Below are 49,063 nucleotides of genomic sequence, written 5' to 3'. Positions count from 1 at the left end.
ACTGGAGATGCCAATTTTCGCACCGATTTCCTGAATCGGCTTCTTGTTCGCCTCACGGGCGATTTCGATGTCGGATTTGTAGCTCATTGGGTGCTGGGCTCCGTGCAAAGTAGGTTTAACGAACTCAAACCCGTCCGCATCTGCGACCGGGGAGGAATCGAATACTTTCTTTACGGTAAATAATTTTTCCCTTGGGTCAACCTTGGAAATACGAGGACATGACCGAAAGGGCATTTGTTACCCAATGGGGTCACGGATCACGCGTACCGTTTGCGCACCGCGCTAAGCCCCAACAACCAATCCTCAACGATGCGTAATTCCGGGAATGCTTTTTGCGTTGGGCTTTTAAGAAGATAATACCCAGACTGTGTTCGCACCGAGACGTCCTGAATTGGTCTGACCAACGCGCCGCTTTCAAGCAGTGGGTCGACAAGATGGGCCCAACCCAATGCGACCCCCAATCCATCGACTGCAGCTTGTATAGAGAGAGGATAGGTGTTGAAGGCCACAGCGCGTTCCATCAATGAGGTCGAAATATCATTGCCGTTGAACCACGTGTGCCATGTCATCCATTCCGCGTGACTACTTGTCACCTCAATCAGATCCAACTCTGGCAAAGCAGTTAAATCTGTCACCGTCGGATTACTATTGAGATACTCCGGGCTGCAGACCGGAAAAACAGTTTCCCCAAATAACAGCTGAGCATCATATCCAGGCCATTCCCCATCCCCGCGCAATATCGTCAAATCCATCGAATCTGACAGGCACTCTGCATCACTGTCGGAAGACACCAACGAAATACGAATGCGATCATTAGATTTGTTGAATTTTCTTAGCTGTGGCATCAACCAGAGTGACGCAACCGAGTTGGTCGCAGAGATCGAGACTGTGTTGGCCTGATGTTTAGCCAGCATGTCACGGCTAACATCCCGCATCAGGTCCAGCGACTTTTCCACAGTTGCCAACAAAATCGCACCTTGCTGCGTCAGCGAAACCGAGCGATGACCTCTGACAAACAGCGGAACATCATAATGCTGCTCCAGCAGTCGCACCTTGCGGCTGATTGCCGTTTCCGAAATGTTGAGCACCTTGCTGGCCTGCGCAAAACTCTGCGCCTTCGCAGCCGCTTCAAATGCCAAAAGGTAATCGAGCGGTGGAAGGACTTTCCCGGTAATTGGCGCTTTCTTTGGCATCTGAAGGCGGTTTCCCAATCTGAAGATGATCGCAATCAAAAACATTTGCCCGTTTCGACTGGAAACCGATCAGGCAACTGACTGTTAAAATAGTAAAAAGTCAGATTTGCCTCAAGAATTTATAGGCAATGCCTCTCAAATTTCTGTTCTGCGTCTCGTGAAAACTTAGGCAGAATGAGAAAATTCGGGGCCGGAAGAGTCCGCAGATAAGAAATGTACGTCACTCAGGGAGCAAACATGAAACTCACAAACCTATTTTCTGCTGCAACCTTGGCAGCGGTAGCGGGCACCGGAGCGTTCGCCGAAGACAGCAGCGATCCGATCGTCATTCCAATTCACAACTGGTCCAGTCAGATCGTGATGTCTTACGTTACAGGTCAACTACTCGAAGAGATCGGTGACAACGTCGAATACGTCACAACAGACAGTCAGGCGGTCTACGAGTCGGTACGCTTGGGCGATGTCACACTTGAGATGGAAGTCTGGGAAGGTGCATTTGGCGCATCCTTCCGCGCCGCGCTGGAAAAGGGTGGTCTGCATGATGCAGGCGATCATGATGCAGTCACGCGCGAGGATTGGTGGTATCCGATGTGGACTAAGGAATCCTGCCCCGGCCTGCCTGATTGGCAAGCTTTAAACGACTGCGCGCATCTTTTCGCAACAGCGGAAACCGGGGACAAAGGCCGGTATCTGGATGGACCCGTCGACTGGTTGAAGCACGGTAAGGAACGTGCCGAAGCGCTTGATTTGAATTTTACGGTTATCAATGCGGGTTCGGCTGCAGCCCTTTGGGCCGAGATCGGAGCGGCAGAGGCGGATAAGAAACCTGTTCTGGTCTTCAACTGGACACCCAACTTTGCCGAAGCTGTCTGGCCCGGTGAGTTTGTTGAATTTCCGGCCTGGGAAGATGGTTGCGACAAAGATCCATCCAAAGGTCCGAATCCCGATGCGTTGTATGATTGCGGAAACCCAGCCAGCGGTTACCTGAAAAAAGCCGCGTGGGATGGCATGAAAGATAAGTGGCCGGCTGCCTACTGCGTATTGACTGAAATTTCGTTCACCAACCCGCAAATCGCGGAAATGGCCAAGCTGGTCGATACAGACGAGCTGGAACCGGAAGAGGCGGCAGCCGAATGGCTGGACGCTAACCGCGCTGTTGTTGACCCCTGGATCAGCGCCTGCAGTTGATAAACCGGTCATTCGCGACGAAACTGGCGCGGCCTTGCTGATCTCGGTGAAGCGAGGCCGCGCCTAACAAGAAAGAAGGCAGCCATGTCCGCCACAGCGCCCGTCATCTCAGCCAAAAACGTCTGGAAACTGTTTGGAGCCTCTCCTGAGACCTATCTGAAATCTATGCCCGCGGGTCGCAGTTTCGACGAGATACGTGCGGACGGTTACATCGCCGGGGTCAAAGACGTCTCGATTGAAGTTGGCCGGGGTGAAATGCTGGTCATCATGGGGCTGTCCGGATCAGGTAAGTCTACTTTGGTACGGTGCTTTTCACGTCTTCATGACATTACCGGCGGCACGATTGAGGTTGACGGTCAGAACATCATGAGCCTGAGCGAGCGCGACCTGATCGAGTTGCGACGCAACAAGATGGGCATGGTGTTCCAGTCCTTCGGTCTGCTGCCGCATCGTACGGTTCTGGATAACGTGGCCTTCCCGCTGGAAATGCGCGGTCAGGATCGCCATGACCGACGAGAACGCGCATTGGAAGTAATCAAGCTGGTGGGCCTTGAGGGTCGTGAAGAATATTTCCCGCGTGAACTCAGCGGCGGGCAACAGCAACGGGTCGGCATCGCCCGGTCCCTGGCGATTGAGCCGGATATTTGGTTCCTGGATGAACCGTTCTCCGCCCTTGACCCTTTGATCCGGCGTGAAATGCAGGATGAATTCCTACGGCTTCAAGAGATGCTGGGTAAAACCATCGTCTTTATTACTCATGATTTTGACGAAGCGCTGCGTTTGGCAGATCGGATCGCGATCATGCGCAATGGCGCGGTTGAACAGTGTGACACACCCGATCAAATCGTCATGAATCCTGCCACTGAATATGTGGCGAAATTTACCGAGGACATCGACAAAGCCCGCGTGGTGCATGCGAAAGGGCTGGCGAAACCGGTCAACGGGCACGCCTTGGAAGGAGCTCCGATCAATGGTGGCGCAACGATCCACGAACTTGCGCGAGTTCTGGTCAATGACAACCGCATCCTTTTGCCGGTTGCAGATGACAAAGGCGTTATCACCGGTGTCCTGGAACGCGACACCGCTCTGAATGTTCTGCTCGGAGCCGAATAATGGCGACGCTGTCCACTGATCTGACGGAGACTTCGGACAAGCCGTGGGGACGTACACGGGTACTTACCGCGCTGCTTGCAGTGGCGTTTGCACTGATCCTTGCCAAAGCCGCTGGTATTCTGCCTGAATGGCTGAACCGCATCCCCGAAGCGGCGATCCCGCCCACCGCACAAGTTCTGGATGCGATCTTCAACTTCATCCAGAATGACCTGGGCCTGATATACGTCACCCGCTTCATCGCGGAAGGTCCGCTTGAATTCCTGCTGGATACATCGGCCAACCTTTTGGAAGGCAAGCGTCGCTGGCCCTATCTGGGACCGATCCCATGGTCTGCGATTGCCGCCGTTGCCGCGGTTGTGGGTTATGCTGTCGGTGGATGGAAGTTGGCCGCTTTGGGCGCGGGCACCTTTATCTGGACCGCAGCAATCGGCCAGTGGAAGATCGCCATGCAAACAATGTCGGTGATCGTGGTTGCAGCACCCCTGGCGTTCCTGCTGGGGCTGGCTTTGGGTATTGCCGCATGGAAATACGGTTGGTTCGAGCGGGTCCTGAAGCCCATCCTGTCCATATTGCAAACCCTGCCCTTCTTTACCTACCTGCTGCCTGCGGTGATTTTCTTCAAGGTGGGTCCAACCGCCGGGGCCGTTGCAACGATTACGTTCGCAATCCCGCCGATGATCCTGATGACAACGCTGGGGCTCAAGAAGGTTAGCCCCGAAGTGATCGAAGCGGGTCAGATGTCCGGCTGTACTCGCTGGCAGATGCTGCGCCATGTATACATTCCGGCAGCGCGCACCGAAATTCTGGTTGGCGTCAATCAGGTGATCATGCTGTGTCTGGCAATGGTCGTTCTGACCGCCTTTATCGGAATGCCGGGTCTTGGCGCTAAACTGTTGGCGATGATGGGAAGTTTCAAGCTCGGACGATCCTTCGAGATTGGCATCACTATCGTCCTTTTGGCCGTGACTTTGGACCGGATGTCCAAGGCCTGGGTGGTCAAGCAACCAGTTCACTTTGAACGCAACACGCCCTGGTGGAAGCGGCATCAAATCTCGCTGGTCGCACTGGGTCTGTTCATCGGGTTTATCCTGCTATCGCAGGTATTCCCGATCCTGGCTGAAGTTGGCCGCAAACAGCACCTGAGCCAAGGCAAGGAAATTGACGTGGTGATCAAGTCGTTCCTGGCGATCGACGCCATCAAGGGAACAACTGAATGGTTGCGCTGGTTCCTGAACGTCAAGGTTCTGATCCCGTTCCGGGACACGCTGCTGGCGATCCCGACCCCCGCCTTCATCCTAATAGTCGTTGCCTTTGCCTATTGGGTCGGCGGACGCCGCCCAGGTATCTATGCGGCAGTGTTTTTTACCATCGTCGCATTCTCGGGTTGGTGGGACCGGTCGGTGATCACTCTGTATACAGTTATCTCGGCTGTTGCGCTGGCCACACTGATCGGAATACCGCTGGGCGTAATCGCTGCCCGGTCCGAACGCTGGTCGAAAAGCATCCTTCTGGCCTGCGACACCGCGCAGACCTTCCCCAGCTTTATTTATCTTATCCCAGCGATCATGTTGTTCGGTGTCAATGACGTGGCGGTTGTGTTCTCGATCCTGATCTTCGCCGCCGTACCGCTGATCCGGTACACTATTATTGGCCTCAGCAGCGTCCCGCCGGAAATGACCGAAGCCGCCGACATGTCCGGCTCAACCCGTCGCCAAAAGCTGATGTCGGTACAGTTCCCACTGGCTCTGCCAACTATGGCGGTCGGGTTCAATCAGGCCATCATGTTCGCCTTTTTCATGGTCATCATCGCAGCCTTTATCGGCACGCAGGACCTTGGGCAAGAACTTCAGCGAACGCTGGCCGGAACCGAGTTGGGCAAAAACTTTGTCCTCGGCCTGAACGTGTCGCTGATGGCGCTGACCTTTGACATGGCGATCAGCAGCTGGGCGGAACAGCGTAAAAAGCGACTGGGGCTCGATTAAGATGGCACAACAGCAAAACATGCGTACTGTCGCCCGGTTCGACGATACCGGCTTTGTTAGAATGCACATGGACGGTCTGCTCGACGAACAGGTCTGGTGGAAGAATGTCAGCTTTGACGAAGTCACCGGGCAAGGGAGTTATCTGATGAAGATGGCCCCGGGAACGCGCTCGAATCCGCATATTCATCATGGTGCGGAAGAGTTCTTTGTCCTCGAAGGCGATCTGACTGATCACGACGGTTTCAGCTATCGCAGCGGTGACTTCGTCAGTTTGGCCGCCGGTTCCAGCCATTTTTCGCGCACCGAGGCGGGATGCCTTTTGGTGGTCACGCACCGCGGTGCAACCGAGTCCATTCAGGAAGGTGCATTATGAATGTGAAACCGGTTTTCGAAGTGCCTTACGAACGTAGCGGGGTTCTGGCCCCCGGTCTTCCGATTCTACCGCATGGAACGGAACGTCATCCCGTCCCTGGCGCAGGGTCGCGGGCGGTTTCGGTGTCCAAAGGCGACACGATCACATTGCTGGATCGCGATGGGATGCAACCCGCCGAGATGGTGTTCTTTGCCCCCGATCGAAGCTCGGACGCTGCCATGCTTGGCGCGCAGGGGCACGGTCGACCAGAGGGGCTGATTGCGACTCTGGCGAATGGCTCGGTTTCGGGCAAGAAAGTGCTACGCGCGTTAGAGGTTGCAGGTTTCGATATCGGACGCGGGGATGCGATCCGGGCTTTCTCGGATGGATCACGGCCCGGCGACATGGCGCATTTTGTGGCGGAATGCGACGGTCTTCTGATCGTCTCTGCTCCCGGCGAAGCGATGCGACCCGAAGACAACAACCCGCCGACCGACATTATCCTGTACATTCAACGTGCCGCTCCTGGCTTGGAAAAACCCAACGTGGGCCCGCCCGATCCTCTGGCCGACCCACTCAAGGATATCAACATTCAGCCTGGCAATGCCAAATCTTATGAGGTCAAAGCCGGGGAGTTCATCCAGATCGTGGATGTCAGGGGCCGCGAATGTTCAGACTTTCAGGCGTTCAGCCGACGTGCACTGGATCAGGGGATCGAACGCGAGATTGATCCCACCACGACACGTAGCCTGATGGGCAGTTTGTATCCGCAACCAGGCATATTCTCAAAGTACTGGTCGGTGGATCAAGAACCCCTGGTCGAGATCGTGCAGGATACGTGCGGCCGCCACGACACGTTCGGGCTGGCCTGCACAGCTCGGTATTATGAAGACTTGGGCTATCCTGGCCATGTCAATTGCTCGGAAAATATCAACAAAGATCTGGACCAGTATGGCATCCGGCCCCGCGCAGGTTGGCCTGCGATCAACTTCTTTTTCAACACGATGCTGGATGATGACAATGCCATCGGCATGGATGATCCGTGGTCGCGACCCGGAGATTTCGTGCTGCTGCGCGCGCTGACAGATCTTGTCTGCGTCAGTACCGGCTGCCCCTGCGACATTGACCCGGCCAATGGTTGGAATCCAACCGACATTCAGGTGCGAACTTACAGAGCGACCGAAGATTTCAAACGGTCCTACGGCTACAGAAAATCTGCGGAGGCGGATGTGGAAGAAACCAAGAAAACAGCATTTCACGACTGCTTTGCACGTCATACCCGTGATTTTGTCGAATACAACGGGTATTGGCTGCCCAATACGATGACCAATCATGGCGCGATCGCAGAATATTGGGCCTGTCGGGACAAAGTCGCCGTAATGGATCTGAGCCCACTTCGCAAATACGAGGTTGTTGGCCCGGATGCCGAAGAGCTGATGCAGCTTTGCGTGACCCGCAACATGAAGAAGCTGAGCGTCGGTCAAGTTGTCTATACGGCAATGTGCTATGAACATGGCGGCATGATCGACGATGGCACTGTCTATCGGCTGGGAGAGACCAACTTCCGATGGATCGGCGGCAACGACACCAGTGGTTTGTGGCTGCAGGAACAAGCGCGCAAGCGCAATATGAATGTCTGGGTGCGAAACTCTACAGATCAGTTGCACAATATCGCGGTACAGGGGCGGCACAGCCGCGACATCCTCTCGCAGATATTCTGGACGCCACCCCAGCAGCCAACAATTGAAGAATTGCCTTGGTTCCGGCTTACCGTGGCCCGGGTCGGGGATGTGCGCGGAACCTCGGTCGTGATTTCCCGAACCGGATATTCCGGCGAGTTGGGATATGAAATATTCTGCCACCCCAATGATGCTGTCGAGATTTTCGACCGTGTATGGGAAGTTGGTCAGGATTATGGAATTGCCCCGCTTGGTCTTGCCGCCCTCGACATGTTGCGGATCGAAGGCGGCTTGATCTTTGCCGGGTCCGAATTTGACGACCAGACCGATCCGTTCGAGGCCGGGGTCGGTTTTACCGTCCCATTGAAATCTAAGACCGATGATTTCATCGGGCGCAGCGCAATTGAGGAACGCAAGGCTCACCCTCACCGCAAGCTGGTCGGGTTTGATATAGAAGGTGGAACAGTGCCTTCTCCGGGCGATTGTGTACGTGTCGGAAAAGCGCAGGTCGGCGAAATCACCAGCGCGATGAAGTCACCCATCTTAGGCAAGGTCATCGCCCTTGGGCGTGTTGCATCAACCCATGCGCTGGAGGGGCACGACATTGAGATCGGTCAACTGGATGGGCAGCAAAAGCGCCTTAAGGCAAAAATTGTTCCGTTCCCGCATTTTGATCCAACTAAAGAGCGCGTGAAAGGTGTTTACCCCAGTAAAAATGTCCCGGATGCGGCCGAATGAAAACTTGACTGCCAAACAAACGGCCAAAGTTGTGGCCGTTTGTTTTCTGGAGCTTGTCATCGCAACTTCACCAACAACTGGCTTCGCGGACAAATGTGACCGGGTTTCCGCGCTTGAAAACTATAATACCACGGGCGTTTCACCGAATGGAGCGATGTGCAAAACGTTTGTCGGCCTGGACAATGTCCAAGGCGTTTCATGCCGATGGGAGTTTCCATTCCGGGACTCTGAAGCCATTCGCGCGTTTAACGACCTCTGGACTGAAGTAACACTTTGCAAAGAGGGAACTTGGACGCAAGACGACGGATCAGTCAACCACCCTGATAGTTACGTGCTGAGGGAGCTTTTCACTTCAGAAGGCTTTATTCGCGTTGCCCAAAAAGATAAGGGCCAAATCAATCGTACATTGGTGTTTTTGAGTCTCGAACATCACAATTGATGCAGTCGGTGTACATCGCCCACCAGCCACGGAAACCATCATCCCAATGGGTCAGAGGCCAACAATGCACTAACAATCAAACTGGACCAGTCAGATGAGGCTGCTCAGAAATCCACGCATTGTGCCACTCATTCTCTCAGCCGTCGCCGCTTAAGACTTGGTTGGGATAACCACCCGACCACTTAATCCTCCTAACGCGGCAGATTTTCCCAGGTCGAAGTGCGCACCGTATGCCTTGAGAAGATCAACCGCGATTGCCAGCCCCAGCCCGCTGCCTCTTACCGAAGTGTCAAGCCGTCCACCAGAGCGTAGCGCTTCGCGTATTGCGTCCTCTGGGATACCTGGGCCGTCATCTTCGATACAGATCTCGACACAGTCTTCGTGACGTTTTGCGGTCAGTTTTACTTTGCCACGACACCATTTGACTGCGTTATCCAGTAAGTTCCCAAGAACCTCTTCGATATCCTGCGTATCCATGCGCACCCAAAGCTCAGGATCGCTTTTGACTTCCAGTATTTTATCCTCTCTCTCAGCGATCGTAGTAAACAACCGTGCGAGACGTTCGACTGAGTGTGAAACGTCCGTACGCGAATGGGTCAACTCAGCCGTGTTTAGAGCCCGGATTCGCGCGAGTGACCGACCGAGTTGAGAGTCGATCCGATCTAAAGCTTCGTCAGCGATACCTGTGTCGACACCGGCCTGTGACATAGCCTGTAGTTCATTTCTCAGAATAGTGGCTGGCGTTTTCAGAGCATGTGCCAGATCAGCGGCTTGCCTGCGTGAGCCGGATACAATGTCCCGATTGCGATGCAAAAGCTGATTCAGATCATCGACCAAAGGGGCCACTTCGTCCGGGTAATCCGTGGGTGCCAGATTGTCATCCGTGTCCCAACGATGGGCGACATCCGCACGCAATTTACGAAGAGGACCCAGGATTGCGGACATCAGCATCAATGAACTTGCAACACCGATCAAGCCAACCAAACCAAACACCGGTAGAAGACTACGCTGTGCCGCCCGTCTTTCATTGACCAACTGCGCCTGGCTTTCCGCGACACTAATTCCCCAGACAGTTCCATCTTCGAAAGAAATTTTTTGGTATGCGCTGCGCAACGCTTCCCCCTCGGGGCCGGAAGTGTTCCAAAGGGTTGCATCTTCAGAGATGTCAGGTGGTTCAGCGATTGTTTCGTCAAACAAAGATGCCGACGTGTAAACCTCGCCGTTGCCGGTGGTAACCTGCCAGTATCTGCCGGAATATGGCGCGCTGTATGCCGGATCAAACATGAGATCACGCAGGGCATCCGGGTCTTGTGTCGTAACGCTCAACCCAACGACAAGCTGGGTGTGGCGATCTCGAAGCGTAGCGTCGAACCTGTTTGAAATTCGGGCATCGATAAACGAAAAAACAGCCAGAGTGCCCACGCCAACGGACAATGCCCCAGATGCAATCCCTCCAAGCAGTGCCCGTTGACGCAGCGACAACATCAAACTGAATCGATCATATATCCGCGACCCCGGACCGTTGTTATCAGGTCAGGTCCCAATTTGTTGCGCAGCCGGTTTATGAAAACCGCAATGGTATTCGAATCTCGGTCACCGTTATATTCGTAGATATGTTCCGAAAGTTCGGATCTGGGGATCAGGCGACCGGCGTTGTGGGCCAGGTAAGTAAGAACGGCTATCTCCTGGGCTGTTAAGTCGATCGGAACGCCATCAACAGTCACCCGCCCATTGCGTGTATCAAGAACGACATTGCCCATCTCGATAACAGGATTCAGCTGCCCACTCTGACGGCGCAAGATGGCGCGGACACGCGCGGCCAGCTCGGGCAAATGGAATGGTTTGGTCATGTAATCATCTGCACCGGCATCCAATCCGTCGACCCGTTCGCTCCAACCATCGCGTGCCGTCAGGATCAGAACCGGAGTTTTTATACCCGCGCTGCGCCAGTCGCGCAAAACCGAGATGCCATCTCGTTCCGGAAGCCCGAGATCGAGGATGATCATGTCATATGGTTCGGTAGTTCCCAGATGCTGAGCATCAACTCCGTTGTGGACAATATCGACCACGCGGCCTTCAGCATTCAGCAGCTTTTTGATCTGTTCGCAAAGGTGCGGTTCGTCTTCTGCGAGTAATACTCTCATACTTTTATCTATAGGCCTGCGACCGAAATTTTAACCACTATTTTTTGCCACCACCATTACCGTTGCCACCGGAGTTGCCGTTACCGTTGCCACCGGAGTTGCCGTTACCGTTGCCGCCGGAGTTGCCGTTACCGTTACCGCCGGAGTTGCCGTTACCGTTGCCACCGGAGTTACCGTTACCGTTGCCACCGGAGTTGCCGTTACCGTTGCCACCGGAGTTGCCATTACCGTTGCCACCGGAGTTGCCATTACCGTTGCCACCGGAATTGCCGTTACCGTTGCCGCCACTATTGTTGCTCTGATTGCCCTTACTGCTGGTCTGGCTTTGTGTGTTGGATTTGGCAGAATTGCCTGATGTGGACTTGGCTGCGTTTGAAATCTGGCGTCCGATATTAGAACGATTGGGCACAACGACACCGGTTTGAGCATTCACAATAACACTTATGATCTTCCCATTGGGTTTCTTTACGAGGATCCGATAGTAGACCTTGTCAGTCTGGAACGCGCGCGCATCGACCGGCGTTCCACCAAAGACTTTTTCAACGCCTTTTAGAACCCTCTTTAACCTGATGGTGCTGCCCGTCGTTGTCACTTTGCGCAATTCGGATTGCTTTAGTTCGCGCACAGCAGCATGCCCTTCCCCAACCTGGAGAAAGGCGAACAGACAAGCGATGATAAAAAGCTTTCTCATCCTCAGTACTCAATATCGCGTAATCGCGCCTCAATTCTACAGATTTTAAGATGAACTGGCGATGAACGGTCGGTTCGTCGCAGGTTCAACGATAATAGGCTTAAATTTGTCAGTTAGTTCCCGATTCCGACACGCGCACTCGTGCTGTCATGTTTCTACGCATTGCATCGTGTGCGGAAATTCGCATTCAACAAACGAGGACCGTCATGAAGATCAATACGACCGGCCTAATGAAAGCCTCTGCAATCGCAATCGCCTTGCTGGGATCCACGGCAATTGTTGGCGCATTCACGTTCCCTGATGCCGCCTATGCCAAGCAAGGCAAAGGAAACGGCGGTGGCAACGGTAATGGTGGTGGCAATGGCGGCAATGGAAATGGGGGCGACAAGGGCAACAGCGGTGGTAAAGGCCATGGCAACAGTGCGAGTAGCGGCAAAGATAAAAACAAGGGTAACGGGTCAGCCGCATCCACGAACGGAGCAAGCAAAGCGGCCGGAAAATCTGGTCACAAGTCAAAAGGCTCCGCAGGGGTCAATTCGAGGTCTTCTAAGAAGGGTCAATTCTCTCTGAAAGGCTTGCTTGGCGGTAATAAAAAGCAAACTGCAAAAAAAACGCAAAGGAAGGGAATTGGTGGCCTGTTCAAAGGTAGCAAGCCAGTAACCACCGCAAAACAAACAAAGACTACTTCGGTCAAGCGGTCCCTGCGCCCGCCAAGCAGAAAAGCAACGATTCTGGAAGATAGTACGCTTGCGCTTGAATCGCGCAATCTCGGCAAGCTAAACGGCGCCATTAACTCCAGCCCCAAAGCAAAGCTCGCGCATATTGCAAACGGTCAGTATAAGAAAGGTACCGGACCGGTCAGCCTTGCAGCGGGCCTTGCCGTTGCGGACACCGAATTCAATCACATCATGGGTGAAGACAACACGTTAAGCCCCAAAGACGTGAAAGAAATCAACGCAGCGCTAGATTACTTGGACGAAGCCCCTCTGTCATTGGAGGAAGCTGAGGATATCCTCGCCAATGAGGAAGCCAACCCTGGGACAACTGACCCTGAAGCTTTGGAAGACGCGCAAGCCGTTAAAGATGCGCACGACTTAACCACGGATGAAGATGGTAATCCGATTGATCGACCTACGGAAGATCAGTTGGCGGCCGCAGAAGCCGTGCATCAGGCAGAAGACAACCTTTTGGATCACCACAAGGGCGGGTTTTCAGAAGATGACGCCATCGCAACGCAACAGCAGGACAATGTTCTCGACGCTGTACGAGCCTCTAATCCTGACGAGGAAGCCGTCAAAACCGCGCTTGGCAGTTCGTATGACGAAGACAAGTATGATGACGACGATCACGATGAGGATGAAGCCAATACAGATCCGGTCGATGACGGTCAGACGCCTGAGGGAGAACAAGTGGAAGAACTTGTTAGCAACGGCTAAGTATTCTGCCAACGAGACTCCGGGCGACGCTTTTGCCTTGCATTCGTCTAACATGAACCAGAAAAAGTACCTTAATTCTGAACCTTAGCTTAACACAGCAAAAAAGCCCGCTCGGATTGGAGCGGGCTTTTGCATTTGTGTTTTCCCGGGTAGGACGTTTCCCGCGAAAACTGCGGACGTCAAGATGTAGGGTCAGACGTCCTTCTTGCTCTTTCAAGCTGCTCATTCCTTGCGATAGCTTTCAGAGCAATTTCGACAGGCGGGAAACGCCCGCTTCTGGATTTCGTGCTGTTAGACAAGTGTTTGCGCGCGGTAGAACGTGGTGGTTCCAAGTGTACAGGAACCTGATCCATAGCGCTTTCAGTGGCAGACTTAATCATGCAGTTCCCCTTCCAGGGAGCCAAGTACCCATAACTGTCTCGGCTCGGTGGAAGGAGTATGCGCGATGCCTGTTGAACACCACGAGAACACATTGTTCACCTTTGGTTAAAGTTGTCGCCGGAACGTAAACAATGTGTTGAATTGCTCTTCGCCGCTTGTAACCAAACTATAAATTTGGGTTGCTCTAAATATTATTCGAATAACATCAGCCATGCTTGGCTTTGTGCCATAGCTTAGCCGTCGATCAGACCAAAGGGTGTCTTGCTCGGTTTTATGGCTAACGAGGCGCGTTGCAGAACTGGCATTCCATTGCTGTCAACCGAAGTTAGCTGTTTCAGCGTCTCTGGGCCTGCGGCCTGCTTGAATTTTTCGATTTAACAAGTGCAACAGTTCGACTTGATTAGAGGCACCCGTCTTCGAAAATACCGAGCTTAGGTGCGAACGAACAGTCGTTGGGCAGACAGTCAGGGCTTCTGAAACCTTTTTAACTGTCATTCCTTCCTTCAGCATAGCGCAAACCCGAAACTCGCACCGGCTGAGCCCTGCTGGATTTTGAGGGCCCAGGATTGGAACATGCTCGGTATCCGAAACTTCTTTCAGATTATGATTGCGACCCTTCTCCAGATACGAGGAGATTGAACCAGGCGTTCGCTTGCACCAACCTGACGCCAGTGTCGGCGCCAACATGGCTAGTAGGTCCAGCTCATATTGGGCAGGTTCATGCCTGAAATGCAGCTCGATGTGATCCACATGCCCGCCGGTTGTATCAAGCGGAACCACGATCACCTCGCCCAACGCCTTTAAATTGCCCTCAAAATGACAAAGCGTTGCTGTGTTGCCCGCAACCAACGCGTCTGACAACGTCCAAATTGAGCCCACCCGTGCCGTCAGAAAACTTTCACCCAGAACCCGTTCCACCAGAGTTTGAGGTTGAGAGGGCCAAACCTTTCCTTCCTCGCTGCAACACCGGGCAATATATTTTACTTTTCGTTCCACCTTAAGTGTACGTGCAATTAATGCGGCATCCGCATTAACCAACTTTATTAGCTTATATAAAACCTGTGGAATGGAGTTTTTGCCCGTTAAAGCATGCGTCCATTCCATAACAAAGTTGAAACTATTTTGCGCCTGGGCGCTCTTGGAGAAACTGATACTCATTACCCTACTAACCAATACAACAAACGTTGCGAGGCAGAACTTTCTGCCGCGGCCCCACCGCAATTACAAACTTGTTCGGGGTTCATGGGCCCAGCAACTGATTTTAAGACCATGCCTATGGGGCAAAAAAGAGTGAGCAGCTTCCAATATTTGCATAACTATCTGTAATTATAACATAAAACCTAGATACCGAAAAATAAACTCCCGACACTTGGATGCCTCAAAGAAAAGATTTAGCGACGAGTATTATTGAGCTTTCCAGCCACAGTTGCACTTCGAATCGCCGCATTGTTTCCAGACTGACTGATTCGATTGAAGATTAAAGGCTTGTTAATGCAGTATTTATTTTAATCTCCCTTAAGAAGCCTCAATGGTAATTGTCTCGCCTAATACGTGTATTTTTCCTATTTTTCGCGGAAGGCGGAAGTTTTTATCACCGCTACCGTTATTTCAGAGCCAATGCGAAATGCCTGGCTTGCGCTGCGACAAACGTAGCGTGGATTTCAATTTAACCTTTCGGGGGAAACATGACCAAATTTATGAAGAAGTTTGTCAAAGAAGAAAGCGGCGCGGCAATTGTTGAATATGGCCTTGCCCTTTTGGTTGTCGCGTCAATTGCGGTTGGTGCGTTCTCGTATCTTGGAACCACCACTAACACGAACGTAACGGGTGCTTGCGCAGCTCTGGGTAGCGCAACCTGCTGAACCATTGGTTCCTTGCGATTTGCAAACCACAACAACATTCTGCGCCGTCCCATCCGTGTAGCGGCGCAGAATACACCGCCGGGATTTTCGAAACCTAATCACTGACATTTCGAAATTTTTGAGCGTAACTTTTGGAGACAGAGATGCGTATCAGACCAGTTATTACCACATTATTCGGAATTGCGATTGCTTCAGGCTCTGTGTTCCTGGCGAAGGATTACATCCAATTTAACACGACTGCACCCAGTGCTACGACGAACGCCGATCTCGTTGAGATCTACGTTGCGCGCTCAGAAATCGCATTTGGTCAAACAATAGAAAGTCATCACGTCACAACTCATCTCTGGCCACGCGAAGCGCTACCTGCCGGGGTTTTCACCGAGTTAGGCGTACTTGTTCCGGATAATCGCCAACAGATGCGTCGCGCTAAGGGGCGGTTCTATCCCGGTGAAGTCATGCTTCTTTCGAAAGTTTCGAATTTTGGCGAAAAGGTCACGCTGGTCCAAAAGCTGGGGGAAAACACACGCGCCATGGCAATCGAAGTCGATGCCGTTACCGCGGTCGGCGGATTTGTCACTCCGGGTGATTGGGTAGACATCGTTTTGACACAAGGTGCGAAAATGGATTTGCGCGCCGTTACTATTTTGCAGAATATCCGAGTGATTGGCGTCGATCAGCAATCCGAAGAACTGAGTGATCAGCCCGAAATTGCCCGTACGATCACAGTAGAAGTGACCCCTCAGCAAGGTCAGCGCCTGGCTTTGGCCCAAAAGGCCGGCACCCTGAGCCTTACCCTTAGAACGCTGGACGGTGTCGAGGATGAGCCAATGGAAATGGTTCGCCTGCGCGATCTTCTGCAAGAAGAAGGCCCGGTTGAAAAAGTCGATGCACAACCGACAGTTAGATTGAATCGCGGCACGGAATCCGAAGTTGTCGTGATCCAGAGGAACTCCCGCGGAGCCGACGAAGCGACAGAAACCGAGACGGGTCCCCAGACGGAATCCAGCAATCAGACGGATGCCCCGTCTACGCCGACAACTGTCAGCCCAGAGGTCAAGCCAAAGGCCCGCTCGATCGAAGTTAGCCAGAACTCTGCACAGTAAGTCTGCGCCATGCATTTGAAAGCCAACATATCATTCTTTGCCAGGGACGAACGCGGCACGGTCGCCATCCTTTGGGGCACAGCATTTGTCGCGTTTCTCGGGTTCTTTGCAATCACGCTGGATGTAGGCCGAATGAACTCGACCCATGCAGAGCTTCAGTCCTTCGCGGACCACGTAGCCCTGGCAGCAGCCGGAGAGTTGGACGGACAACCCGACGCCATCACCCGCGCAACCAATGCAGCGGCCAATCTGATCAACGACAGCCAGACATTTGCCAATGGGTCCGCCACGCTTTCGGGTTCATCGGATTATACGCTTTCGTTTCATTCCGCACTGCCGGTTTCGGACCTCACGCCGTTAGGCGCAGATGTCACGACCAACCCAAGAGAAGCCAAGTTTGCGCAGGTCGTGCTAACGCCCAAATCCCTTAGCATGAACCTTGCTTCGGCTTTGGACCGGATGCTTGGCGGAAGCGGCATATCGGCCAGCGTTTCGGCCGAGGCTGTCGCTGGTTACTCCAAGGCAGCCTGCGATATCTCACCTTTGATGTTCTGTCTGCCGCCGAACTGGGAAAATACCCTGACCGTTGGTGATCAAATCTTACTGCGCAGCGGTGGCAACGGAACCGCCTGGGGACCGGGCAACTTCGGGTTTATCGACCTAGCAACATTTGAAGATGCCTCCGGCGTATGTGCGGATGAAGGCGGGAACAAACTCGCCTGCCTCATCGCGGCGCAAAGCCAGATCACGCAATGCGTCCTCACCAATGGTTTGGATACCGAACCTGGCCAGAAGGTCGGAATCACCAATGCGGCGTTCAATGTCCGCTTTGATATTTTCCGTAGCGTACTTAACGGTGAGAAAAACAATCCGGACTTTGCACCGGCTCCAAACGTCATCAAAGGGATACAGAAAAAGGGTGGTGGTTCCTGCATTCAGGGTAACGAAGAAGTCACGCCTGATACGATCGCACTTGGTCGCGACACTTGCATGGCAGCAGGTACGTGCGGTGGTAACAACCGGTTCGGAGACGGTGTCTGGGATCGCCAAGGGTATCTTAACCGGAACCATGACCTTGCAGATGGTATCGCAGACGGAATTGGCAGCGATGCTCACCTCCCGGCTCTTAGCGTAACGGATAGCGTGTTCGCTGGCACAAGATACGGAATGTATCTGCGGGAAATCGAGTACGGCAACAGCAACCCACATTCACCACCGAACGCAAACTCGATCCTGGACCCTTCGCTTGCCGAAACCGGTCGCCCGATGTGTTCGAACCAAATGTCGACTAACCCAGCGCGTCGCGTCGTGACCGCAGCAGGCATTGATTGCGCTCAAAACCCGGTTTCCGGCTCGACCACAGGCGTTCCGGTCACAAAATTTGTTGCCGTCTTCCTGACCGAACCGGTGGGGGATGACGGTAGTTCACCGCCGAGTTTTGACATCCATGGCGAGATTGTCGGCTTTCCTGACGTTTCAGGCGTCGGCAGCGGCGGCAATGGGTTCGGCGGTATCTTTCGCGACCTAGTGCAACTGTATCGGTGATGGGACGCAGAATCATGAAAACTCGCCTCGCAGAATCCCTCAAACGCTTTGCAAAAAAAGATGATGGCGCGATCCTTGTGGAATTTGGCCTGGTCATGCCAATCATGCTTCTACTATTGGCCGTTACGTTGGAATCCGCACGCATGATGTGGTCATACCAATCGGTTATTGCAGGCGTCCGCGACGCCAGTCGCTATCTGTCCAGAGTCACTCCGGCAGATATCTGCACCTCTGGCGGTTCTGTTGCAGGGCTTACTACAACATTGAAAGGCATCGTCGAGGACGACAAAAATGCCAATAGCCTGTTTCCACCCAGCATAACGGTCAATTCGGTGACACCCAGCCTGTCCTGTGTGTCTGGAACCTATAGGGTCAACCCAGCCCCAGTAGGCACGGTCAGCGCAAACATCACTATCCAGTTTCCGATGGGCAGCATCCTGTCCCTCTTTGGCAGCGGACTATCGTCCGTGACGACGGATGTCTCTGACACTTCACGGATTTTCGGACAATGAAAGGTCAGCTTCATATCCACACGCGCTTGCTTCGCCGAGGGCAGAAAGTTCTTCAGGATCAAGGCGGCGGCGTTCTTGTAGAGTTCGCCATTGTCGTCTCCCTGTTTCTGTTTCTCTTCATGGCGCTACTGGATTTCGGCCGCATGTCCTATAGCGTTGCGAATGCTCAAAAAGCCTCGCAACTTGCTGCGCGCATTGCAGTCGTACGACCGCCTGCGTGCCCCGGAGTGCCCACGACGCATCAGCGAGGCACATCTACTTCGTCACCGAGATTTGGTACGTCCTGCAGTGCCTCGGCCGGGGTTTGTGCGGATCCTCAAACCCCTTCGTGTTCGGGTGTCGCAACCAATGCTACGGCCTCGGAAATCTGGACCCGGATTAGCCCGCTTTTGCCCCCGGATGCCACAATAGACAACTTACAGTTTCATTATGACTTCAATCCCAATCTGGGTTTCCTGGGTGGCCCGTATACACCCATGGTCTCAGTCGAATTGAACCTTAACGATTTTCAATTCGTGTCACCGTTGGCCGCGCTGGCAAACGCCGCAGGCGCAACTAACAGCACAATACCTTCGACAGTCGGTTACTCAAACTTCAGCGTCTCGCTGCCTGCTGAAGACCTTGCATTAGGAGAGTCAGGATGAGAGATCAGAGTGTTTTCACACCCAAATCACAGGCAATTATGCTTGTTTCGGAAAACGAAGAGATCGCGCAGCTGGTTGCGGATGTCTTTCCCGTAAATGAGGAAAATAAAGTCACCAGGAACGGGGCATCGTTTCAGATGTTGAATGGAACTGCCCTCGATCTTGCATTCAAGCACGATCTGGTAATCTTTGAAATCGACCCTGATGACACAGGAGAGCTCCGCGCTATCGAGGCCGTGCTGGCGCATCGCGACGATGATACCTTGTTTGTTGCGCTTACTCAGAATGATCTGTCGATCACCAAAGCGCGCGAGTTGTACAAGATCGGTATTGATGAGGTTTTGCCGCTGTCAATTGATGGCGAAGGTTTGAAAGCCGCAGTTAGTGAAAAACTAAATGCGCGTGCGGTTTCGCAAACCACTATTTCAGACGGTTCTTCGGCGTTGGGCAAGGTGATACCAGTCGCAAAGGCGCGCGGTGGAATCGGGGCTTCAACAGTTGCTGTCAACCTCGCGTGCTCGCTTGTCGGCGGGCGGGGATCTTTCTTCAGGAAGTCCGCAAAAAATCGAGTAGCCCTTTTGGATTTTGACCTTCAGTTCGGAAACTCGAATGTCTTTCTGGACATCGAGGACAACGGCGGATTCCTTCAGCTAATTGAAAATTCTGAAATTCCTGATGATCACCTTTTGTCTTCGATCCTGCAAGAGCATGGGCTTGGCGTTGACGTTCTGTGCGCGCCTACCCCGATGGTGCCCCTGCAATCGATGCGGCCTGATCTGATCGAAGGGATGCTGGACCTTCTGCAACAGCGCTATGATTATATAATCATCGACCTTCCCTGCGCCGTTGTTGAATGGGTTGAACCTATTTTCAAACGGGCCACCAAATTGGCTTTGGTTACCGATACTACTGTCCCCTGCGTACGCCAGGCGCGGCGGTTGATTGATTTCTACCGCGAGGCAAACGTCGGCCTTCCGGTGGAGTTCGTGGTCAACAGAGAGCGGAACACTTTGATCAAGCCTTCGCATGTCCGCGAAGCCGAGAAGGTATTGAAAACAAGCCTGAAACACTGGCTACCCGACAATTCGAAAGTTGCCAGAAATTCCGTAGATCTTGGACGGCCGATTGTGGACATGAAGCCGCAATCGGACCTTGGAAAAGCCTTGGCAAAATTGGCCGCTGCGGTCTCGGCTGAAACTCAGCCCGTGGCAACGAAGAAAGCGTAAAAGGAGATCAACGTGTTCAACGAATTTAGATCACGCAAGGTTGCTTCCAAGTCGAATGTGCTGACACTGGATCGACCCATTGACATGCCCACCAAATCCAAGGCGACTCCTGACCCAGTGGACGTCGACCTGCAGGCGCATCTGGAACTCAAAAGCCGCTTGCATGGTGAGCTTCTGGACCGGCTCAATCTTTCGGTCATCGATAAGGTTGAACGATCGGAATTGAAACGCCAGATCGCATCTTTGGTAACCGGCCTGATCGAGGCTGAAAACCTGCACATGCGGTCTGAGGCTTTCACTGCGCTGGTTGATGAGCTTATCCACGAAGTCATGGGCCTGGGGCCATTGGAACCGTTGCTGGAAGACCCGACTATCAACGATATTCTCGTAAACTCTTTTGATCAGGTGTACGTCGAACGCTTTGGTCTTCTGGAGCTTTCTACTGTTCGCTTCCGCGATGAACGTCACTTGCTACGGATTATCGACAAGATCGTCAGCAAAGTTGGTCGGCGTATCGATGAGTCTCAGCCCTGGGTTGATGCGCGTTTGGAAGACGGCAGCCGCGTTAACGCAATTATTCGGCCGTGTTCCGTCGATGGACCAGCTTTGTCAATTCGCAAGTTCTCCCGCAACCCTCTGACAATAAAAAAGCTTGTTGATCAGAACAGCATGAATGATCAGGCAGCCAAACTCCTTGAGGCACTTGTCGAAGCAAGGTTGAATATCCTCATCTCAGGCGGTACCGGCACGGGTAAAACAACCATGCTGAACGCTGTGTCGTCGTTTATCGATGGCAAACAGCGTATCGTTACCATCGAAGACGCTGCCGAACTTCAGCTTCAGCAAAGCCATGTTGTACGTCTTGAAACCCGCCCTCCAAATGCTGAAGGGCAAGGTGTAATCACCCAACGTGATCTGGTTCGCAATGCCCTAAGGATGCGGCCTGACCGCATCATCGTTGGAGAAGTTCGTGGATCAGAATGTTTTGACATGCTTCAAGCCATGAATACGGGCCATGACGGGTCTATGACCACCGTTCACGCAAACTCGGCGCGTGATTCACTAAGCCGGGTCGAGCAGATGGTGACAATGCTTGGCGCTGACTTGCCGATCAGAACCATCCGGTCGCAGATAGCTTCGGCCATTCAGATCGTACTCCAACTCAGCCGCCTTAGCGACGGCACCCGCAGAGTCGTCAGCATTTCCGAGATTACCGGCATGGAAGATGACACGATCACAATGCAGGATATCTTTGTTTTCAAACGTCGCGGCAAGTCGGAAGACGGACAGGTACTGGGAGAGTTCTTGCCTACCGGCATTCGTCCAAAGTGCTTCGATCAGTTGGTTGCCGCAGGGATCGACGTAGACACCAACATGTTTATTCGTGGGGCTATGTCGTCATGATTGACCTGCAACCGAACACCCTGAACATTCTGTTCTACATTTCGATTTTCCTAGGAATTCTTCTTGCTTACGAAGGATTACAGCAGCTTTTCCTGCGCAAGGAATCCCTCAGCGAGGCCAGAAATCGGCGCATGAAGCTAATCCAGGGGGGCGCCTCAACCGATCAGGTTCTGCAATTGCTACGTGACCCTGCGATGACCACTCCTGGCGAAAAACCCAGTGTGATCGCCCGTTTTCGTCGTCTGCTTGTCCAGGCCGGGCTGACGATCAACCCGATCTGGGTGGTCCTTGCAGCCACCTGTCTGGCCGTGGCGGCCTTCATCGCAATATCTCGGTTCCTTGCCCCGGAAATTGCCGCAGCTCTGAGCGTCCTTCTGGCTGGCGTTCTGCCGCTGCTGGCACTGATCGCCATGAAGGATACCCGGGCCAAAAAACTTACGAAACAGTTACCGGATGCATTGGACCTTATGGCCCGTGGCCTGAAAGTCGGGCACCCAGTGGCTGTAACTGTCGGGAACGTGGCGACAGATCTTCCGGACCCGATAGGTAGTGAGTTTGGCATAATTCAGGACCAGATTAACTATGGCGACGACGTGGCAACCGCGTTTCAGGATTTTGCAAAACGTGTCGGAACAGAGGATGCGAACTATCTTGCCGTCAGCATCGGTATTCAGCACGGCACCGGCGGCAACCTTGCCCGTGTCCTAAGCATTCTGTCCCAGGTCATCCGTGACCGGCAAACCATGCAAAAAAAGATCAAGGCCATCTCTGCCGAAGGGCGTCTTAGCAGTCTAATTCTCACAGTCTTGCCGGTGTTCATCTACTTCTCAATCGAGATGTCCACACCTTCGTTCTACGGCGATGTTCGAAACGATCCGCTGTTCCCATATTTTGCGAGTGCGATAGTCGGCCTGACGATTGCCCAAGGGCTTATCCTGAAGCGGCTCGTCAAATTCAAATTCTGAATGGGAGCGAAAAAATGGAATTTATTCAAAATGTTCTAAACGGCCAAGACCTTCCCCTTCAGTATCTTGTGCTAGGTGGGATTGCCGTAAGTGTTTTCTTTGTAATCCTCGGAATCTCTGGCATGACCGCAACCGATGACACGGCCGCGCGCCGGATGCGGGTCGGATCAATTTCTCGGGGGCACGGAACAGATTTTGACCTCATACAGGGGGATGACAGCGACCCGCACGGACTGCTTAAGGCATTTGTGCCTTCGTCGAAACGCGAACGTTCCCGAATTGGCAGAATGCTTAAGCAGGCTGGTATTCAGCGCAAACATGCCGTCCGATCATTTTATCTGTTCCGTTTGGTGATGGGTTTTGTGCTTCCAGCCGTTTTCGTAGTGGCTTTGTCGTTGCCGCTTGAAACTCAAGTTCAGCTTGGGATTGCTGGCCTATTGCAAAGCATCACCTGGGTGAACGCATTACAGATTGTCACCGCTTTGATGGTAACAGGTTTCTACGGTCCAGCACTCTGGCTGCGGCACCGTATAAGAAAGCGCCGCCAGGCCATCGAACACAGCCTTCCAAATGCGCTGGACCTGTTACAGGTGGCGATTGAGGCCGGGCTCGGATTTGACGCCGCAATGGTGCGAGTGGCGAATGAGATGGCGCATGCGGCACCGGAGATTTCGCAAGAGTTCACGATACTCCAACTGGAACTGCAAGCTGGCAAAGAGCGTCAGGCCGCCTTTATGGACATGGCCGAACGCGTCGGCATTGACGAGGTCAGCTCTTTCGCGAACGCCTTCCTTCAATCCAATCAATACGGCACCAGCATTTCCGCTTCGCTGCGCAGATTTGCCACTGATATGCGTATCGATCGCGAACTGCGCGCTCAGGAAAAGGCCAACCGGCTACCAGTTCAAATGTCAGCCGTAATGGCCATGTGCATGATGCCCGTTCTACTGCTGATCTGCCTGTCGCCGATGGTGATCCGATGGATCAATATGTTTGGGTGATGGTTGGGTGTAGTCTGAGAATTGAAGGAACAAAGAATCTTCTTTGAGCTGCAATGGATGACACGCTTTAGTTATCTGCTTTTAGCCAAGTTCTAATCCTAATACCTTGCTAACGCTGCATTTTGCTGGGGTAAAGCACCAGGTATCGGTCGTATTCCAGGCGGCGTCCACTAAGCGCAAACGAACCCAGCCTCACAGGGGATCGTCTCGATTTTTCTTCGGTCCCTCGCCCGAGCCAGATGAATCGCGGCAAATTCAAACTGCTCTGCCATTTGACCCAGTGTTACATAACGAGCCACAAACGCTTGCAGGCTTTGGGCAGTTATATAGCAACGGTAGTGCTGCGTGTCCGGGTTTCGCACCGTGACCTGATTTAGAAAGCCGCCATTCCGCAACCGCCGGATCGATATCACATTTATTTTCAAGCGTGCAGCCGCATCCAAGAGCGGCAGGTCGCCAGAAAATGCACGCTCCTGTCTTTCTCAGCCTTCAGCTTGATCGATCAGCAAACCAGCCAAACCTTCGACTTCTGGATCACGCGACACGCCGGTCAATCGGTGACAACGCGTGCCAAAGGAACCCGGTCATTCTCTGAGTGGTACGCAGATGGCGGTGATACGTTGTAGGAGCAACAATGGCGTCGAAATGGTCCCGTGTTAGACTAAGAACTTAGGTTTGGCGTTTGTGAGATTGCAGATGATAGTCAAAATTTGGGTCAACTGCCCATCCGAGAAAGTCGCTGACCAGATCGCGGACAAGCTTCTTGAAAAGCGTTTGGTTTCCTCATCGAACCGCTACGCTGCGACTAGCAGTAAATATCTCTGGAAGGGAAAAATCGTAACTGCGCGGGAGGTCCCACTTCTGCTGAAGACCCGAAAGGAGCTTTTTGGCGCAGTCGTTGAAGCGATCCGCAGGATGCACCCTTATGAGACGCCCAGTATTCTCTCGATTGATGTTGACCAAGCCAACGGGGAATATCTTGAGTGGATGATTGAAAGCACGCGCGAGATCTAAGCAAAGCTCAAACTAACGGCCTATAACCGCTGTATCTTTGGGCTCACTACCGACTTTCTCTGCGGCGAGTTCGGACAAGCAGATGAGCCCTGACCGGGCGTTGATCGTAATTCGGTTACTTGTTCGCGCAGCAAGTCGCGAACCATACATACCGGACATTCAGTGCTAGTAGGTTAAGCAGTAGGGAGACGTTGTCCGCCAGTTGTTTTGTGGTCACTTGAGGGCCCGCAGCGAAAGCCGCACTCAGATTGGTCAAAGCGAGGAACGTGGCAAGAAGCGTTAAGAGTCTCATTGCGTTTTTCCTTTCGGTTCAGATGTAGACGACGCCAAAGCGCTCTTCGATCAAGGCGAAATCTATTTCGCCGATCTCGTTCTGGCGCGAGGTTTCGGCCATAAACTCCTCAGCCCAATCACCGGGGAAGATGTAGCTGATCATCTTGGCGGTCGTATCACCGACGTTCTTCATGTAGTGGGACACGCCGCGTGGGCATTGGATGCTGGCCCCAGGCCCGGCCTTAAAAACTTCATCGCCGATTTTAACTTCCAGGTCGCCCTCAAGGATGTGGAAGGTCTGGTCTTCCCATTTGTGATAATGATCAGGAATGAACCCGCCCGGTGCTATTTCACCTGAGCCAAAGACATACTCGGATTGCGTATCGTCTTTGCCTGCGACAACCGACGTGTACTCCTGATCCGCCATGAAATATTTGCGGCCTTCATGCCAACCGCTGACAACGGTCTTTTTGGCGGTCGCTTCTGTTTTCTTAGACATGTTGAGGTCCAATTCTGATTTCATTTGTGGGGAACGACCGGGCTGCCCCGCAACCCAGTCAGAGGTTCAATGGCCGTGCCATATGGCGTAAGCCATCCGTTCAACATGGGCTGGAAGGTTTTCTTTGTAGAACAGCCAATCTTCGAAACCAGGCAGTTTGACCGTATCCTTAAGTTCGTCGACCGATTTGCCGTTTTGTAGACCCTCCCAAACGGCAACGTACAGGGCTTCGACAAAGGTCAATTCTTCAGCGAGAAGCTCAGGCGATGAATGCTCCAGGTGGCCTGAAACCACGGTATCGTAGTCAAGCTCTGCTCTGACACGGCGCAGGGTGTTCAGAGCGCCCACATAATCATGCGTGTTCAAACGGGCGTTCGAGACCAGAAAACGCGGAAGATGCCAATCCACCCCCATTAAAACCTTGTCGTCGGGCATGTGGATCACGCTCTGGCACTGGCCGTCGCTGGACCCGAAGTACTTTAAGTCGATGATCTTATCGCCCAGTTCGATGCGATGCTCATCTGCATAGGTCACATCGGGCAGCACCACCCGGTTTTCCAGATCGCGGCTCATCAACTCAACGCACCCTTCATGGGCGATGAACTCCGCACCTTCGTCCTTGAAAATCTGGCCGCCCCGCGAATGGTCAAAGTGATCGTGCGAGTAAACAACCTTGACCACGGGTTGATCGGTCAGCTTGGCAATTTCGGCGCGCATCGCCTCGGACCGGAATTCGTGATTGGGGTCTATAACCAGAACGCCTTCATCCGTGATCACCACCAGGCTGGAATAATGCGCCATGTAGAACTGATAGACGCCGTCCTTCAGCTTGGTCATGGCCGGTGTCATTTCATCACCTGCTGCAATGGCCGCGCTTGTAAAGGTGGTAGCGGCGGCGATGGCCGTCAGAATGCGCTTCATGGCATGTGTCTCCTTTTGCGTTGGAAACAACATACTATTGACCTAATATTGAATAATTGATGTCATTGACAATTCAAAAGATACAAAAAGTATTGAATGGACAAGCTGAAGAAAATGACCGTGTTTGCTCGCGTGGTCGAGCTGGGAAGCTTTGCCGCAGCCGCGGAAGATTTGAATGTTAGTCCGGCCATTATAGGGCGACATGTGGCCGATCTGGAAACGATGCTTGATCTGCGCCTCATCAGCCGCACAACACGTTCGATGGAAGTGACCGAAGCCGGAGCTCGCTACTATCACGGGTGCAAGGCCACCCTAGAACAAGTGGATGCACTTGAGCAGGACGTGGTTGCACAAGAAGGTGGGCTGTTATCTGGAGCAATTCGCGTAGCTGCTCCGGAAGGGATCGGTACGCCACTGTTGCTGGATGCGGTGCAGAGCTTTCAGACGCTTCATCCCGAGGTGTTGTTTGATCTGGTGTTTGAAAATGAGCAGACTGACTTCGTCACCTCCAGGGTGGATTTGGCCATTCGGTTAGCGATCAAGCTGGACGATAGCAGTCTGATCGTTAGCAAGCTGGCTCAGACATCCCTCGGTTTGTTCGCGTCCCCCTCTTATCTACGCGCATATGGAACACCCACAACGGTGGCCGATCTAGACCAACATTGCTGCCTCGTCTTTGGTGCTTCACGGTTCGGTGACAGTTGGCCGCTCGTGACAAATAGAGGGATGCAAAAGCTGCGCCTGCCCTGGAAACTTGTCATGAACCACACCAATACTTATCGCGAAGCACTGGTGCGTGGGTTGGGGATCGGATTGCTTCCAGAAATCATGGCGATAGACTTGGTGGAAGCGGACCAACTTGAGCCAATCAATTTTACAGGGCAGTTCCCTGATGTTGGGGTGTTTGCAGTCTACCCCGAAAAAGCCTTCCAACCTCGTCGGGTTGGTCTATTTCTGGACCACCTTCGGCAACAGATCAAACAACATCTGGCCTGACCGAAAAAGCGCCCCCGTGCTGACTTAAATTGCACAAAGCCGAACTTGGGATGTTTGCAGCGAACGGCGGCTCCGTCCCGCGTTGCGGTCATCGGCGACAGGGGGCGCGAGCGGCAGGCTCTCACAGCCACTGGATGATTGGTGGTGCCGTAACGAACCATGAACGTCGCCGAAGGGGTGTTATGTGAAGCGATCTCTGGTTGAGTGGTCAGCTCCCCTGCGGATCAAACGAACCATTACTAAATCGCCGGATAGCAGTCATTGATCCTGCGCGCGGAGAACGTCTGTTTCGAGCCCAAGGCGGTCATTGTGGTTTTGTGCGGCGCGCATACAGCTGGAGGATCTCTGCTGGTTTCGGTTCCAAGCCTCATCGCAGCTAACCTCATTGAATTGCCCGGCGCTCTTTTTCCGGCCAGAATTCATCAACCACGACATATGCAATGATTACAAAAAAAGCGGCGCTGGCAACTTGCAATACGCGAGTGATGCTCTTGACGTCAGCCTCGTCTGAAAACGGTGCAACCGAACCGCCATATACAATCAGAGCTGTTGTAATAGCGGAACCGGCGGCGGCGGCGAGCGGTACTTTTGACTTTCCAAGTGCTCCGAGTGTTAGGCAAAAGAAGAAACACAGCAGAATGGGGGTTATAATAACCGGAGCTATTACGTTTATTTCGTAGCATATGATGGATACTGCCGCCCCAAGAAGGTTTGCCGTCAGCATAGCTTTTGCAACTGTTTTGCCTGCAGCGGGCATTGCCGCAAGCTGCTGGCTCAGCAGGGCGACAAAAAACAGAACCAGTAGTGCAGATGCGCCGGAAACAAAAAACGCCAAGGCAAACGGCACTGTTACAAGCGACATCCTGACGATTCGGCGATGTGGGTCGAAGTTCGGCGACGATGCGGCCTTCTTTTGAGCGGGCGTTTGAGGTTCAGCGGGTATCAACACGAACATCAGCGTCGATACAAAGCCCGCAAACAGCAGGTTCAACGGTATCCAATACACGAGCACCAAAGCCAGATCCTGTGATTGCAAAACCAAGTTCGGGATCATCAGTGCACCCATCAGGGCAATGACGCCCGGTAAAACTCCGGCTCCGGAAACCGACCACATGAAAGACAGGATTATTCCTATGGCCACCAGAATGAGAAAAACAAGAGGATATGGTGAGAAGATTGACGACACCAGGAACGAAGTGAACATCAATCCAATCGAAAAGACAAACAGCTTAGCAAATGCTGCCAGAGGCAATGCGGCTGGCGCCTGCAAAAACAGTGCGGTGAACACCGCCCCAACGACGGCGAGTGGCCAGCCAAGAAACAAGCCCAAGGAAAAGACGCCGGTAACACCAAGAGCAAGCCGGGCGATAGAGCGCTGGTCCTCAGTACGCATAGGACAGAATTGAGACCAAGCGGATGTAGGTGCGGCCTACGAGGTTCAGCAACGAGTTGTCGCTTAGGTACATAATCACATCGGCCTGCCCGTTTAGCTGAAAGCGAAGATCATCTTCGGTGCTTCCGGCTTCATAGCCCGGCAAAACGATCCTGACTGGGAACCTTTCAGGCTCCCGCAAAAAACCTTTGGTACTTGGCGGGCTCGCCAATTGCCCGGGCTCATCACCGCCACTTAGGGAAACGGCCGCGCTAAAGCTCTCGATGACGCCCGGAACAATCTTACCGGGATGCATGTCCAACACTACATCAACCGGAGACCCTATCGAAGCTCTTCCTAGGTTGTTCTCGGTAAAATACGCCTCGATCCAGACGTCCGTTGCATCAAGAAACGTCAACAGGTCCTGGCCGGATCGCGCATACGTTCCGGGGGCTATCAGCAAATTAGTGATGACACCTGTCGCCGGAGCACGCAGTTCCGTCCATTCAAGGTTCAGTTCTGCATCCGCCAAGGCCGCCAACGCGCGCTGGATTTTCGGGTTTTCAATCCCGTCGTCACCAAGCCTCTGTTTTGCTTTTTCCAGATCCGCTTTTGCGTTCTCAAAGTTTGCCTCAGACTCTGCCAATTGCCCTCGTGCATCATCAGCCTTTGAGACGGCAATCAACCCTTTCTTTTCGAGCGCAAATACGCGTTCCGTTTGAATGCGCATCGTATCCAGATCGCTCTGCGCCCTTGCGAGTTTGGCCTGTGCTGCACTTACCTCTGCCGAAGACGCACCCACCTCTTGGGTCGCCGCTTCAAGATCAGCTTCCGCCTTTGAACGCTCGATTTCGTAGGGCCTGGAATCTATTCGAACCAGAACATCACCTGCCGAAACAACCTGTCCGTTTTCTACCAAAACTTCCGTTACCGTTCCGGTCACCTGAGGCACGATTTGTGTGGCTACAGCTTTTACTCTGGCGTTCCCGGTAAATGGCGTTTTTCGATCAGCGACCAGATACCAGACAAGAAAAATCAGAATGACAGCCAGGGTTGTCCATATCGTCTTCCTCATTTCGCGGCACCTTCTGCAGCGGCCTCGGCTTCGGGCGAGGTATCAATCCAAACCTTGAACAGCTCATAGAACACAGCAAAGAGCACCGGCCCCATAAAGACGCCGATCAAACCGTACGCCATCATACCTCCGAGAACACCGATGAGGATGACCAACATGGGAGTCTCAAGGCCTTTTGAGATGAACACGGGTCTTAGGAAACTGTCCATTATCATGACTGGAACGGCCAATATGGTGAAGATCAAAGCTATTCCGCCGGACATGGAACTCCATGCATAGATAATAACCGGTATAAGAACCAATCCGGGCCCGATTTGGATAATCGAGAGTATCAGGCAGATAAATGCCAGCGTGGCGGCCGAAGAAATCCCAAACAATGCCAACAGTATCCAAACGAAAACCGCCTGAATGGCTGCTACGCCAATCACGCCTTTTGTAACGTTCCGGATCGTTGCGCCCGCGAGTGTCACGAATTCACCACCGCGCGGTGCAAAGACACGGTTGGCAAAGCGCTGAAGACCTTGGACCAAATTTGGCCCAGGGCTGAACAATGCCCCCATAATCAACACGGACAGAGCTAAGCCAAGCAGCCCGATTCCGATGCTCAGCACCTTACCGAAGAGCGATTTGGTGATCTCAAGGATTTGCGTGCCGTATTTTGCAAGCGCGCCGTCAAGATTGCGCTCAAACATTCCCCAGACATCGGCTATTTTGTTTCCCACCAAGGGCAACTCCTTGAGACCCTCGGGCGCAGGTGGGACTTTCAACTCACCTTTGTCTGCTTGTTCCGCGAATTCAGACCCAAGTTCTGCGGCACCAGACACCGCCGTAGCGACTGGCCCGAGGGTCAGAACAAGGCCCAACAAAACCAAGATCGTCGTGGCAAGTTTTTTCCGCCCTCCCAGCTTGGACTGAAGCCAGTCAAATGCCGGGTAAAGCGCCACACAGAGGATCGTTGCCCAGATAACCACGCTCGCAAGCGGGGCCACCATGACTAGGGCGCTGTAGAGGAATAGTCCGAGAAAGAGCAATCGTATTGCCAGATCGACAATCTTTGCGTCCTGTGTCTTTTCCATTCCATCCCTCCATGTGTTTTTCGAATGTTACACTCAAAAAACATAATATGTATATTTTTTTGAATTTTGGTGATCATCTATCAGCTTGAAGAGTCGAATGAATCCGGGCCACAGCTTGAGGTGCCCAGTCAAACCAATGCCTGGGCGTGAACTCGATTTGGCCAAATTGGGATAATCTACTTGTCCGCTTTTGTGTCGTCTTGGGACAAGATTGTATCTGCCACTGTCGTCGCCGCGGTCACGAAGACACCGAGACCCACGATGATGTATACCATTGTGAAGATCTTCCCTGCCGCAGTTTCAGGTGAGAAGTCACCAAACCCCACGGTCGAAATTGTCACGACAGAAAAGTAGATTGAGTCGAGCCAACTCCAACCTTCGACAAAGTGGTAAAAGACCGAGGCCCATAAAATCATTCCAACTGTGAAGGCAAGAATGCCTTTCACTCTACCGTCCTTGAAAGCGACGCCAATTCCTCGTGTTATTCTGGTCAGTGAATTCATTGCACCCTCATCTTCGAATAATTGCATTTGTACCAGAGTTGAGGATTTACGGAAGGAACAATGCTGATTTACTGAAAGCTGCCCGATAAGAACTCTCAACCAGAGTCCCAGATTCACCGATGCTATTCTGCGCGCGATGGTTCGACAGGTACAGATCAGCGGATCCCTTCATTCGAGTGATTTGGAAGCATGAACAGCCGTGGAGGTTCTATTTTGCAAGCTAGCAATCGAGCTGTTCGCCTACGCGCCAAGTATCTTGCTGCTAGGTCTTACGTCTCTAACGCGAATAGAACCCATCACGAAGTTCTTGCCTTAGGCGCAGACGCTCCGGGTACTCTTTCAGGAATAGTTCGGGTGGTTTGCCCTCCCAAACTTGCGCATAAACTCGCATCTTGTTACCGCCATAAATCTTCGCAAGGTCCTCATTGGAATAACCCTTCGCCCAAAGGTCATCGGTAATCGCCGCAAGGATTTTGGCAAGTTCGCCGTTACCGGTGGCTCCTTTGTTGAACGCGTCGATCATGTAGCCGCCGTCGTCGTACATGCTCGCGTTTGCAGTTGCGAACTGTACGACTAGTTCAGTCGAGAACATGTCGTCCGTTGCAATCCCAACATGGTCGACCCCCACAAGTTGGACATAGTAGTCGATCATATCAGCAGCTTGCTCGGGTGAGATATCCTCAGGCCAAACACCGTCCATCATCCATTCGGTGAAGGTCGGAGAAATATAGCCGCCCGATTTGGCCGCACGCAGCGCCTCGTCGTCGGGAATGGCCCGATAACAACCGCGTGTCGTGGCATTGGGTTCGTTCGCATAAAGCCCAGCTGGGACAGAGTGCGTATAGACATATGGCACGCCGGGATAGTTTTCATCCATATAGTCCATGGCGTCGTTGGCCGTTTTTGAACCCGTGTGGCTTAGGTCAAGCAAGATACCGAACCGCACCATTTCATCGATGACCGACTTCCCCCAAGGTGTCAGACCAATGTCGCGCCCGTTATAGGCCGCCAACTGCCCCGATCCGGTTCGGAAAATGTCATTGTAAGCAAGGATCATACTTTTGATCCCCATATCCTTTAGCAATGCCATTTTCTTAAGATCGCCGTTCAGGATTGTGGCGGTTTGGCTGTTCCAGATGACGGCCGTCTTGCCTTGTATATGGGCGGCTTCGATATCTCGGGTTTCATTGACGATCAGGTAGTTTTCCGGTTGCTGCGCCATGGCTGAGCGAAAGTGATAGTGCTGCTCTAGCAGGGTTTCAAACGACATATCCGCAGCAGCCAGCGTCATCTCGTGTCCCGTAATGCCGTTGTCCCGAGCGCGCGCGAAGTAAGTATGAAGCTGGTCGTAGTCGGTCCAACCAGTGCCGTAGGGGCTGGCCAACATGCCGAGTACGATGGTGTCTTGTACGAATTGCTTCGCCTCTTCTGATGCATCCCAAGTCTTGCTTTCCTCGCTCGCGTGTAGTGCGCAACCTAGAGTGATCGCGATAGCGCTTACGGCCAACATGGTCTTCATGACAGTACCTCATTAACTGCATTGTTTTTACCGCCGCATTCGAACCCCTCAGAAAACGATCCGGGTTCTTAGACCGAACAGCGTAATGCTATCCTGATTGGGGTTCAGTAGCGGGTCAGAAATGAACTGCAGCGATGGCGTGATCTGCAGTCCGGGCGAGATTGAAAACCGGTAGAATGCTTCGAGCGTGAACTGGTCACCGTCTATGCCTCTTGCCTCGGCCCAATTCAGGCCCAGCCCGGCCAAATCGGTGTTGCGACCATAGTAGCCCAGACCTGCTGAGACGGACCGGTCATAAAGCGCTGCGGTACCCTTTGAGGCCCCAGCCCGAAAGAACGGCATCCACTTATTGTCAACAAACCATGCGGCAGAGAACGCAGCGCCGTAATCCTCCGCTCGACTGCCATCGTCAGCCGCATCCGCATGCCAGAGGGTCAAATGGATGTTGTCGAAGTAGATGCGATCAAAGCCGGAGGTGTAACCAAATTCGAGTGATTTGAAGAGATTGCCGTCGCTAAACACATCAAAGTTTGGATCAGACGGGTCGGCGTTTGCGTCTGAGACGCTGGCAACAGCGTAGAAGTTTTCGCTCAGCTTTACCCCACCGGCAATGCCAAGGCCTTGATTGGGTGTGTTAATAGTCGGATTGGTATTGAAAGACAGGTTTTGGAAACCAATGTAGGGGCTGACCAACCCATAGATATCCACAAAGTCCGTTACATCAATCTGGCCAACTTGCAGCGTCCACGAACCGTTCTCGGCCCTTTGGGTCCAGAAAAGGTTGGTCAGCAGCAGACCATTATCGTTGAAGGCCGTTCCCGTGATTGAAAGGGCTCCGCCATCCAGACCGAGAAACTGCGGAGCAACGTCCGTGTAACTGTGCCGGTCTTCGATCTTGAATGTCAGAGAGCCGCGTTCAGTTGCCTGCCAACTACCGTAGAAACGCGCAATTCCGCTGGCCGCTTCGCCGGTTCCCAGATCAGCATTTGTGGATTGGCCCAATGCCAAGTAATCAATGTTGAAGCGAAACCCACCCACAGCCAGTCGGTCTTTCCATTGAAACCAACCCGGTGCGATATTACGCGGAAAATCGGAACGATATTGTAGGTCGGTTAGCCCATCTCCGGGCTCTAGATCAGCTTCGACCGAAGATGGCCCGGATAGTCCCTGAGCCGACGCTGTGCCAGCGAAGGCAATGCTCAATGCGGCAACCAGAAGTCTTATCATTCAGATGCCTTTGCCCCGCCGGTCTTGCGATTGCCCGCCGCGCGGATGCGATCAGCGGCACGCTGCTTCCATTCCAGCCTATCTGCCTTGGTTTCCAGAGTTTCGACACTTTCTGCTTCCACCTGGAAAGTCGCGCTCATGGGCATCTAGCCATCCACAACCATCATATTCTGAACAGACGGATCGATCGTTAGCGTGCCTGTCAGCCGAACGGGTTCATGGAAATAGCTGGGTGCCCAGCCCCCGTTCAACCGCACACGGATCATCTGGTTGGGCGGAGGTGGAGGCATGTGACTGCACATCCCTCGTTCTGGCACCAAATATGCGACAGGCCGACCATCCGAATCATTCGGAGCAGGAATGGCAAAGCCCGCCAGTGTGATTGTCTGACCATCGAATTGTGGATTTCCGTTCGTTCCAGCCTTTCTTCGACGTTCCATCACAACTTCGCGCTGATCGAGCAGCCAGTCGACATCAATTCCATCAGTTGCCAAGGCATCCTCAGTCTCGGTCAAAAGCATTTGCCACTTCTGCCGCTCTTCTTCGCTGCCGCCATCCTGCTGCAGCCTGCCGCGCAGTCGTACGACGTAGAGGACATCGTCGAATTGTTCGGGGCTGAGATCTCGATAGGGGTCTTCAAAGACCTGCGCGGACGGGTCAGGTAGGTCAGACCAGTCCAACGCGGTTCCTGGCGTCGCCATGACAGGATGACCACACCAAACCAACCCTGCAAATACTAAGGAGCGAAACCAATGGTGCATAAATTTTCTCCGGCTGTTTAGACAGGTCAATCCAGTGTGTTTTTGTAGATGACGCCGTCCTTCATGATCAGGCGGATCGTATCTGGGCTTTCAGGCCTCGGATCGGCACCGAACCACTGATTACCCGTGCCAACAACCGAGAAGTCTTCAAGCGGGTTGCCGTCAATGAGCAGAATGTCTGCATAGGCCCCCTCCTCAATCACGCCCAATTTGCCTTCGGGATAGGGGTTCATAAACGGCCCCGACAAAGCGGCGATTTCACCGCCGGTGGACGTCATTGCGACCAATGAAGCGTGGGAGCCAAAGAACTCATTATTGAGATGTTTTTCATACGCAATTTGAATATTGCAGGCCGCTACAGAACCTACGCAATCCGTGTGAAACCCTCTTTTGGCTGGGCACTCATTCATGTTTTTTATGTAGTCGCCAAAAGCCTGCGTAGCGGACTGTGCCTTTCGTAAGCTGGCTGGGACATCTCGAATGGCAGGAATATCAAAGAGATTTGGATCAAATGCTGTGAGATTGGTTGTGATGTAGGCTCCTTTCTCTTCCATCAGCGCTGATATTTCACAATCAAACATGAACCCGTGTTCAATTGATCGCACACCAGCATTCAGTGCCGCCATGATCGTTTCCTTGCGGTAGGAATGGGCCATGACGTAGCTTTCGTATTCGTTTGCAACCTGCACGGCCGCTTCTAATTCTGCCGTCGATCCAGCCAACAACTGCCACGGGTCAAACACTGAAACTACACCGCCTGATTGCATGTACTTCAGTTGTGTTGCTCCCATCCGGAAGTTGTTGCGAGCAAACTTGTACATTTCGGAGACACTGTCGACTTCTTGGGCCATATTCAGACGGCTGAAGTTTGAAGACTGGCCAACAGGCGCCGTAAAGTTGGCGAAATCAGCATGGCCACCACGTGTACTTAGAAAAGCAGCCGCAGGGTAGAAACGCGGCCCGGCAATGGTCCCGCTGTCGATCGCGCGACGAAGACCTCCATTAGCGCCACCTGCATCTCTTACAGTGGTAAAGCCTTGCATTAAGTACATCTCAGCCATTTGAGTGCCGTGAATCGCGAGGTCTTCCCAAGTGCTGTTGGCTTCCATTGCGGGCAACGTGGGTCCGGGCAGCATCAGGTGTGCATGATTTTCAATAAAGCCGGGGGTCAGTGTTCTCCCTTCTCCGTCAATAACCGTAGCATTAGGGGCGTCAATCGCTTCAGTTGATACAGACGTAATCAGGTTGCCCTCGACCAATACGCTGGCATTCTCGATACGCTGTTCATTCACGCCATCGAAGATATGCACGTTAGTAAACAGCGTCTGGAGTTCTTCTTGATCCTGAGCCTGCGCGGACGCTGAAAAACAAAGTCCTGCAGCGACAATTGCCGTCGAGCAAAGCGACATTCGTAGACCGGACATAAGCACTCCCTTCATATTCATGTTTTGCCAACTGTAGCCCGGAAACCTTTGCCTCGGTTGCCAGTTTCGCATTAGGATGTTCGAATGTGACTGCAAAAATGGCCATATTGTAAATCTAGTCCAAACGAGGGTGACGAGCTTGCCTTTCAACTCCACCTCTCAAGAGCATAGCGAAGGCTTTATTCGCCTCTCCTTAGCTGCTCCGTTCCTGCAATATCTCACCGAACGTAAGATCAATCCGCAACCAGCACTGGATCAGGTCGGCTTGAAAGCCGAACTGTTGTCTGACCCATCCGTGTTCGTTCACTCTGAGTTGGTCTATGGATTGCTGAATTCCTTCTCAGAAGTGTCAGGGGATCGATATCTTGGCCTGAATGTCGGAGAGACGTTTGACTTGCATCAGTGGCCTCCATTCGCTCAGGCCCTCCAATCGACCGAGACGCTGTTCGAGTTCTTTACCCGTTTCGTCGGACTTGTACCGCAGGAGTCCAATTCTGTGCGGCACAGCCTTGTCGTTGAAGCGGACAAAGCGACTTATCGTATCGAGAGGCAACAAGAGCCTACTGTCCCACCCATTCAGGTGACCGGATTTGGTGCGGCAATCTATGTACGCCTATTTCAGACCGTCGTCGGAGATGCCTGGGATTCTTCCCGTGTACGATGGGAAAGCAGATACATCAACGGTCTGCCTATCAACTACAAAGGGATCGAGGTTGGCCTTGGGACCGATCCCGGAATGCAAATTAGTTTTCCTGTGGAATGGTTGTTTTTGCACCATGTCTCTGAGGGCCCTGCCAAGCCCATCGCCTCACAGCGACAAGATGAAGAAGTAACAGTGGTAGCCGCTTTGCGATCTGTATTACGCGACAAACTGGATGAAACCGATTTGGGGCCGGAGGCGATGGCGGGACTACTGGGAATACAGCCGGAACGGTTTTTGAAAGCGCTTCAGCGGCAAGGCACAACGCTCCCACGCGAAGTCAAACGGCTGCGTGTCGATGTCGCCAAGGAGCACCTCAAAGAAGGCCAGATGACAATTTCGGAGATTGGTTTGATGCTCGGTTATTCCGACAAGTCCCACTTCACTCGCTTTTTTCGAGGCCAGACCGGAATGACACCGACTGCTTTCCGGAAAAAGTAGCGGCTCTGATTTTCCGAAAGGGAAGTCAGATCAAACCAAACTGTCTGCGGGAGTATGAAATGGAGGCAGCGTGTTAGTTGATAACGCAAAGGTCAAATTCAACTGATGTCCAACGTTGGGGGCACCTTCTGATGTCGAACGTTCACCTAGTTTCTGGTCCAACTGTGACGGTTGGGTCAGGTTCGCGTGACGTTCAACAGGAGATGTGGAACGTCAGTGATATTTGACTCAATCGACAGTCAAAACCTCAAGAAATGCTCAAATCACGTCATTCAATTTTGCCCCAAACGTCAAGCATTTCTGGCCCAAAGCGGTTAGTGGCATTTCATCGGTGCTGGAGTTGATGTCTCATTTTTTACCTGCCCCACCCAGCGACTGACAAACGCGGATTTAACCATCATGGAGTTGAGAAGGTTACTAAGTTCGAGGAAATTTCATCACGACTGAACGCGCGTTGGGTGTCTTATCCGGTGCCTCCAAGCCTTGCCGATGTATCCTCCGTAGCAATTCCTTCAGCCATTCGCCTAAAAGCTTGTCGCCAACCTTCAGCAAGTTCTTCCATCTGAGACAAAGCCTCGGCATCTTCCGGCAGAATGCGACGAGTCAACCGTGCGCGTGTAACAGCCAATACAGACCAATTGGGATTTGGCCTTTCAGACAAGGTGATCCGATCACCGGCGCCAACTTCGCCAGGTTCGAGTACACGATAGTACCATCCAGTTCGACCCGTCTTCTGAAACTGGTAAGGCATTTCCTTGCGCCCCGTATGTAGCCCAAGTTTCCAGCATGGCTGCCGCCCCTGACTAATTTGAACTACCGCCGTCCCGAGTGACAGGATGTCCCCGATGCAGAGGTTTTCCTCGGTCAGCCCCGTTGTTGAAATGTTCTCGCCAAACGCCGCTGGTATTGTGCCGGGTGCCATTAGGCCCTCTGCTTGCCAGGCTGAATAGTGATCAAGTGCATAATGATGGATGGCTTTGTCTTTACCACCGTGTACGGTCAAATCCGCCTGCGCATCGCCTGCAAAACCGAGCGAGGTAACAACCTGCCGGCCGTCCACCCGATCTTTCTGAATGGCCGAAGGCGGTTTGCCTTCCCAGCGATCTCTGGCCGCTCCAAAAAAAATGCCGTCGATGCGTGCTGACACATCAAGAAGGTTCATCTGGCCTCCTCGTGCTCAATACAGATTTTGTCTTTTTCGCCGGGTTCCAATGAAACACCCAACAATTTGCAAAAACCGTTTTCTGTCGTGACATCATGATGGGCGCAGGATTTGCATTGTCCGAAGGATCGGCCTCCATTTACGGCCAAAGCCAGACTGAGGCCTTGCATCAGCCCCTGCTCAAGCATGGCTTGGTTTTCTAAGGGCATATCTCCAATTGCCTGAGCAACAGGATTTGGCTGACGTACGATCTCGGCCCCTTCTTTTGTGAGTTCGTAGGAAATCGACCGCTGATCGTGTTCTTTGCGGTGCTCTTCTACATAGCCTTTGCGCGCCAAAGCCTTGAGCGTCTGTGACATCGTTCCACGGGTTGTACCGATGTACTCTGCGACATGCGACGGCGAGCGCGAGAACATGTTCGCCTCAGCGAGGTACTCGAGCGCCATCCTCTGAGTCGGGTTCAGATCTCCCGCCCATCCTTCGGAGGCATCAATCCGGGCCAGACGGTTGATCAGTGTGCGTATGCGATGATCTGTGTTCATAACACTTTTAGTAGCGACTCGAAATTATAGTTGCAATGTATTTCTCATTATAGTAGCGACTCGCTATCTTTTAATTGGAGGCACCCATGAAACTTTCAACGCTCACTTCTACTTTGGCTCTGCTAATCGGCAGCACAGCTCTTGCTGATGGGAACCATGCCATTCATCAGGATGGCGCGATCATATCTTCTGCTGACGCCAGTAAAGTCGCGGATTTTGACATTCTGGCCGCGCACGCGCACCGCAATGGAAACACGGTCACTTTTCACATGACCACGAATGGATCGGCTGGTGCCTCGGTTCCGGCGGCAACCGGAGAGGTCGGTGGTTCAGACGTCTGGTCATATGTCTGGCCTACGTCTTTGGACCCTTCGGCCGTTGGGTTCGAAGGCGGCACAGGCATCCTTGCAATGGCCGCAACCAGTCATCCAGATTTTGATGACACACCGCTTTTTGACGAGAACGGTGACGGAGATCCGGCCAATGACGGCATCGAATGGCACAGCCATTGGGTTGTGTTGACCCCGACCGAAGCGTGCGGACCCGACGCGCTTGCCGTACGTGACATCCCCGAAGGTTCCACACCCAAGCTACCTGGGACATGGCCTGGATTCCCGATCTTTCTGGACAGCCCAGGGTTTACACCGCTGTTCGACGGGCCCGAAATCTCGGTGAACGCAGGCTTCGCCAGCGACGTCGAACTGGAAGGTGTCGCTTACGATGGCGTCACTTCGGCCTTGCGTGTGAACGCTAATATTCATGCTCCCTTGCTGTGCGTCACAGATGTTTTTGACGTCGCATCTGGCGAACTGAGCCTGCCGGGCAAGATTCACTAACATTCGATTGCGCAGCCGCCGAACCCACGGCGGCTGCCTGCTACTGAGGACAAAGAAAATGCAAGCACCAGAGTTAGACGTCACGGAATGGTTCAACACAGACACGCCCCTAACCCTAGATAACCTAAAAGGACGGGTTGTCGTTATTGAGGCCTTTCAAATGCTTTGCCCAGGATGTGTCCTGCACGGTATTCCCTTGGCGCAGTCGATTCAGAGGACGTTTCCTGAAGAGAAGGTAGCCGTAATTGGCCTGCACACCGTGTTCGAGCATCACAACGCTATGACACCGGTGTCTTTGCAAGCTTTCCTGCATGAATATCGCATCACGTTCCCTGTCGGCGTGGACAAACAGGGCGCAGGACCGTTGCCAAACACGATGTCTCGCTTTGGCATGCGCGGCACACCAAGCCTTGTCCTTTTAGATCAGGCGGGGCAGATCGTTGCGCATCACCTTGGTCAGGTTTCGGAACTTCAATTGGGGTCCGAGATTGGCAGTCTTCTGACACAGGAGGTCGTGTCGACCAAAGGCGGCACCGTCACTGTTGATCAAAGCGAATGCGAACCAGGTAGCTGCAATGTGTGATCGGGCCAAGGTGCCCACATATGGAAATCGTTTTTTCCAAGCGCCATCGCCAAACCGTAGTTTTGTCGTACACGGCGACAAAAAGCCCAAAAACACCAAACGGTGCTCGCAACCCAACAACCCACAGCGTCAGGCAAGTCCCAAAAGATCGGGGACTTGCCAATTGTTTTTATGCCAGGTCTACACACTCGATGCTCAAACCAAGCGCGCTTGCCACACCGGCACCATAACCAGGATCGGCCTTGAGACAGTTCGATATGTGACGGATCTGAATTTCCTTCCTTGCAGCGCCAATCGCGCGGGCAGTGTTTGCGAACAACACTTTTTGCTGTTCCGGCGTCATCAGGCGGAACAAATCACCGGGTTGCGAGAAATAGTCATCATCCTCGCGGTGGTTCCAATGATCCGCAGCACCTTCGATGGACAAAGGTGGTTCAGAGAAATCCGGTTGCTCGGACCATTCGGCATGCATATTGGGTTCATAGCCAATCCGAGATCCGGCATTGTCGTCGACCCTCATCGCTCCATCACGATGGTAGGAATGATACGGGCAACGCGGCGCATTCACCGGGATCTGGGAATGGTTGACACCCAACCGATACCGCTGAGTGTCGCCATAGGAAAACAGACGTCCCTGCAGCATTTTGTCCGGCGAAAAGCTGATACCAGGTACAATTGTAGAAGGCGCAAAGGCCGCCTGTTCCACTTCGGCAAAGTAGTTCTCGGGGTTGCGGTTCAATTCCAGCTCGCCAACCTCAATCAGCGGATAGTCCCCATGCGGCCATACCTTGGTCAGATCAAATGGGTTGAGGTGGTATGTACCCGCATCCTTCTCTGGCATAACTTGGACGTAGAGCGTCCATTTGGGAAAATCACCGTCTTCGATAGCATCATAAAGATCACGCTGATGGCTTTCACGGTCACCAGAGATGATTTGCGCGGCTTCTTCGTCGGTAAGGTTTTTGATCCCCTGCTGGGTTTTGAAATGGAATTTGACCCAGAACCGTTCGCTGTCCGAATTGATAAAGCTGAATGTGTGGCTGCCAAAGCCGTGCATGTGCCGGTAGGTTGCGGGAATGCCGCGATCAGACATAACAATCGTCACCTGGAGCAAAGCTTCGGGAAGGCTGGTCCAGAAGTCCCAGTTGTTATCCGCACTGCGCATGTTGGTCCGCGGATCGCGTTTGACCGCGTGGTTAAGATCGGGAAACTTCAATGGGTCGCGAAGGAAAAACACTGGAGTGTTATTGCCCACCAGATCCCAGTTGCCTTCCTCGGTGTAAAACTTGACTGCAAAGCCGCGAATGTCCCGTTCCGCGTCCGCCGCACCGCGTTCTCCTGCAACGGTCGAAAAGCGCAGGAAGAGATCCGTCATCTTGCCAACATCAGAGAACAATTTGGCGCGTGTATAGCGTGTGATGTCGTGGGTCACTGTGAACGTACCGTAAGCGCCGGACCCTTTGGCATGCATCCGGCGCTCGGGGATCACTTCGCGATCAAAATGAGCCATCTTCTCGAGAAACCAGACATCCTGAAGCAGCGCAGGACCACGCGGCCCCGCCGTCAGAGTGTTTTGGTTGTCGGGCACTGGCGCGCCAAATGCGGTGGTCAGTTTCGGTTTTCTGGTCATGTCAATCTCCTGAGTTGGTATTGGCAGGACAAAACCGAAAACCGCCAAATTACTCCAACTTATATAAATTATCCGATCGATAATCAGAGGTGATGCATGGCAAGAAGAACCTCGGTTGCCGGTCTTTCACTCAGAGATCTTGAGTACATTCAAAGCATTGCCGAAGAAGGTCATTTTGGCCGAGCGGCTGATATCTGTGGGGTTTCACAACCTGCAATCAGCCAACAGGTATTGAAGCTAGAGGCCCGACTTGGATTTTCGATTTTCGAACGTCAGGGCAGGCATGTCTCTTTGACGCAAAATGGCCGGATAGTCCTGCAAAAAGCAGAAATCCTTCTGACCGAGGCCCGTGAGCTGTTGGAATTGTCGCTGAGCCTGAGTGACAATCTGGAAGGTGATTTGAAGTTTGGTGTACTTCCGACCCTTGGTCCTTACTTATTGCCGCTCATCCTCAAGTCACTCAAAGCCGCTTATCCCAAGTTAAGGCTGTCACTATTCGAAGAATCCACGCATGTTCTTGAAGAGATGCTCACCAATCGGGCGCTGGACGCTGCGCTGATCGCAACTAACCCGAAACAGCCTGCACTAAGTGCGCTTGAGCTGTTTCATGAACCATTTGTTTTTGCCTGTCCCAAGGATCTGGATCTCAAACCCAATGAAAAGGTTCGTTGGTCCAAGGTTTTGTCCTCACAGCTCGTTCTACTTTCTCAAGAACACTGTCTACGGGATCAGACCGTTGCATTTTGCGACCGGATTGACCGACCAGGACAAAGAGTGGCCAGCAGTCTTGAGATGCTCCGGCAAATGGTCGCGCTGGGAGAGGGTTGCGCGCTTTTTCCGGCATTGTCTGTGAGTGGCCCCGACCGTTTCGGCGGCCTAGCAACAACACATCCCATTGCGGATGGGGTGTTTGGCCGTTCTATCAGGCTGGCATGGCGCGACAGTGACCCACGCACGGGATCGCTTGAACATTTCGGGACTTTCATTCAGACCCTTATGGCTGCCCCGGAAATGGCGCGGTATTTGAACGGAAAAGCTTAGAGCCTGACCAACCACGGAAAAGGCAATATAGCGTTTCTTTGAGGGCAAGCGTGCAAGTCATCATCAAAGAAACGCCGTTGGTCTGTCACTGCAGGGATTCCAGATAGGCCAGCAGGTCTGAGATTTGCTCCGGTTTCTTTATTCCGGGAAAGGACATCTTCGTGCCCGGCAGGTACTTTTTGGGAGACGCTAGGAACCCGGATAAGTGTTCTTCATCCCAAACAAATCCGGCTTCCCCCATCGCTGTTGAGTATATGTAACCATCAACAGCGCCAGCTTCTCGGCCCCAAACACCAAACATCGTTGGGCCCACTTTTTTCTTACCTTCGTCAACTGCATGACATGCGGCACATTTTTTGAAAACTTTTTCGCCTGCCGCCGCGTCGCCTTCTGCGGCAACGCTTTGAGCACCCGCCAGCGCTATTGTTACAGCCACAAGAATACCTCGCATGAGATCATCCCTTCCTTTTGATTGCAGATAGTTGAGAATTCAGGTTTGGACCGAAACTGCAGTCGGTCTTGCTTTTCGGAACAGGCTTCTCATTTCCCGAATGCCAGCCCAAAAAAGAAAACCGATCTTCAGAAATTCAGACGCGACGTAGAGCAGATGCAATGAACTGTCCTCGACTGGTTGACCCGCGATGATCAAAAGCGTCCGCGCGTTCAGCAAAGGAAGGAGCCAAAGCCTTTGAAATCCGAACACGCAGAGCGCGACAATTAATGACAACGACGGTTTCTGCCGGAACGACAGAAGAAGAAGTGCAATCAGTAGCGTGCAAAACGCCTCGAATACGCCAATCCACAGGAATTGCATCCGCCCAACGTCCAAGGCGACCGGCAATGTCAATGACGGGGCTTGGAACTTGGCCGGAGCCGCTATCAAGTTACCGCTAACTGCGGCGCCCATCCAAACAGAGATAGTCGCAATCAGTGCAATGCGGGCGGCCTCAAAAAGAGGCTCGGCATGGGACTGTCGGTTTTTTGAGAAAGAGATTTTGACAGGTTGTGTCACGCTCATGATCGCGCCCTCACTAGACAGGGTGTTTGGTTGACGCGTGTGTTGCGGCGCCCTTAACCGTTGGTTTAGAAGCCGCTCGCCAGTAGCCGTAGCCCATGATCCCGGCACCGGCGAATGCGTTTCCCAAGGTGACATACGTCAAATTGTGAGCGGCTCCGGCCAGGGTGATGCTGTCGGGGTGATCTGAGATCAGCGCCAGTGAAAACACGGTCATGTTCGCAACGCTGTGTTCAAACCCCGCTGCAATAAATGCATAAAGACACCAGAAGATGACGATGCATTTGGTAACGTCGTCTTTTGCGCGCGCCGAACACCACAAGGCAAGACAAACCAGCCAATTGCACAGGATCGCTTTGGAGAACAGCTCCAACTCGGTGCCGTGCATCTTCTTGATGGCCACCTTATAAAGCAAAGCCTCTTCGCCTGCCCCTAAGATAAGTCCACCACCGCCTGCGACGAACAGCAACGCCAGCAATATGGCCCCGATCAGATTTCCTGCCCAACTGACCAACCAGCAGCGCAGCACATCCCACCAAGCAGTACTTTTGGCCAGCAATCCGTGCGTCATGTACATGGTGTGACCAGTGAACAGCTCGGCCCCTGCAAAAACCACAAGGGTCAAGGCGATACCGAAGCTGGCCCCCATGACGATAGGACGGATGGATGGATCCGCACCCTGCCCAACAGAAAAGATCAGCAAGATGCCCGCCCCAACAAACGCCCCGGCCTTTAAAGCGAGGATCAGAAAGGCAATTGGATCTGCACGCAGGTTGACGCCTTTCTCTTGCGCCAGTTCTGCGAACCCAATGACTGTGTCAGCATAGGTCATTTCGTATTACACTCCACAGCTTGCGCAGCCGGTCGCGTTCGACCTTTGGCCACTTGGATTTCCAAACAGGATCGGGATAGCCCAGAGACAGGCCAAGCATGCTGCGAGGTAGAGAAAGGCCATGCCCAGATCCTTCTGAGCCGAGACCAGGTAGGAGTTGCAAATCCTGACCGGCGCATGCGTATACAGAAAACCCAGCACACCCAGCATCGACAGCGCATTCGCCTTCAGAAATCCGCGCAGCACTGGGCCCAACCAAGGCCAGGACAATCTCAGCGGTGCCCCCAACAGTAAGGGCAAGCTCAGATATTTAGTAAGTTCCCCTGTCGGCGTTAGCGCCCAATCAACGTTTCTAGGCAGCATCCAGAACAGAAATACGGTCAAGGCCACAAGTAGCAACGGAACAGCCCATTCACGCCGGACCTGCCTGTTCCAAGCCAACAACACCCCGGCCAGAACCAACAATGGCATCTGCACCAGGACATGCTGGATCGGACTTTCAACAACCGCATAGCGAAGTGCAACGGCCTCGGCAGAAGCCAGGAAGGCCAAACCAAGCAACTTCATGAGCTGCGCTCCTCCAAATGGGTCAGAACATCGTCGATCGCATCGGTGTCAAACACCGCCGAAAAGCGGCCGTCGCTTTCAATCACATGGATTGCGGCATTGTGCTGAAACCCGCCCCATTCATCGGGAATGACAGTCACGTCAAAAAGCTTCAACAATGCCGGCAACTCTTCTGGCCTCGGCCGCGCGACGGTCCACATTTTTCCGTCCGCCTCATGGGCTTCCCCGTAAATCGTCATCTGCTCGGGCGTGTCTCGCTTAGGATCAAAACTGACCGAGATCATCCGGACGGGCTCTCCACGCTGTTCCAATTGATCTCGGACCTCGGCAAAGTCTGCGCCTGCAATCTGGCAGATGTCGCCGCACACGGTGTAGATGAACTCGACCAAAACCACCTCCTCCCCTTGCGGCAACAGGGGCATCAACTGACCTGACATGTCTTCCAGTTGCAGGGCTGGAACTGGACGCGGTGCGTGCACCACGTCCAATCTCCGAGCGGCTTCGCTGGTGAAAGCCTGCCCTCCATCTGTGGCATGCCAGAGAGTTCCCAAGCCGATGCTCGCGACCAGAACCGAGGGAAGAGCGCGCGCAATCATCAGCTGTCACTCCGCCCAAAACGCAGCACAAAGCGCAGAACAAAGAGCAATGTTCCCAACACGACCAGCACGCCGAACAAGGTGCCAATGCGGTCGTGGGTCAGCCATTCTTCGTAGTGCACTGCCCAGCGACGCGGGATCGAAGCCGCACCAGAGAAGAGAAACACCGTCACAAACCCAGCGGCGCCTGCGAGGTAGGTCACAAAAGCGACCCGGTCCAACCCGCTCATCTGGGCGATGGTTTTGCCTCGGACCAGCCAGGCCATGAACCCAAAGGCCATCGCCACTTCGCCCAGCAGCAGGTAGGTGTGGAAATGCCCCGGGACCCACATTGTATTGTGCATCACTTTGTTCACACTGATCATCCCGTCGATTGACGCGGGGATTGAGCCAACCGACCAGCCTGCCACGGACAGAACCAGCAGTGAGGACGTCAGATCCCAGGTCATTTTCGAACCTCGCACATAGAGGAACGTAGAGAATGCCGTGACCGCGATGAGGGGAATGCCGCTGAAGTATGAGACCAGTTGCCCGACCACCAGCATCCAGGGTGGCATCACCACATCCTGAAGCAGATGGTGCCAGTAAACAGCCATCACGAAGATCAGAACTGCATTCCAGGCAATCGCAAACAGACGGTTCGATTTCCACGGTTTGCCGGTGTATTCCGGCAGGATTTCATACACCGCAGTGACGGCCATGTAGATTGAGGCATTGATGAAAACGTGGCCAAAGAAATAGATCAGGTTCTTGGCCAACAGCGCGTTTACTTCAAAACCCGGCACCAGCAGGTGGACAAGGCTCGCCACCAACACCGCGGCACCTAGGATTATCCCGATCGAATTGAAAATAGTCACGGCCGCCGCCGTGATGATTGTTGGCGGCGGAGGATTTTTATCCTCTCGCCCTAGGATCAGGTTCCAGCCCAGGGCGCGCAAAAGGCTGCCATAACGGGCATGAATCTGACGACCGAGCTCCAGATAATACAGCAGAAAGCCAACGCCGATCGAAACATATCCAAGCATGAACGCAGCAGCCGCGCCGGCTTCCCACGCTCCGCCTGACATCGCGGGCAAGGGAAACAGGAATGTCCATGCGCCGCCATATCCGCCGATGAAGATCGAGCCTAAGATCAGGACGACGCCCAGCAGAAACAAAGCAAGGAAAGCCCAAAAGATTCCAGCCGTCAGAACGATATGACGCCCGCAAAAATACCACATGATTGCGGCGCCAGACAGTGCAGCTGTACCAACCATTCCGGCGCCATGGGCCGTCAGCAACTGGTAAAACAAAGCCGGATCCACTTCGATCCATTGGCCCTGCGCAGCACGCATGATCAGACCAAAGACCATCATCAAGGCAAAGACCGCGCCTGAGAGGATCATGGTAAGCTTGACTGCCCCAGCCTGGGGTTCAGTGACGATTGATTTTTCCGCGACAAGTTCAGATACAGCGCTCATTTAGTCCTCCACCGCGACGACTTCGAATTCGTTGACCATGTCCTGATGCGCCACCCCGCAGAACTCCATGCACAGGACTTGGTAAGTGCCGGGTTCATCGAACGTGTAAGAAACTTCGGTTGTGTAACCGGGGATCACTTGGACCTGCGTCAGAAGGCGGAGGTCTGAAGTGTAAATGCCCAATCCGTGGGTAACATCTTCGGTCGTGGCGCTAAAGTTGATGGGCGTTCCAGAAGGGATCTCAACTGTGTCGATATCCCACCACCACTGCCCGCTGGTGATGGAAACGGTGATGGCATCGTCTGTACTGGCCAAAGCGTGCGGCCATGGTCGCAATGAACCGACTGCCACGATTACTCCAACAATCGTCATTGCCCAGATCAAGCCCGCACGCTTCGAGTTGGCATTGGGTCCTGCTTCCGCCCCGTTCGAGGCGCGCGCGGTCTTCCAGAAGACAAGTGACAGCGCTGCCATCAGGATCAGCGAGATCAAAAGTACAACAGGTTGCATGAGCCATATCCTTTATTAAGCATTTTAAATACCTATTATAAAGACCGGAAAAAGATGTCAACAAAATAGGCATTTTCAAAGCCTATTTTTTATGAGAGATATAACTATGCAAATTACCAAGTTTTCCGACTATGCCTTGCGCATCCTGATCCATCTTGCCACCCACGAAGAGGGGTTGATGTCGACCCGCGAGATTGCGGCTATGCAAAACTTGCCCTTCAATCACCTGGCCAAGATCTCCCAGTGGCTCACACACGAGGGCTACGTAGAATCCGTTCGTGGACGCAACGGAGGAATGCGAATGGCCTTGCCTCCCAATGCGATCTCGATTGGCGGCCTGCTGCGAAAATCCGAACGCGGCACCCCTTTGGTTGAGTGTATGAAAGAAGACGGCGGCTGTTGTGTGATGACGCCTGCCTGTGGGTTGCTGCCAATCCTGACTGAAGCTCAGGAGGCGTTTTTTACTGCCTTGGACAGCAAGACATTGCAGGATGTTTTGGAAGGAAATCGCGGAATGAAAAACCTGATCCGAGCGCTAGAAGTTAGTCATGCGCTGGCTTCAGATCATTAATACGCAAATTGAAATCGTATAAACCACGATTTTCATTTAGCTGCACCAGGCACGGCACCCTCAATCGCCTGCCCTTCCCAGGCCTCGAATGCCATCGACAGGTGCCATGCCTTGAACCCGATGTAGCCGGCCAACAGGACCATTATCATCAGATACATTGCCCTTCGGAATCGTGGATTCTCTTCAGTTTGGTACATCTTCTGCATTCCAGAGTAAGTACAGTGTCAGCATTCGGATCTGAGCGTCACTCAAACGTCCGTCCCACGCCGGCATCACCCCCCGTCGGCCAAAATGGATGCTGTGATAGATGGCGTCCCGG

Annotated in this window: 52 protein-coding genes and 1 pseudogene (1 of these 53 only partly in view); 25 read left to right on the top strand and 28 right to left on the bottom strand. The window is 53.1% G+C overall.

Translation table 11 applies throughout. From position 1 onward, the window contains the following. On the top strand, window positions 1–183 hold a 183-nt coding region (locus ACR0LY_RS18880; RefSeq protein ID WP_480567460.1), incomplete at its 5' end, for a hypothetical protein. Between the two features lie 74 nt (window positions 184–257). Here the strand turns inward: ACR0LY_RS18880 and ACR0LY_RS18875 are convergent. Further along, complete coding sequence (locus tag ACR0LY_RS18875) at window positions 258–1,238, bottom strand: LysR substrate-binding domain-containing protein (protein WP_226689128.1); 981 nt, start codon at window positions 1,236–1,238, stop codon at window positions 258–260. A gap of 192 nt (window positions 1,239–1,430) precedes the next feature. Between ACR0LY_RS18875 and ACR0LY_RS18870 the strand changes: the two genes are divergently transcribed. From ACR0LY_RS18870 to ACR0LY_RS18845, 6 genes are all read left to right on the top strand, one after another. Continuing rightward, window positions 1,431–2,381 carry an ABC transporter substrate-binding protein gene (locus ACR0LY_RS18870; RefSeq protein WP_170351497.1) on the top strand — a complete coding sequence of 317 codons (951 nt, stop codon included), beginning with the start codon at window positions 1,431–1,433 and terminating at the stop codon, window positions 2,379–2,381. Window positions 2,382–2,465: 84 nt separating this feature from the next. After that, window positions 2,466–3,494 (top strand): quaternary amine ABC transporter ATP-binding protein, encoded by a 1,029-nt coding sequence (locus ACR0LY_RS18865; RefSeq protein WP_170351499.1) that lies wholly within the window; start codon window positions 2,466–2,468, stop codon window positions 3,492–3,494. Then, window positions 3,494–5,476 carry an ABC transporter permease gene (locus ACR0LY_RS18860; RefSeq protein ID WP_170351501.1) on the top strand — a complete coding sequence of 661 codons (1,983 nt, stop codon included), beginning with the start codon at window positions 3,494–3,496 and terminating at the stop codon, window positions 5,474–5,476. Before ACR0LY_RS18865 ends, ACR0LY_RS18860 begins: the two co-directional genes overlap by 1 nt. 19 nt (window positions 5,477–5,495) lie before the next feature. Then, a complete protein-coding gene (locus ACR0LY_RS18855; protein ID WP_170351502.1) occupies window positions 5,496–5,849 on the top strand; it encodes a cupin domain-containing protein in 354 nt (117 codons plus the stop codon). Beyond that, window positions 5,846–8,245, top strand: coding sequence for a trimethylamine N-oxide demethylase (locus ACR0LY_RS18850; RefSeq protein ID WP_170351504.1), 2,400 nt, complete (start codon window positions 5,846–5,848; stop codon window positions 8,243–8,245). The genes ACR0LY_RS18855 and ACR0LY_RS18850 overlap by 4 nt, the downstream gene beginning before the upstream one ends. A 4-nt stretch (window positions 8,246–8,249) precedes the next feature. Next, window positions 8,250–8,684 (top strand): hypothetical protein, encoded by a 435-nt coding sequence (locus ACR0LY_RS18845; protein ID WP_170351506.1) that lies wholly within the window; start codon window positions 8,250–8,252, stop codon window positions 8,682–8,684. Window positions 8,685–8,834: 150 nt separating this feature from the next. Here ACR0LY_RS18845 and ACR0LY_RS18840 read toward each other — a convergent pair whose 3' ends face one another. Genes ACR0LY_RS18840 through ACR0LY_RS18830 form a run of 3 tightly spaced genes read right to left on the bottom strand, consistent with a single transcriptional unit; the run spans window position 8,835 to window position 11,519 of the window. Next, entirely contained in the window at window positions 8,835–10,169 is a 1,335-nt protein-coding gene (locus tag ACR0LY_RS18840; RefSeq protein WP_170351508.1) for a sensor histidine kinase, read from the bottom strand. Next, window positions 10,169–10,828, bottom strand: a complete 660-nt coding sequence (locus ACR0LY_RS18835) for a response regulator (protein ID WP_170351510.1) — start codon at window positions 10,826–10,828, stop codon at window positions 10,169–10,171. The genes ACR0LY_RS18840 and ACR0LY_RS18835 overlap by 1 nt, the downstream gene beginning before the upstream one ends. A gap of 37 nt (window positions 10,829–10,865) precedes the next feature. Then, window positions 10,866–11,519 carry a PepSY domain-containing protein gene (locus ACR0LY_RS18830; RefSeq protein WP_217360551.1) on the bottom strand — a complete coding sequence of 218 codons (654 nt, stop codon included), beginning with the start codon at window positions 11,517–11,519 and terminating at the stop codon, window positions 10,866–10,868. Window positions 11,520–11,725: 206 nt separating this feature from the next. Between ACR0LY_RS18830 and ACR0LY_RS18825 the strand changes: the two genes are divergently transcribed. Beyond that, the gene (locus ACR0LY_RS18825) at window positions 11,726–12,955 is read left to right on the top strand and encodes a hypothetical protein (protein ID WP_170351495.1); all 1,230 of its coding nucleotides are present in this window, start codon (window positions 11,726–11,728) and stop codon (window positions 12,953–12,955) included. Window positions 12,956–13,651: 696 nt separating this feature from the next. Here the strand turns inward: ACR0LY_RS18825 and ACR0LY_RS18820 are convergent. Continuing rightward, complete coding sequence (locus ACR0LY_RS18820; protein WP_170351512.1) at window positions 13,652–14,494, bottom strand: helix-turn-helix transcriptional regulator; 843 nt, start codon at window positions 14,492–14,494, stop codon at window positions 13,652–13,654. Between the two features lie 527 nt (window positions 14,495–15,021). Here ACR0LY_RS18820 and ACR0LY_RS18815 point away from each other — a divergent pair. From ACR0LY_RS18815 to cutA, 10 genes are all read left to right on the top strand, one after another. Beyond that, on the top strand, window positions 15,022–15,198 hold the full coding sequence (locus ACR0LY_RS18815; protein ID WP_145975006.1) for a Flp family type IVb pilin: 177 nt from the start codon (window positions 15,022–15,024) through the stop codon (window positions 15,196–15,198). Between the two features lie 143 nt (window positions 15,199–15,341). Further along, window positions 15,342–16,301, top strand: a complete 960-nt coding sequence (cpaB, locus tag ACR0LY_RS18810; protein WP_170351514.1) for a Flp pilus assembly protein CpaB — start codon at window positions 15,342–15,344, stop codon at window positions 16,299–16,301. A gap of 9 nt (window positions 16,302–16,310) precedes the next feature. Next, on the top strand, window positions 16,311–17,846 hold the full coding sequence (locus tag ACR0LY_RS18805) for a TadE/TadG family type IV pilus assembly protein (protein WP_170351516.1): 1,536 nt from the start codon (window positions 16,311–16,313) through the stop codon (window positions 17,844–17,846). 14 nt (window positions 17,847–17,860) lie between these two features. After that, window positions 17,861–18,358 carry a TadE/TadG family type IV pilus assembly protein gene (locus ACR0LY_RS18800; RefSeq protein ID WP_170351517.1) on the top strand — a complete coding sequence of 166 codons (498 nt, stop codon included), beginning with the start codon at window positions 17,861–17,863 and terminating at the stop codon, window positions 18,356–18,358. Continuing rightward, window positions 18,355–19,002, top strand: a complete 648-nt coding sequence (locus tag ACR0LY_RS18795; protein WP_170351519.1) for a TadE/TadG family type IV pilus assembly protein — start codon at window positions 18,355–18,357, stop codon at window positions 19,000–19,002. The genes ACR0LY_RS18800 and ACR0LY_RS18795 overlap by 4 nt, the downstream gene beginning before the upstream one ends. Then, on the top strand, window positions 18,999–20,228 hold the full coding sequence (locus tag ACR0LY_RS18790) for a CpaE/TadZ family protein (RefSeq protein WP_170351521.1): 1,230 nt from the start codon (window positions 18,999–19,001) through the stop codon (window positions 20,226–20,228). Before ACR0LY_RS18795 ends, ACR0LY_RS18790 begins: the two co-directional genes overlap by 4 nt. Before the next feature lie 12 nt (window positions 20,229–20,240). Beyond that, a complete protein-coding gene (locus ACR0LY_RS18785) occupies window positions 20,241–21,632 on the top strand; it encodes a TadA family conjugal transfer-associated ATPase (RefSeq protein ID WP_367647831.1) in 1,392 nt (463 codons plus the stop codon). Continuing rightward, window positions 21,629–22,597, top strand: a complete 969-nt coding sequence (locus tag ACR0LY_RS18780; protein WP_170351522.1) for a type II secretion system F family protein — start codon at window positions 21,629–21,631, stop codon at window positions 22,595–22,597. Before ACR0LY_RS18785 ends, ACR0LY_RS18780 begins: the two co-directional genes overlap by 4 nt. 14 nt (window positions 22,598–22,611) lie before the next feature. Next, entirely contained in the window at window positions 22,612–23,598 is a 987-nt protein-coding gene (locus tag ACR0LY_RS18775; protein WP_170351524.1) for a type II secretion system F family protein, read from the top strand. Window positions 23,599–24,294: 696 nt separating this feature from the next. Continuing rightward, the gene (gene cutA / locus ACR0LY_RS18770; protein WP_170351526.1) at window positions 24,295–24,612 is read left to right on the top strand and encodes a divalent-cation tolerance protein CutA; all 318 of its coding nucleotides are present in this window, start codon (window positions 24,295–24,297) and stop codon (window positions 24,610–24,612) included. 310 nt (window positions 24,613–24,922) lie between these two features. On the opposite strand, the gene ACR0LY_RS18765 is transcribed toward cutA, so the two are convergent. Together ACR0LY_RS18765 and ACR0LY_RS18760 are read right to left on the bottom strand one after the other, a co-directional pair. Continuing rightward, window positions 24,923–25,384 (bottom strand): cupin domain-containing protein, encoded by a 462-nt coding sequence (locus tag ACR0LY_RS18765; RefSeq protein ID WP_170351527.1) that lies wholly within the window; start codon window positions 25,382–25,384, stop codon window positions 24,923–24,925. 66 nt (window positions 25,385–25,450) lie between these two features. Next, entirely contained in the window at window positions 25,451–26,305 is an 855-nt protein-coding gene (locus ACR0LY_RS18760) for an MBL fold metallo-hydrolase (RefSeq protein ID WP_170351529.1), read from the bottom strand. Between the two features lie 96 nt (window positions 26,306–26,401). Here ACR0LY_RS18760 and ACR0LY_RS18755 point away from each other — a divergent pair, with 96 nt between their 5' ends. Continuing rightward, window positions 26,402–27,301: a LysR family transcriptional regulator gene (locus tag ACR0LY_RS18755; protein ID WP_170351532.1), complete on the top strand. Its 900-nt coding sequence runs from the start codon at window positions 26,402–26,404 to the stop codon at window positions 27,299–27,301. Window positions 27,302–27,683: 382 nt separating this feature from the next. Here the strand turns inward: ACR0LY_RS18755 and ACR0LY_RS18750 are convergent, their stop codons facing one another. The 9 genes from ACR0LY_RS18750 to ACR0LY_RS18710 form a co-directional block, all read right to left on the bottom strand. Further along, window positions 27,684–28,694: a DUF2955 domain-containing protein gene (locus tag ACR0LY_RS18750; RefSeq protein WP_170351534.1), complete on the bottom strand. Its 1,011-nt coding sequence runs from the start codon at window positions 28,692–28,694 to the stop codon at window positions 27,684–27,686. After that, entirely contained in the window at window positions 28,684–29,748 is a 1,065-nt protein-coding gene (locus tag ACR0LY_RS18745) for an HlyD family secretion protein (protein WP_170351536.1), read from the bottom strand. The genes ACR0LY_RS18750 and ACR0LY_RS18745 overlap by 11 nt, the downstream gene beginning before the upstream one ends. Then, complete coding sequence (locus ACR0LY_RS18740) at window positions 29,745–30,824, bottom strand: AI-2E family transporter (RefSeq protein WP_170351538.1); 1,080 nt, start codon at window positions 30,822–30,824, stop codon at window positions 29,745–29,747. The genes ACR0LY_RS18745 and ACR0LY_RS18740 overlap by 4 nt, the downstream gene beginning before the upstream one ends. A 176-nt stretch (window positions 30,825–31,000) precedes the next feature. Continuing rightward, the gene (locus tag ACR0LY_RS18735) at window positions 31,001–31,327 is read right to left on the bottom strand and encodes a potassium channel family protein (RefSeq protein WP_226689145.1); all 327 of its coding nucleotides are present in this window, start codon (window positions 31,325–31,327) and stop codon (window positions 31,001–31,003) included. Window positions 31,328–31,604: 277 nt separating this feature from the next. Next, window positions 31,605–32,846 carry a membrane dipeptidase gene (locus tag ACR0LY_RS18730; protein WP_170351540.1) on the bottom strand — a complete coding sequence of 414 codons (1,242 nt, stop codon included), beginning with the start codon at window positions 32,844–32,846 and terminating at the stop codon, window positions 31,605–31,607. Window positions 32,847–32,894: 48 nt separating this feature from the next. Beyond that, the gene (locus tag ACR0LY_RS18725; RefSeq protein WP_170351542.1) at window positions 32,895–34,073 is read right to left on the bottom strand and encodes a carbohydrate porin; all 1,179 of its coding nucleotides are present in this window, start codon (window positions 34,071–34,073) and stop codon (window positions 32,895–32,897) included. Further along, on the bottom strand, window positions 34,070–34,213 hold the full coding sequence (locus ACR0LY_RS18720) for a hypothetical protein (RefSeq protein ID WP_480567450.1): 144 nt from the start codon (window positions 34,211–34,213) through the stop codon (window positions 34,070–34,072). Before ACR0LY_RS18720 ends, ACR0LY_RS18725 begins: the two co-directional genes overlap by 4 nt. A gap of 6 nt (window positions 34,214–34,219) precedes the next feature. Continuing rightward, window positions 34,220–34,774, bottom strand: a complete 555-nt coding sequence (locus ACR0LY_RS18715; protein ID WP_480567448.1) for a DUF3299 domain-containing protein — start codon at window positions 34,772–34,774, stop codon at window positions 34,220–34,222. Between the two features lie 86 nt (window positions 34,775–34,860). Continuing rightward, window positions 34,861–36,273 carry a metal-dependent hydrolase family protein gene (locus ACR0LY_RS18710; protein WP_480641238.1) on the bottom strand — a complete coding sequence of 471 codons (1,413 nt, stop codon included), beginning with the start codon at window positions 36,271–36,273 and terminating at the stop codon, window positions 34,861–34,863. Between the two features lie 124 nt (window positions 36,274–36,397). On the opposite strand from ACR0LY_RS18710, the gene ACR0LY_RS18705 reads away from it, so the two are divergent. Continuing rightward, a complete protein-coding gene (locus tag ACR0LY_RS18705) occupies window positions 36,398–37,399 on the top strand; it encodes a helix-turn-helix domain-containing protein (RefSeq protein WP_170351548.1) in 1,002 nt (333 codons plus the stop codon). 463 nt (window positions 37,400–37,862) lie between these two features. Here the strand turns inward: ACR0LY_RS18705 and ACR0LY_RS18700 are convergent, their stop codons facing one another. Then, entirely contained in the window at window positions 37,863–38,561 is a 699-nt protein-coding gene (locus ACR0LY_RS18700; protein WP_170351550.1) for an MOSC domain-containing protein, read from the bottom strand. Continuing rightward, a complete protein-coding gene (locus ACR0LY_RS18695) occupies window positions 38,558–39,103 on the bottom strand; it encodes a MarR family winged helix-turn-helix transcriptional regulator (protein ID WP_170351552.1) in 546 nt (181 codons plus the stop codon). Before ACR0LY_RS18695 ends, ACR0LY_RS18700 begins: the two co-directional genes overlap by 4 nt. 86 nt (window positions 39,104–39,189) lie before the next feature. On the opposite strand from ACR0LY_RS18695, the gene ACR0LY_RS18690 reads away from it, so the two are divergent. Both ACR0LY_RS18690 and ACR0LY_RS18685 read left to right on the top strand, forming a co-directional pair. Further along, window positions 39,190–39,939, top strand: coding sequence for a hypothetical protein (locus ACR0LY_RS18690; RefSeq protein WP_170351554.1), 750 nt, complete (start codon window positions 39,190–39,192; stop codon window positions 39,937–39,939). Between the two features lie 58 nt (window positions 39,940–39,997). Next, window positions 39,998–40,522: a redoxin domain-containing protein gene (locus ACR0LY_RS18685; RefSeq protein ID WP_170351556.1), complete on the top strand. Its 525-nt coding sequence runs from the start codon at window positions 39,998–40,000 to the stop codon at window positions 40,520–40,522. Window positions 40,523–40,691: 169 nt separating this feature from the next. On the opposite strand, the gene ACR0LY_RS18680 is transcribed toward ACR0LY_RS18685, so the two are convergent. Continuing rightward, on the bottom strand, window positions 40,692–42,152 hold the full coding sequence (locus ACR0LY_RS18680) for a catalase (protein WP_170351558.1): 1,461 nt from the start codon (window positions 42,150–42,152) through the stop codon (window positions 40,692–40,694). 96 nt (window positions 42,153–42,248) lie between these two features. On the opposite strand from ACR0LY_RS18680, the pseudogene ACR0LY_RS18675 reads away from it, so the two are divergent. Both ACR0LY_RS18675 and ACR0LY_RS18670 read left to right on the top strand, forming a co-directional pair. Continuing rightward, window positions 42,249–42,449: pseudogene (locus ACR0LY_RS18675) on the top strand (LysR family transcriptional regulator); the annotation flags it as partial. A 60-nt stretch (window positions 42,450–42,509) separates the two neighbouring features. Continuing rightward, entirely contained in the window at window positions 42,510–43,193 is a 684-nt protein-coding gene (locus ACR0LY_RS18670) for a hydrogen peroxide-inducible genes activator (protein WP_480641248.1), read from the top strand. A gap of 85 nt (window positions 43,194–43,278) precedes the next feature. Here ACR0LY_RS18670 and ACR0LY_RS18665 read toward each other — a convergent pair whose 3' ends face one another. From ACR0LY_RS18665 to ACR0LY_RS18635, 7 genes are read right to left on the bottom strand one after another with little or no spacing between them, the layout of a single operon-like run. Next, complete coding sequence (locus ACR0LY_RS18665) at window positions 43,279–43,644, bottom strand: c-type cytochrome (protein ID WP_170351561.1); 366 nt, start codon at window positions 43,642–43,644, stop codon at window positions 43,279–43,281. Between the two features lie 39 nt (window positions 43,645–43,683). After that, window positions 43,684–44,211: a hypothetical protein gene (locus ACR0LY_RS18660; RefSeq protein WP_170351563.1), complete on the bottom strand. Its 528-nt coding sequence runs from the start codon at window positions 44,209–44,211 to the stop codon at window positions 43,684–43,686. Between the two features lie 13 nt (window positions 44,212–44,224). Further along, window positions 44,225–45,040 (bottom strand): formate/nitrite transporter family protein, encoded by an 816-nt coding sequence (locus ACR0LY_RS18655; protein ID WP_170351565.1) that lies wholly within the window; start codon window positions 45,038–45,040, stop codon window positions 44,225–44,227. Window positions 45,041–45,046: 6 nt separating this feature from the next. Next, on the bottom strand, window positions 45,047–45,607 hold the full coding sequence (locus ACR0LY_RS18650; RefSeq protein ID WP_170351567.1) for a hypothetical protein: 561 nt from the start codon (window positions 45,605–45,607) through the stop codon (window positions 45,047–45,049). Next, window positions 45,604–46,203: an SCO family protein gene (locus tag ACR0LY_RS18645; protein ID WP_170351568.1), complete on the bottom strand. Its 600-nt coding sequence runs from the start codon at window positions 46,201–46,203 to the stop codon at window positions 45,604–45,606. Before ACR0LY_RS18645 ends, ACR0LY_RS18650 begins: the two co-directional genes overlap by 4 nt. After that, window positions 46,203–47,663, bottom strand: a complete 1,461-nt coding sequence (locus ACR0LY_RS18640) for a cbb3-type cytochrome c oxidase subunit I (protein WP_170351570.1) — start codon at window positions 47,661–47,663, stop codon at window positions 46,203–46,205. Before ACR0LY_RS18640 ends, ACR0LY_RS18645 begins: the two co-directional genes overlap by 1 nt. Further along, on the bottom strand, window positions 47,664–48,173 hold the full coding sequence (locus ACR0LY_RS18635; protein WP_170351572.1) for a cupredoxin domain-containing protein: 510 nt from the start codon (window positions 48,171–48,173) through the stop codon (window positions 47,664–47,666). Between the two features lie 91 nt (window positions 48,174–48,264). Between ACR0LY_RS18635 and ACR0LY_RS18630 the strand changes: the two genes are divergently transcribed. After that, complete coding sequence (locus tag ACR0LY_RS18630; protein ID WP_480641233.1) at window positions 48,265–48,744, top strand: RrF2 family transcriptional regulator; 480 nt, start codon at window positions 48,265–48,267, stop codon at window positions 48,742–48,744. A 32-nt stretch (window positions 48,745–48,776) separates the two neighbouring features. Here the strand turns inward: ACR0LY_RS18630 and ACR0LY_RS18625 are convergent, their stop codons facing one another. Together ACR0LY_RS18625 and ccoP are read right to left on the bottom strand one after the other, a co-directional pair. After that, the gene (locus tag ACR0LY_RS18625; RefSeq protein WP_264187355.1) at window positions 48,777–48,902 is read right to left on the bottom strand and encodes a hypothetical protein; all 126 of its coding nucleotides are present in this window, start codon (window positions 48,900–48,902) and stop codon (window positions 48,777–48,779) included. Between the two features lie 25 nt (window positions 48,903–48,927). Further along, window positions 48,928–49,063: the 3' end of a cytochrome-c oxidase, cbb3-type subunit III gene (gene ccoP / locus ACR0LY_RS18620; RefSeq protein WP_170351574.1), read on the bottom strand. 737 nt of this gene lie beyond the right edge of the window; the window shows 136 of its 873 coding nt (coding positions 738–873); its start codon lies beyond the right edge, outside the window; it ends in the stop codon at window positions 48,928–48,930.

The organism is Ruegeria sp. BC5, from assembly GCF_056539205.1.
The sequence above is the reverse complement of the archived record's forward strand: the minus strand, read 5'-3'. Positions and strand labels throughout refer to the sequence as shown.

Bases quoted from the DNA above. Each gene is read 5' to 3' on its own strand.
- ACR0LY_RS18875 (WP_226689128.1), bottom strand. From the start codon at position 1,238: ATGTTTTTGATTGCGATCATCTTCAGATTGGGAAACCGCCTTCAGATG.
- ACR0LY_RS18870 (WP_170351497.1), top strand. From the start codon at position 1,431: ATGAAACTCACAAACCTATTTTCTGCTGCAACCTTGGCAGCGGTAGCG.
- ACR0LY_RS18865 (WP_170351499.1), top strand. From the start codon at position 2,466: ATGTCCGCCACAGCGCCCGTCATCTCAGCCAAAAACGTCTGGAAACTG.
- ACR0LY_RS18860 (WP_170351501.1), top strand. From the start codon at position 3,494: ATGGCGACGCTGTCCACTGATCTGACGGAGACTTCGGACAAGCCGTGG.
- ACR0LY_RS18855 (WP_170351502.1), top strand. From the start codon at position 5,496: ATGCGTACTGTCGCCCGGTTCGACGATACCGGCTTTGTTAGAATGCAC.
- ACR0LY_RS18850 (WP_170351504.1), top strand. From the start codon at position 5,846: ATGAATGTGAAACCGGTTTTCGAAGTGCCTTACGAACGTAGCGGGGTT.
- ACR0LY_RS18840 (WP_170351508.1), bottom strand. From the start codon at position 10,169: ATGTTGTCGCTGCGTCAACGGGCACTGCTTGGAGGGATTGCATCTGGG.
- ACR0LY_RS18835 (WP_170351510.1), bottom strand. From the start codon at position 10,828: ATGAGAGTATTACTCGCAGAAGACGAACCGCACCTTTGCGAACAGATC.
- ACR0LY_RS18830 (WP_217360551.1), bottom strand. From the start codon at position 11,519: ATGAGAAAGCTTTTTATCATCGCTTGTCTGTTCGCCTTTCTCCAGGTT.
- ACR0LY_RS18825 (WP_170351495.1), top strand. From the start codon at position 11,726: ATGAAGATCAATACGACCGGCCTAATGAAAGCCTCTGCAATCGCAATC.
- ACR0LY_RS18820 (WP_170351512.1), bottom strand. From the start codon at position 14,494: ATGAGTATCAGTTTCTCCAAGAGCGCCCAGGCGCAAAATAGTTTCAAC.
- ACR0LY_RS18815 (WP_145975006.1), top strand. From the start codon at position 15,022: ATGACCAAATTTATGAAGAAGTTTGTCAAAGAAGAAAGCGGCGCGGCA.
- cpaB (WP_170351514.1), top strand. From the start codon at position 15,342: ATGCGTATCAGACCAGTTATTACCACATTATTCGGAATTGCGATTGCT.
- ACR0LY_RS18805 (WP_170351516.1), top strand. From the start codon at position 16,311: ATGCATTTGAAAGCCAACATATCATTCTTTGCCAGGGACGAACGCGGC.
- ACR0LY_RS18800 (WP_170351517.1), top strand. From the start codon at position 17,861: ATGAAAACTCGCCTCGCAGAATCCCTCAAACGCTTTGCAAAAAAAGAT.
- ACR0LY_RS18795 (WP_170351519.1), top strand. From the start codon at position 18,355: ATGAAAGGTCAGCTTCATATCCACACGCGCTTGCTTCGCCGAGGGCAG.
- ACR0LY_RS18790 (WP_170351521.1), top strand. From the start codon at position 18,999: ATGAGAGATCAGAGTGTTTTCACACCCAAATCACAGGCAATTATGCTT.
- ACR0LY_RS18780 (WP_170351522.1), top strand. From the start codon at position 21,629: ATGATTGACCTGCAACCGAACACCCTGAACATTCTGTTCTACATTTCG.
- ACR0LY_RS18775 (WP_170351524.1), top strand. From the start codon at position 22,612: ATGGAATTTATTCAAAATGTTCTAAACGGCCAAGACCTTCCCCTTCAG.
- cutA (WP_170351526.1), top strand. From the start codon at position 24,295: ATGATAGTCAAAATTTGGGTCAACTGCCCATCCGAGAAAGTCGCTGAC.
- ACR0LY_RS18765 (WP_170351527.1), bottom strand. From the start codon at position 25,384: ATGTCTAAGAAAACAGAAGCGACCGCCAAAAAGACCGTTGTCAGCGGT.
- ACR0LY_RS18760 (WP_170351529.1), bottom strand. From the start codon at position 26,305: ATGAAGCGCATTCTGACGGCCATCGCCGCCGCTACCACCTTTACAAGC.
- ACR0LY_RS18755 (WP_170351532.1), top strand. From the start codon at position 26,402: ATGGACAAGCTGAAGAAAATGACCGTGTTTGCTCGCGTGGTCGAGCTG.
- ACR0LY_RS18750 (WP_170351534.1), bottom strand. From the start codon at position 28,694: ATGCGTACTGAGGACCAGCGCTCTATCGCCCGGCTTGCTCTTGGTGTT.
- ACR0LY_RS18745 (WP_170351536.1), bottom strand. From the start codon at position 29,748: ATGAGGAAGACGATATGGACAACCCTGGCTGTCATTCTGATTTTTCTT.
- ACR0LY_RS18740 (WP_170351538.1), bottom strand. From the start codon at position 30,824: ATGGAAAAGACACAGGACGCAAAGATTGTCGATCTGGCAATACGATTG.
- ACR0LY_RS18735 (WP_226689145.1), bottom strand. From the start codon at position 31,327: ATGAATTCACTGACCAGAATAACACGAGGAATTGGCGTCGCTTTCAAG.
- ACR0LY_RS18730 (WP_170351540.1), bottom strand. From the start codon at position 32,846: ATGAAGACCATGTTGGCCGTAAGCGCTATCGCGATCACTCTAGGTTGC.
- ACR0LY_RS18725 (WP_170351542.1), bottom strand. From the start codon at position 34,073: ATGATAAGACTTCTGGTTGCCGCATTGAGCATTGCCTTCGCTGGCACA.
- ACR0LY_RS18720 (WP_480567450.1), bottom strand. From the start codon at position 34,213: ATGAGCGCGACTTTCCAGGTGGAAGCAGAAAGTGTCGAAACTCTGGAA.
- ACR0LY_RS18715 (WP_480567448.1), bottom strand. From the start codon at position 34,774: ATGGCGACGCCAGGAACCGCGTTGGACTGGTCTGACCTACCTGACCCG.
- ACR0LY_RS18710 (WP_480641238.1), bottom strand. From the start codon at position 36,273: ATGAAGGGAGTGCTTATGTCCGGTCTACGAATGTCGCTTTGCTCGACG.
- ACR0LY_RS18700 (WP_170351550.1), bottom strand. From the start codon at position 38,561: ATGAACCTTCTTGATGTGTCAGCACGCATCGACGGCATTTTTTTTGGA.
- ACR0LY_RS18695 (WP_170351552.1), bottom strand. From the start codon at position 39,103: ATGAACACAGATCATCGCATACGCACACTGATCAACCGTCTGGCCCGG.
- ACR0LY_RS18690 (WP_170351554.1), top strand. From the start codon at position 39,190: ATGAAACTTTCAACGCTCACTTCTACTTTGGCTCTGCTAATCGGCAGC.
- ACR0LY_RS18685 (WP_170351556.1), top strand. From the start codon at position 39,998: ATGCAAGCACCAGAGTTAGACGTCACGGAATGGTTCAACACAGACACG.
- ACR0LY_RS18680 (WP_170351558.1), bottom strand. From the start codon at position 42,152: ATGACCAGAAAACCGAAACTGACCACCGCATTTGGCGCGCCAGTGCCC.
- ACR0LY_RS18665 (WP_170351561.1), bottom strand. From the start codon at position 43,644: ATGCGAGGTATTCTTGTGGCTGTAACAATAGCGCTGGCGGGTGCTCAA.
- ACR0LY_RS18660 (WP_170351563.1), bottom strand. From the start codon at position 44,211: ATGAGCGTGACACAACCTGTCAAAATCTCTTTCTCAAAAAACCGACAG.
- ACR0LY_RS18655 (WP_170351565.1), bottom strand. From the start codon at position 45,040: ATGACCTATGCTGACACAGTCATTGGGTTCGCAGAACTGGCGCAAGAG.
- ACR0LY_RS18650 (WP_170351567.1), bottom strand. From the start codon at position 45,607: ATGAAGTTGCTTGGTTTGGCCTTCCTGGCTTCTGCCGAGGCCGTTGCA.
- ACR0LY_RS18645 (WP_170351568.1), bottom strand. From the start codon at position 46,203: ATGATTGCGCGCGCTCTTCCCTCGGTTCTGGTCGCGAGCATCGGCTTG.
- ACR0LY_RS18640 (WP_170351570.1), bottom strand. From the start codon at position 47,663: ATGAGCGCTGTATCTGAACTTGTCGCGGAAAAATCAATCGTCACTGAA.
- ACR0LY_RS18635 (WP_170351572.1), bottom strand. From the start codon at position 48,173: ATGCAACCTGTTGTACTTTTGATCTCGCTGATCCTGATGGCAGCGCTG.
- ACR0LY_RS18630 (WP_480641233.1), top strand. From the start codon at position 48,265: ATGAGAGATATAACTATGCAAATTACCAAGTTTTCCGACTATGCCTTG.
- ACR0LY_RS18625 (WP_264187355.1), bottom strand. From the start codon at position 48,902: ATGTATCTGATGATAATGGTCCTGTTGGCCGGCTACATCGGGTTCAAG.